Annotated in this window: 37 protein-coding genes and 1 pseudogene (1 of these 38 running past the window's edge); 6 read left to right on the top strand and 32 right to left on the bottom strand. The window is 50.2% G+C overall.

The window, feature by feature from the left end; translation table 11 throughout:
* Positions 1-363, bottom strand: the beginning of a protein-coding gene (locus AB4Z29_RS27740) for a LolA family protein (protein ID WP_441946216.1). It extends 960 nt beyond the left edge of the window; 363 of the gene's 1,323 nt are visible here — the first part of the coding sequence; it begins with the start codon at positions 361-363; its stop codon lies beyond the left edge, outside the window.
* A 206-nt stretch (positions 364-569) separates the two neighbouring features.
* Entirely contained in the window at positions 570-3,812 is a 3,243-nt protein-coding gene (locus AB4Z29_RS27735) for an outer membrane protein assembly factor BamB family protein (protein ID WP_441946215.1), read from the bottom strand.
* A 340-nt stretch (positions 3,813-4,152) separates the two neighbouring features.
* Between AB4Z29_RS27735 and AB4Z29_RS27730 the strand changes: the two genes are divergently transcribed.
* Positions 4,153-4,368, top strand: a complete 216-nt coding sequence (locus AB4Z29_RS27730; RefSeq protein WP_183562635.1) for a PspC domain-containing protein — start codon at positions 4,153-4,155, stop codon at positions 4,366-4,368.
* A gap of 28 nt (positions 4,369-4,396) precedes the next feature.
* Positions 4,397-5,065 (top strand): PspA/IM30 family protein, encoded by a 669-nt coding sequence (locus tag AB4Z29_RS27725; RefSeq protein WP_441946214.1) that lies wholly within the window; start codon positions 4,397-4,399, stop codon positions 5,063-5,065.
* A 191-nt stretch (positions 5,066-5,256) separates the two neighbouring features.
* Here the strand turns inward: AB4Z29_RS27725 and AB4Z29_RS27720 are convergent, their stop codons facing one another.
* From AB4Z29_RS27720 to AB4Z29_RS27700, 5 genes are all read right to left on the bottom strand, one after another.
* Positions 5,257-8,385 carry a hybrid sensor histidine kinase/response regulator gene (locus AB4Z29_RS27720; RefSeq protein ID WP_441946213.1) on the bottom strand — a complete coding sequence of 1,043 codons (3,129 nt, stop codon included), beginning with the start codon at positions 8,383-8,385 and terminating at the stop codon, positions 5,257-5,259.
* Between the two features lie 36 nt (positions 8,386-8,421).
* The gene (locus AB4Z29_RS27715; RefSeq protein WP_441946212.1) at positions 8,422-9,558 is read right to left on the bottom strand and encodes a response regulator; all 1,137 of its coding nucleotides are present in this window, start codon (positions 9,556-9,558) and stop codon (positions 8,422-8,424) included.
* 57 nt (positions 9,559-9,615) lie between these two features.
* The gene (locus AB4Z29_RS27710; protein WP_441946211.1) at positions 9,616-18,171 is read right to left on the bottom strand and encodes a cadherin-like beta sandwich domain-containing protein; all 8,556 of its coding nucleotides are present in this window, start codon (positions 18,169-18,171) and stop codon (positions 9,616-9,618) included.
* Between the two features lie 268 nt (positions 18,172-18,439).
* Positions 18,440-19,258 (bottom strand): PPK2 family polyphosphate kinase, encoded by an 819-nt coding sequence (locus AB4Z29_RS27705; RefSeq protein ID WP_441946210.1) that lies wholly within the window; start codon positions 19,256-19,258, stop codon positions 18,440-18,442.
* A 23-nt stretch (positions 19,259-19,281) separates the two neighbouring features.
* The gene (locus AB4Z29_RS27700; protein ID WP_441946209.1) at positions 19,282-19,968 is read right to left on the bottom strand and encodes a M50 family metallopeptidase; all 687 of its coding nucleotides are present in this window, start codon (positions 19,966-19,968) and stop codon (positions 19,282-19,284) included.
* A gap of 120 nt (positions 19,969-20,088) precedes the next feature.
* Here AB4Z29_RS27700 and AB4Z29_RS27695 point away from each other — a divergent pair, with 120 nt between their 5' ends.
* A complete protein-coding gene (locus AB4Z29_RS27695) occupies positions 20,089-20,904 on the top strand; it encodes an alpha/beta fold hydrolase (protein ID WP_441946208.1) in 816 nt (271 codons plus the stop codon).
* A gap of 55 nt (positions 20,905-20,959) precedes the next feature.
* Here the strand turns inward: AB4Z29_RS27695 and AB4Z29_RS27690 are convergent, their stop codons facing one another.
* The 16 genes from AB4Z29_RS27690 to AB4Z29_RS27615 all read right to left on the bottom strand — a co-directional run bounded on the left by AB4Z29_RS27690 (position 20,960) and on the right by AB4Z29_RS27615 (position 43,537).
* On the bottom strand, positions 20,960-21,580 hold the full coding sequence (locus tag AB4Z29_RS27690) for a hypothetical protein (protein ID WP_441946207.1): 621 nt from the start codon (positions 21,578-21,580) through the stop codon (positions 20,960-20,962).
* 234 nt (positions 21,581-21,814) lie between these two features.
* The gene (locus AB4Z29_RS27685) at positions 21,815-22,345 is read right to left on the bottom strand and encodes a type 1 glutamine amidotransferase domain-containing protein (RefSeq protein ID WP_441946206.1); all 531 of its coding nucleotides are present in this window, start codon (positions 22,343-22,345) and stop codon (positions 21,815-21,817) included.
* Positions 22,346-22,417: 72 nt separating this feature from the next.
* On the bottom strand, positions 22,418-27,364 hold the full coding sequence (locus AB4Z29_RS27680) for a DUF4132 domain-containing protein (protein WP_441946205.1): 4,947 nt from the start codon (positions 27,362-27,364) through the stop codon (positions 22,418-22,420).
* Positions 27,365-27,388: 24 nt separating this feature from the next.
* Entirely contained in the window at positions 27,389-27,811 is a 423-nt protein-coding gene (locus tag AB4Z29_RS27675) for a hypothetical protein (RefSeq protein ID WP_441946204.1), read from the bottom strand.
* A 301-nt stretch (positions 27,812-28,112) separates the two neighbouring features.
* Positions 28,113-28,976, bottom strand: coding sequence for an STM4011 family radical SAM protein (locus AB4Z29_RS27670; protein WP_441946203.1), 864 nt, complete (start codon positions 28,974-28,976; stop codon positions 28,113-28,115).
* Positions 28,973-30,331 (bottom strand): STM4012 family radical SAM protein, encoded by a 1,359-nt coding sequence (locus tag AB4Z29_RS27665; RefSeq protein WP_441946202.1) that lies wholly within the window; start codon positions 30,329-30,331, stop codon positions 28,973-28,975. Before AB4Z29_RS27665 ends, AB4Z29_RS27670 begins: the two co-directional genes overlap by 4 nt.
* A gap of 12 nt (positions 30,332-30,343) precedes the next feature.
* Positions 30,344-31,129, bottom strand: coding sequence for an STM4013/SEN3800 family hydrolase (locus tag AB4Z29_RS27660; protein ID WP_441946201.1), 786 nt, complete (start codon positions 31,127-31,129; stop codon positions 30,344-30,346).
* Positions 31,130-31,135: 6 nt separating this feature from the next.
* The gene (locus tag AB4Z29_RS27655) at positions 31,136-32,371 is read right to left on the bottom strand and encodes an STM4014 family protein (protein WP_441946200.1); all 1,236 of its coding nucleotides are present in this window, start codon (positions 32,369-32,371) and stop codon (positions 31,136-31,138) included.
* A complete protein-coding gene (locus AB4Z29_RS27650) occupies positions 32,344-33,183 on the bottom strand; it encodes an STM4015 family protein (RefSeq protein ID WP_441946241.1) in 840 nt (279 codons plus the stop codon). The genes AB4Z29_RS27655 and AB4Z29_RS27650 overlap by 28 nt, the downstream gene beginning before the upstream one ends.
* Before the next feature lie 289 nt (positions 33,184-33,472).
* Positions 33,473-35,503, bottom strand: coding sequence for an ABC transporter ATP-binding protein (locus AB4Z29_RS27645; RefSeq protein WP_441946199.1), 2,031 nt, complete (start codon positions 35,501-35,503; stop codon positions 33,473-33,475).
* A gap of 16 nt (positions 35,504-35,519) precedes the next feature.
* Positions 35,520-36,413: an ABC transporter permease gene (locus AB4Z29_RS27640; RefSeq protein WP_441946198.1), complete on the bottom strand. Its 894-nt coding sequence runs from the start codon at positions 36,411-36,413 to the stop codon at positions 35,520-35,522.
* A 16-nt stretch (positions 36,414-36,429) separates the two neighbouring features.
* Complete coding sequence (locus AB4Z29_RS27635) at positions 36,430-37,356, bottom strand: ABC transporter permease (protein ID WP_441946197.1); 927 nt, start codon at positions 37,354-37,356, stop codon at positions 36,430-36,432.
* 60 nt (positions 37,357-37,416) lie between these two features.
* The gene (locus tag AB4Z29_RS27630) at positions 37,417-39,087 is read right to left on the bottom strand and encodes an ABC transporter substrate-binding protein (RefSeq protein ID WP_441946196.1); all 1,671 of its coding nucleotides are present in this window, start codon (positions 39,085-39,087) and stop codon (positions 37,417-37,419) included.
* Positions 39,088-39,117: 30 nt separating this feature from the next.
* A complete protein-coding gene (locus AB4Z29_RS27625; RefSeq protein ID WP_441946195.1) occupies positions 39,118-40,512 on the bottom strand; it encodes an LLM class flavin-dependent oxidoreductase in 1,395 nt (464 codons plus the stop codon).
* A 447-nt stretch (positions 40,513-40,959) separates the two neighbouring features.
* Positions 40,960-42,738, bottom strand: coding sequence for an ABC transporter ATP-binding protein (locus tag AB4Z29_RS27620; RefSeq protein ID WP_441946194.1), 1,779 nt, complete (start codon positions 42,736-42,738; stop codon positions 40,960-40,962).
* Positions 42,722-43,537, bottom strand: coding sequence for a MerR family transcriptional regulator (locus AB4Z29_RS27615; RefSeq protein WP_441946193.1), 816 nt, complete (start codon positions 43,535-43,537; stop codon positions 42,722-42,724). The genes AB4Z29_RS27620 and AB4Z29_RS27615 overlap by 17 nt, the downstream gene beginning before the upstream one ends.
* Before the next feature lie 294 nt (positions 43,538-43,831).
* Here AB4Z29_RS27615 and AB4Z29_RS27610 point away from each other — a divergent pair, with 294 nt between their 5' ends.
* Positions 43,832-44,131 carry a hypothetical protein gene (locus AB4Z29_RS27610; RefSeq protein ID WP_441946192.1) on the top strand — a complete coding sequence of 100 codons (300 nt, stop codon included), beginning with the start codon at positions 43,832-43,834 and terminating at the stop codon, positions 44,129-44,131.
* A gap of 227 nt (positions 44,132-44,358) precedes the next feature.
* On the opposite strand, the gene AB4Z29_RS27605 is transcribed toward AB4Z29_RS27610, so the two are convergent.
* On the bottom strand, positions 44,359-46,551 hold the full coding sequence (locus AB4Z29_RS27605; protein WP_441946191.1) for an alpha-galactosidase: 2,193 nt from the start codon (positions 46,549-46,551) through the stop codon (positions 44,359-44,361).
* A gap of 29 nt (positions 46,552-46,580) precedes the next feature.
* Positions 46,581-47,627: a LacI family DNA-binding transcriptional regulator gene (locus AB4Z29_RS27600; RefSeq protein ID WP_441946190.1), complete on the bottom strand. Its 1,047-nt coding sequence runs from the start codon at positions 47,625-47,627 to the stop codon at positions 46,581-46,583.
* 155 nt (positions 47,628-47,782) lie between these two features.
* Between AB4Z29_RS27600 and AB4Z29_RS27595 the strand changes: the two genes are divergently transcribed.
* The gene (locus AB4Z29_RS27595) at positions 47,783-48,421 is read left to right on the top strand and encodes a hypothetical protein (RefSeq protein WP_441946189.1); all 639 of its coding nucleotides are present in this window, start codon (positions 47,783-47,785) and stop codon (positions 48,419-48,421) included.
* Positions 48,422-48,460: 39 nt separating this feature from the next.
* Here AB4Z29_RS27595 and AB4Z29_RS27590 read toward each other — a convergent pair whose 3' ends face one another.
* The 7 genes from AB4Z29_RS27590 to AB4Z29_RS27560 form a co-directional block, all read right to left on the bottom strand.
* Positions 48,461-49,330 carry an ABC transporter permease gene (locus AB4Z29_RS27590; protein WP_441946188.1) on the bottom strand — a complete coding sequence of 290 codons (870 nt, stop codon included), beginning with the start codon at positions 49,328-49,330 and terminating at the stop codon, positions 48,461-48,463.
* Positions 49,327-50,280, bottom strand: a complete 954-nt coding sequence (locus tag AB4Z29_RS27585; protein ID WP_441946187.1) for an ABC transporter ATP-binding protein — start codon at positions 50,278-50,280, stop codon at positions 49,327-49,329. Before AB4Z29_RS27585 ends, AB4Z29_RS27590 begins: the two co-directional genes overlap by 4 nt.
* Entirely contained in the window at positions 50,277-51,461 is a 1,185-nt protein-coding gene (locus tag AB4Z29_RS27580) for a hypothetical protein (protein ID WP_441946186.1), read from the bottom strand. The genes AB4Z29_RS27585 and AB4Z29_RS27580 overlap by 4 nt, the downstream gene beginning before the upstream one ends.
* A gap of 37 nt (positions 51,462-51,498) precedes the next feature.
* On the bottom strand, positions 51,499-52,026 hold the full coding sequence (locus tag AB4Z29_RS27575; RefSeq protein WP_441946185.1) for a sigma-70 family RNA polymerase sigma factor: 528 nt from the start codon (positions 52,024-52,026) through the stop codon (positions 51,499-51,501).
* Positions 52,027-52,184: 158 nt separating this feature from the next.
* Positions 52,185-54,674 carry an EAL domain-containing protein gene (locus AB4Z29_RS27570; protein ID WP_441946184.1) on the bottom strand — a complete coding sequence of 830 codons (2,490 nt, stop codon included), beginning with the start codon at positions 54,672-54,674 and terminating at the stop codon, positions 52,185-52,187.
* A gap of 361 nt (positions 54,675-55,035) precedes the next feature.
* Entirely contained in the window at positions 55,036-55,569 is a 534-nt protein-coding gene (locus AB4Z29_RS27565) for a hypothetical protein (protein WP_441946183.1), read from the bottom strand.
* Positions 55,570-55,687: 118 nt separating this feature from the next.
* The gene (locus AB4Z29_RS27560) at positions 55,688-56,914 is read right to left on the bottom strand and encodes a CobW family GTP-binding protein (RefSeq protein ID WP_441946182.1); all 1,227 of its coding nucleotides are present in this window, start codon (positions 56,912-56,914) and stop codon (positions 55,688-55,690) included.
* 198 nt (positions 56,915-57,112) lie between these two features.
* Here AB4Z29_RS27560 and AB4Z29_RS27555 point away from each other — a divergent pair.
* A pseudogene (locus tag AB4Z29_RS27555) lies at positions 57,113-57,371 on the top strand (carbohydrate ABC transporter permease); the annotation flags it as partial.
* Positions 57,372-57,671 lie beyond the last annotated feature (300 nt).

Here is a 57,671-nt window from a genome sequence, read left to right as displayed (position 1 = left end):
GTACAAGTAAACTTGGCCTTGGTTTTGCGGCCAATCGCTTTGGAAGCGGAAAACTTTATTCAGCTTCGGTGTGAGAACGAATACGCCGTCGTCATTGCGAAGCACGATTTGTGTAATGTCCTTCTCTTCATTCGTAAGCTTGATCCGATAATATTGCGGTTTCTGATAGGATACCTCCACCTTGTACTCCAGTGGCTGCTGGCCCGTCCGCAACGTCATCGTACCGCTTCCTTGATAGCTCTCCATGCTGTTCACTACTTTGTCGAGCTCCTTAACCACGGACTCGGCGTCCTTCGTTCCGCAAGCTGCTAATACGAGCGACAAACACAATATGATTGCCGCGGTCCATGTCATGCGACGCATGTAATCATCCCCTCTGCACATTGTTTTTTACTGGCTGATAACATGTCTATGAGGGGACTTGACCAATTATGCGGACTAGTTTGACAAGCTTAGGCAAGCGAGGAGCTTGAACAAGAGAAAAGAGCTTACTCCCAGGTCGGTGACCTTTAAAGCAAGCTCTAATTCATTCATTATTTTGCAGCAAAATTAGTAGGTTCACTTAACCATTAACGTTTTACTCTAGACAACAAAGCCGCTGCCTCTGCACGAGTCAATGTCGCTAGCGGCTTAAAGCTTCCATCCGCATAGCCGTTTATGATGCCCGCATTGATAACCGCGCCAACCAAGCCTCTATTCGATGCCTTGATCGATAATCGATCAGCCACCTTTGCCAGGCCATCCGCTTTTTCCGTCAGTTTTAATGCTCTGGCCGTCCATACCGCCATTTCTTCCCTCGTTACAGGATCAGCCGGCTTGAATGTGCTGCCGTATGCTGCCGCATCAAGCCAGCCATCCGCCACGGCAGTCTCAATTACAGCTCTTGACCATCTCGCTTTAGGAATATCAGAGAAAGATAGCTCCGTTTCCCTTAAAGTCGTATCGAGCTTGTTTGAAAGCATAGTCAAAAACTGCTCGCGGGTGACTGCGGCATTCGGTCGATAGGTCCCGTCAGGGAAACCGGAAACAACTTCAGCTTCTACAAGCTTTTCTACCGCTTCCCTCGCCCAATGCACATTCATATCAGGAAATAAGCTTCCTGAGGAGCGCTTCACTTCAATATCGAATAAGCCTAGTTCATTCCCGTTGTCGATCACTGCTACTTGAAGATCATTAGTGATACTGCTCACGCTAGACTTATCACCCGCCAAATCAATCCGCCATTTCATGTTGCCTGCCGTATCGTAAGACGCCACAGAATGGCGGCTTCTAGCATTTATTGCATTCTCCTTTAATGTGAAAAGCCATTCATTCTGCGTTTGGTTGATCGCTTCCGGATAATCTTTCATGTTCAACAGTTGAACCTCTTTCTCTTCCTCGGACAGGCCTCCGGCTACACTTTGTTTGAACATAACTAGTTTGTTTTTGCTTAAAAAAGGTTCAGCCTGTGAATACAGTTTAAAATTGTTTTTCCATTTCAGCTTGCCATCCGAGTCTACCGCGCTCACGGTTCCTTCCGAGCTAGCGACGGCAATTGTTCCATCTTGAAGCAGTTGTGGCTTGTAGAACGCTGAATTCGCATGTCCAAGATCGTATTTCCAGCGAATATTGCCGGACGAAGCATCAATTGCATATAGCGTGCCTAGAAAACGAATGCTAATCATTCCCGTCGAATAGGCAGAAACCTCGCCAACCGCTTCGCTGTTCTTCGTAACGACGTAAACTGTGTCTTCCTTGGTGTTCAGAACAGGTTCATCATGCGCAATTTCTCCAACCAAAGAAGTTGTCCACCTCAAAGCATCCGCTTTATTTACCGCTTGCAGCTTGCTGCTTTCCCCTCTCGACGTTCGGGTAGACGTACTTATACTGAATCCTGTATACCTATTTCCAGAGCGATCCCAGCCGAGCAGCGTACTGTAATGACCTAACGCAGTATTTTGATTAAGCATTTGTTTGCCGCTAGCGAGATCAAAAGAAATAAGCTGACCTGTATTCGTCCCCAAATAAAGTCGTTCATCAGGACCAAGCACCGGCTTCTTGCTCATTAGCTGATTCAAATTATGCTGCCATTGGATATTTCCAGCCGAGTTGACCGCTGCGATTTTACCTTGAGTGCTTAGCGCATAAACCGAACCGTCTGCTGATAGAACTGGCGCTAAATAACTTTCGTTCTTACTTGTTTCAAGCGCCGGCAATACGTATGACCAACTTTTTTGTAGCATGGCGCTATAGGTTATTTGCGGCTTCTCTATGTTCGGCCGCCTAATCACCGTTACTTTAATGGTCGTTTTTATATTTTGGTATTCAGCAGTCACTTCTACCTCACCTGGCGCAACGGCATGAAATCCGGATTTTCCGAAATAGGCGATTTTTTCGTCGCTTGTTCGATAGACTACACCTGTTGGATTCGATTGTTCTTTTCCGTCTGCATATTTTGCACTTGCTTGTAGAGAGATGCTTGTTCCCGCTTCATACTGTGTGAATGTATTTCCGAATGATAAGGAGACAACCTCACGCTCATTCTTTATATTTTTTAACTCCAGTGCAATGATCCGTCCGCTGCTCGTCCCCATATAAATTCGGTTCTGATCGATGTACGCGAGATGAAAGGTAGAACTGACATCAAACTCCCTCGTTGTATTCATCTTCAAGTCTGATAAAATAAGTTTATTATAGCCGTCAAATAACGCCATTCCATTGTCCAACCATACAACTGGATTTTCATATTTTCTGACCGTAGAAGAAACAAGATTCCCATCTTGGCTGAACCGGTGAAGCTCGAGTTTATAGAGATCGCTCCGCTCAGACGAACCATCCCCAGATACATAACGATAAAGCATGCTATAGAATAAGAGTGAGCCGTCCTTTTCAAGATGCATGGCTGTTCCATGCTCATTTAAATCCGATCGCTCATTAAGCTGCTGTTTCCAAATGAGCCTACCTGACGAATCAAACTTAGAAACAACGGCATCCCGTGTAACGATGTAAGCATTTTTCTGCTCATCAAATAAAATAGGCGCTTCCGTCCTCCCCGTTAAAGAATAAGTCCGTCTCACCGTTCCCTCGCCTATTACTTTCACTTCGGATGGCTGCCTAGATCGAACGTAGAATGGCATTTGGGATTGGCTTCCGACATCCGCAGGCTGGATAAACACCATCATATTCCCCTCTGCGTCTACGTCGGGATTCAGATAGGAGGAACTGCTGTTCAAATTTACCTTCCAGCGTGATGAACCATTTGTATTCAATTCCTCAGCGTAAATAGCGTGCTCAGGAATGTGTTTATCATCGACCTTTTTTATTGACATTTTATGCGACGTTACGTAAATCTTATCTTCACTTGCGCCTTTATATTTCACCAAACCAGTAACATCGGTCCGCTCGAGTGCTTTCGTTCCATCCAACCGAATGCCCAGCACGGAACGGCTATCTTGGATATAGATCAACCCGTTACGCTGCAATACTACCTTATCTAAGCGCGGAGAGGTCGTTTCATATTCCCATTTCTTCGTTCCATCCGCTTGAAAAGCATATAGGTTTCCGCCTGAGCTTACATAAATGATTCCGTCAGTCCCTAGCAGGACTTGGCCTTTTTCATTTGAATATTGTTCGCTCAATGGCCTAACCGCTGCCGTCCAAATAACCTTGCCCTCAGGGCTTAATGCATGAAATTGTCCCTTTTTCGATAAGACGTACACCGTCCCGTCAACCCCGACAAGCGGTACTGCCCCTACTCCGCCTTCCACGTTCACAGCCCATCGCTCCGCCAAATACGAACCGCTCGATAAGGCAGGCTCCGCTTTGGCGTACAAAGGAGCCATCCAGCTTGGAAAACAACAAACGAAAACAAGGAGTAAACAAACTACCCGTTTATTATAAGTCCTCTTCTTCAATTTAGCCTTGCCTCCCATACCTACTAATATTTCTCTATTAAAACTAGCTTCATAATAGGAGATAACGCGTTTGCTGTAAAGCATAATTACATCTTGAATCGCTAGTCTAATCAACCTCCAATACCATTCTTCCCCGCCATTTGTCGCATGAATACCCGCCTAAAGACCAGTAGCAGGAACAGACCGCGGTCCGTTACGAGAATGCAGGCCTTATTCTACAATAAGGACATAGATGAGCCGAAGGGAAAGGATGAAAGATATGAAAAAATTATTTCGATCAACGACGGATAGCAAGCTGACCGGTCTATGCGGAGGTATTGGACAGTGGCTAGGCATTGATTCTACGATCATCAGATTATTAGTTGTTATCGCCGCATTTTTCAGCTTTGGCGCAGTCATTCTGATTTACTTCCTTGCTACACTTTTTGTTCCTAAAGCCGCAAACCACGATTTTAGATTTGTTGACCACTACTAAACTAAACTAATCAGGGAGAGATGATATAATGGGAATTTTACAACGTTTGGCCAGTATGACGAAGGCGGCCGCTAATGAAATGCTAGACAAGATTGAAAACCCGGTCATGATGCTAAACCACTATTTAAGAGGTTTGGACGAAGAAATTGCAAATGCTGAGCATGAAAGCTTAAAGCAGCAGGCGCATGAGCGATTCTTGCTTGCAAAGCTGAATGAGCTGAACGATCAGGCGTCCTACTACGAAGGCAAAGCGGAACAAGCAGCATTAGAGGGTCGTGAGGCAGAGGCTCGCACTGCGCTTGAGGCTAAGCTTTTGTATTTGGAACAAAAGGAAGAAACGCAGAAGCTCATACATCTAGCCAAGCAAGCGGTGCTTGATTTGGAACTTCGTGTCGGAACATTGAAGGAAGAAAAAGCTAGACTGCAAGAAAAACGGCAAGAGCTTGTTGCAAGGCTGGAAAAAACGGCACAAACGTCTGGATATCCGTCCTCCTCCGTCCACCTTGGCAGCTCGGCTGCACGGGGGTTCGATCGAATCGAGCAGAAGCTGATGGAGCAAGAAGCGCAGCAGGAGCTTGCGAGAGGACGATATGGGCTAGACGCCCGCCAAACGGGCATCAATGAGCAAACCGAGCTCCGCAGCGCACGCGTCGACGAAGAACTAAGTCGGTTGCTTAAGAAGACTTCCGGTCAGTAATCTCATTCTATAACCCGAGCAAAGAGTGTCTCAACAGGCTAAACCAGAGCCGTCAATCCCCATAAATACATGAAAGAACCTTCAAAACCACTATAAAGTGGAATTGAAGGTTCTTTCGCTGCTTCCTATCGTACAAAGCGAATGTGAAGTATTCAAGAAAACGACTTTGGAATGCCCATTTTTACTAAAGATTAATCTTCATAGATTTCGATTTCATCTCCCTGCTTAGCCTTAGGAACCTGGAAGGAAACCGTCGTACCTTCGCCTTCCTTGCTTGTAATAAGAAGGCCTTCCCCGTACAGCGACAACAAACGTCGATGAATATTAATGAATCCGACCCCGCGTAGAGGACGCTGCTCTAATAGCAGAGAGTTAAGCTCGCTATCTTTTATACCTACACCGCTATCTGTTACCGAAATCTGCAAGTGATCGCCAAGCTGCTGAACCTTCAAGAAAACAGTCCCGCCAGCCGCCTTCTGCATAACGCCATGTCTTACGGCATTTTCGACAATGGGCTGAATGCTAAGCGGCGGGATAAAACCGGACGTGCGTTCATCCACCTCGTACACCACACGCAGCCGCTTGCCAAATCTTGCTTGCTCCAGTGCGACGTAGGAACGAACCAACTCCAGCTCTTTCTCCAGGCTGACAATCTGCTGCCGATTATGGAAATCAAAGCTGCTTCGCAAATATTTACTTAAATCCATCAATAGCTCGGTAGCCTTTTCCGGGTCGGTAGGGCAAACCGATATGATTGTATTTAGCGCGTTATATAAGAAATGAGGCTTGATTTGCGCTTGAAGGAACGCAAGCTCAGAACGAATCGCCGCTTGCACAGATTGACGCAGCTCCAGCAAAGTTCTTACCCTTGCCCGCAGGATGACACCGTCCACAGGCTTCGTCAAAAAGTCATTAATGCCTGCGCTGAAGGCTGTTTGGATATCTCCCCCAAGACTTCTGGCTGTGAGCATTAGGACAGGGAGCTCAGATAGCGCATGTCGCTCCCTGATTCGCCTGCAAAGCTCAAGCCCTGACATGCCCGGCATCATCCAATCCGTAATCACCAAATCAAAGCGGCGTTTAGCAGACAGCGCAAGAAGCGCATCCTCTCCGTTATCTACGGCAATGACGGTATAATGCTCTGTAGACAATAAATTAATGAGCACTTGCAAATTAATCGGGTCATCATCCACTACCAGCACCGTAAAATGCTGCGAATGGTTATCAGCTTCGGTGTTGCCTAGTCCTTGAGCAATTGCCGTTTGCAGCTGGTAAGGCGATTCAATCGTAGCCGCATTCCTTTTACCTGCTGCCGCTTCTGTGATGGAGGAATGACTAGCAGCTGGGAGTGTAAACGAAAAGGTAGAGCCTATGCCTGGCTCAGATTCAGCCCAAATGCTCCCGCCATTAAGCTCAACGAGTTTTTTCGTTATGTTCAAGCCAATGCCCGTTCCACTATAACCGGCTTGAATGTCAACCGTGCCTAAGCTGTTGAACGGTTTGAAAATATCATCCAGCCTGTTCAGGTGAATGCCTATACCTGTATCCACCACTCGGATGATGACCATACGATCAGCAAGCTCGGCTTGTATTCGAATATGTCCAGCATGCGTAAATTTCACAGCATTGCCAAGCAAGTTAAACAGGATCTGGCGAAGCCTCTCTTCATCGGCATCTAACAGCGGTAGATTTACCGGCCACTCCTGAATAAGCTTCACTCCTTTTTTCTCCGCCAAATGACGGATGACCTCCATGACCGATTGCGCCGCAGCAGGGAGATCAACCGCTTGACGGTTCAGCGTTAGCTGACCATTGCGCAGCGTAGAGAAATCCAAAATATCATGAATGAGATAGTTAAGCCTTCTGCCCGTCGACACGATCATGGATAGCTGTCTTGCTTGATCACTGCTAGGAGTTCCGGCTACCCCCTCCAAAAGCGATTCCGCGATGTTTACGATACCATGCAGCGGCGTTCTAAGCTCATGCGAGGTGTTAGCCATAAACTCATCCTTTAATCCATCTATCGCCACCAGCTTGCGTGAGAGATCTTCAACCTCGTTAAAAGAATTCGAGAAACGCTTAGCTAGCATGACGACTTGGACGACAACGAGAATAAGCAGCTCATAGGAGAGATAGAAGTGGCTTTCCAGCATGCCTAGTACCTGCATAATGCTCACAATAATATATACTAGAATGCTAATCGCGCTTAAGAGCAAGTAGTGCGCGTCCTTGGACCTGTTCAGCACCGCCTTAATTAGCGTATAAAACAGGACACTCACAACGAACATAGAAAGAATGACAGCAATAAAGAACCATTTTGAATACAGCATGGTAGGCAGGATGATGGAAGCCGTCAATGCGAATATCGCAGTAGCTTTACAAGCGTTCCATAACTTTTCATTAATTTCCCGCGGAACCGACACATACACATAATAAAGCAGAAACAAATGCCCAAAGGCCGAGGATATGCTCTGCAGCTTCATGATGATCCCATAGTCTAGCTCTGGAAAAATGACCGCCATCAGCTTCTCTCCGTGCGTAAGCACATAGATCAACAAAGACAAGCAGCATAAGGCTAAATAGAGCAGTGAGCGTTCCTCTCTGCGTAAATAAAATAAGAAAAGAAAAAACACAGCAAACATGGAATAGCTTACAATATTGAAAAATTCACCGAACAATCTAAACTCCCGTGTTTTTCGAAGCTCTTGCTCATCGCCGAACCAAATCGGATAAATAATTCCTCCGGAAGAATAATTGAAATTGGATACCTGCACGATTATCTCGACAACGGGTTCATTGATCGAAACAAAACCTAGATAGGGAACATTGGAGGACTTATCCGCTCGCTCCGAGTCGCCGGGAAGGCCGCTTGCGCCTGCTTCCTCTCCGTTAATGTAAATTTTATTCGCCATCCGGATATTCGTCGTTCTAATTCCATAATACTTTTCATGCTGGTCGCCTAGGTTAATATGCAGCCGATACGTGCCGAACCCTGCTGCGGCTGGCTCGCCGCTCTCGGCAATATAGGCATTCCATTGCCCCGGTACAGGAAAGAGGCCTGTTAGCTCAGGCCCCTTCGATGTGTTCGACTCCGCTTGCTTGAAATGCTGAGGCGTCAGCAGCTGATTACGATAAAATTCCCAGTCGCCATTCAGCGCTACCGACCCATCCTTACTAAAATCCCAATCAGATAAATCAAGCGTGCCCCCGCTTGAATGCGGTGCTTTGTCTTCTGCCAACTGCTGATACACATATTCGTATATCGGAAAAGCTACAACGATAAGGAAGAATACAATTATCGTCCCCCATTGTTTTTTCATCCTATCGCTGCCTCCTTGCCCATAAGCATTTGCAATTTATAATAGCTGCTTATAAAGATCGGTTGTTTGTCTTTCTGGGATAACACCAAGCTCATTAAATAGAGCTAGCTCGAATGCTTTGTAGCATTCCTTCAAAGCTAATCGGTCCTCGAGCTTGGCATATCCCGTCATTAATAACCGGCACAGCTCGTCCGAGTAAGGGAAGCTGGCTTGCGCGCTCAACAGTCGTTGTATGGCAGACCGTTCGAGCATTTCCTGCATTTCATGGCGCGCCATGCTGCAAACGAGTTGAAAGTTGCGCAGCTGGAGATTAATACGCTTTGTCTCTGCCCAATCGTAATTGTGATCCTCGAGGTAATCACCCCGATATAGGGAAGCTGCATGCTCATAATGGCTCCAATTATCTCGGGAGATATAAGGCAATTTGGATAGAGCCTGCTCAAACTCGTCAACATCCGTACGAACACCAGATGTGGCAAGTCTGTAGCTGTCATCCTCGTACTGAACCGTAAACGATACTCCCCATTCCCTAAGCAGCCATCTGATCCGCGAAACGGAATGATGCAAGTAGGTAATCGCTTTTTCATGATCCTGCTCTCGCCACAGCGTTTCGATGAGCCGATCCTTCGCAACCCAAGCCCCGTTTAGATGAAGCAAATAAGCAAACAGCTCCTGCGCTTTTTTCGTACGCCATTTCACTTTGCCGTCCAATACAGCACCGCCGCTAAGCTCAAGCCGTTTAAATAAACGCACCGAAAGCTCGTTAGCTTCCGCCTCGCTTTCAACCGGCTGCGGCTGCTTGTTCAACAGCATCGCATACTCCTCAATCCGGTTGATCGTTTTCCCGATTCTTACTGCATCCACAGGCTTCAATAAGTAATCCAGCGCATACAGCTCAAAGGCTTCTACGGCATAAGCGGAGTAGGCTGTCACATAAACGATACGAATATGCGGGTACAGCGTTTGAATACGTTCAGCTGCCTGCAATCCGTTCATCTCAGGCATGCCGATATCCAAAAAAGCAACATCGGCATCGTTACGGGCAAGATACTCGAGCCCTTCCTGAGCAGAAGTATACTTGCCGGCAATTTGTACGCGACCATCTGCTTTAAGCAAACGCTCCAAATGTACGAGTGCCGGCTCCTCATCATCTACTAATATAGCTTTTAACATGAAGCCCGCAATCCCCTCTCCGCCATTTCTTTATCAGAGAGCCTCTTGCTCTTGATGTTAGTTTAGTTGCAATAGACGGACTTGTCCGTCTGGAAATACCTGTACATGGCTGGAAGCTATAGCGATGTCTTTCGATGCCCAGAAGGCAGCTGGAACATCCGGCCAACTGGATGCTGCTTGTTCTTGCGGAATAGGACGTTTAAAGACGGCATTCAGTACACGAACAGCCTCTCCGCGAAGCAGCAGCTTATTCGGACGGAAAGTCGCGTCCGGATAACCTTGCATCATGCCTGCTTTTTGAACCGAAGCAACCTCATCCGAAGCCCAGTGACCAGCAAGATCGCTAAAGCTCGGTTTGCCACTAGTGGATGCCAGCTTATTCCAGCGAGCCGCAATAACCGCAATCTCGGCACGCGTTACGCCGTCACCAGGCCTGAAGTTGCCTTGCTTGTCTCCATTCATCATATCATGATATCTAAGCAGTGTAATAACTTCCTCTGCCCAGTGTCCGGGGTTGACATCCTGATAGGATTGCGTCTCTGCACCTTGTTCAGCTTGAGCTGTCTCTGCGAACAGCTCCTCATTCAGCTTCAGCTCTTTAGCCAAAACGGATGCAAGCTCTGCCCGTGTAATGGTTTGGTTAGGACGGAAAGTACCATCTGGATAACCGGAAATATAAGGCTCATAGCGTTTATCCTTAGTCAAGCGTACTAGAGTGAATAGACTAAACTTCGTCACTTCGAATGCATACCCGTTTACAATGCCTTTGTCATCAAATAGCAAGGTTCCTTGCTTGAGCACTTTGTCGCCATCACTGTGTTCAATATACACGGCTAGTTGTGCTGCCAGCTCCTTGGCTGCTTCACTATTGCGTGCAACTGTCAGCCCTGATAGCGGAAGAACGATACGAGTAAGACTGTCCTTGTAGTTTGTTTCAATTGTAGTCGGCAGGCCTAGAACGGCTGCCTCCCTGCCTCCAAGCATTTTCTTCAAGGAAGACTCGTTCAAGAGCCTGTCTTGCACTTGCTGCTGCGAAGCTTGCGTGCGAATCGGCACAATCCGGAAGTACAGTTCAATCCCTGTTTCCTTGATGCGGCGAATCGTTTCAGCCGATAGCGTCAACTCAGCATTTGGCGTTGTTACGATGAGGCTGATTCCGCTTTCCGACAATGCTGCAATGGCTTTGGATGGAATGTTGAGCTTAAGCTCATCAGCACGATCAGCCGCAAGATCCGTTATAACGATTCGTGCTGTTTTTTGCTGCTTTTCCGTTACCAGTTTAATAATTTCATTCGCTTTTTCAAGCGGGATATTGACGGTGTCTACTTTGACGCCAGCTATGGTCACGCTTCTCGATATCGTAACTTTGGCTATAGCAGAGCTCGAATCTCCTGCAGCTACCTCAGCATCGCGATCTGGTACAGCGGACGATGCCATCTTCACGACCTCAATGGAGTATTGTCTCGAGCTGCTTCTGTCGGCGGACTCCACGCCAATTACGATTAAATTTACACCTACGGCTAAGCCCACTATCCGTTTTTCGCCTTTTTGAGTCGGCTCTCCATTTATCGTCAGGTTTACACCTGCCGATGCCGTGTTAGCCACGATGCTTACATATGAATCTTCAATTCTTTTCTCCAGCGAATAGCTTAGCTTGCTTGAAGTGAAAGCCGGAAGCATGTTCAAGCCATCGATCTTCAGCTCGCTAAGGAACGGGGCTTCCGCAGCCGGTGCGGATTGTTTGAGTACTGCGAGCTTATAGCTTGCAATCGTACCATCCTCAGCCGTCACATCGAGTTGCACATGTTGTGCACCGTCTTTAAGCGATATAGGATAGGATGTCCCGCTGCCAAGAATCACTCCGCCGCCCGCCAAACGAATGACAGCAGTCTCGCTTGCTGATTCCGGTGTAATCTCAAAAACAGACGTTCCCTCCGGCACGATAACCTGATACTCGGTTTCATTGCCCGCAAATGCTTTCGTAAACTTGCCGCCTTTCAGCGTTAATTGCGAAAGCTGCGCATTGCTATCCTGCGCTCTCGTGACAATAACCTCATACTCTTTCGTATCCTTTCCGTTCGGGGCAGTTACTTTTATTTTAATAGCTGTTTCCCCTACGCGAACCGGAATGGATTGTGGGGTTTGTCCCATTAAGCTTGGACCGTCTCCAGCATAGACATTAATCGTTGACCCTGGCTTGTACGCTTCACCCGTAACTTGAATCGTGGATACGTCATTCTCGACGTAGACCTTGTACTCGTCATGAGCGCCATTGAAGGCTGGCTCCGTTAACAGCTCTTCCGTTCCAGCAAGCAAGGAAAGCTTTTTGAGAACAGCCACATCTGACGGCTTGCCGTGAACCTCGACGACATAGGTTTTGGTGCTGGAATCAGCTCCGGTCACCTTGACTTGGACCGAATTCACGCTATTGCCGATCGGTGCGTCAAGCTCCGTATAGCCTGCTGCATCAAGCGGCCGACCGTTCACCGTAATGAGTGAATCGCCAGCTGCTGCGACTGCATACAAGCGAACTTTTCCTTCCTCAATTACGGTTTCATAGACACCGGTGTGATCGGGATGGAATGGCTGCGATAACACGCCTTGATCAAGCTCCAGCGTTGCCAAATCAGCCGGTTTTACTTTCGACTGCTCAGCCGTTTCGGTGCCCTTTACTATATCGAACCGATATTCCGACGTATTGCCTACCTCATCTTCCGCGATAACGATAACGGTATGGACGCCACTCACGTCCCAAGCGATCGGAGCGAAATAATTGAATTTGCCCTCTGCATTGACCGGAACAGAACGGCCGTCCACCGTCAATGAAGCGCCAATCTCCGTTTGTCCTATCATCGGCAAACGACTGCCGTATACAACTTGGCCGTTTAACGGCATCCGGTCTTTGCCATTCTCCTCTAACTGACCAGCTGCATATAGGAATGGTTCCGTGCGGTCGATATACAACTTTCGGTAATCGGAACTGTAATCGCCGCGCTCGTTGACTGCTTCGATTTCAATTGTATAATCACGCTGATCAAGCGGTAATGCTTGATTAATGGCACCGTTAACCAGCTCATTCAAGTTGAAACCAACGATATTATCCGCTTGAGCCGCTTTCGTTGACACCAGCTCTCCATTTACATAAAGACTGATTTCTGCGGCTTGATCGCTCTTCGCATTCACGATCACTTGCTCTGCAGCCGTATTCACCATGAGCTCTTCTTGCTCATCATAGCTCTTATACGTGCTCGTCTTCTGCTTTGCGCCAGCTGTGTTAAATGAAAGCTCGAGCTTCGCCCGATTTGGAGCTGGCAGGAAAGTCTCAATAGAATCAGAAACGGGACTTACGATGACCTTGCCATCGAGTTCTCCCACTGCCATCACGTTAAGGGAATAGCTTTGGTCGGACTCATATCCGGAAATAATGATTTCTTGCGAGTCTCCGTCCATAGGATCCACGCCAAACGTTTCCGAAACTGGTTTGCCGTCTTTATCCTTTGAGCTGACGGTCAACTGGTAATATTCCAGTCCGTCTGCAGCAATGGTTGGGAAGCGGAGCGTAATCTCGCCATTTCCGGTAGAAGCAATCGCCAGCTGCTTCGGTTGCGGCAGCATAACGGATGCATTCAGTTCAATTGGATCCTTCGTAACAGAGAACAATGGCGCAATCCCCTCGCCGTCAGCGACCATTGACAGCCAATATTGCCCAGGCATGAACTGTTCAGGGATATCCACCGTTTGTACGCCAGACGAAGGAAGATCCTTCAGAATAACGGGACCGATCGCTTTCTCGGACAAGTCCGTAACCATTAGGCTCACTTTTGTCCCCTGCTTTGCGTTCTTTACATTCCATCTTACTTTAAAGCTGTTTATACCCGCGTCTACGGCTTCAGCTGTAAATTCACTGATTTCCGCAACCGGATCAAGCTCATACATGTTAACTTCTACAGGCTGAGAAGATTGAATCGTCCATTTCCCCGTTTGCTCTACATCAGCGCCCACGGAGAGCATGTCCTGGTCCTTCACCATCGGCATATTCGAAGTAAATGTCATATCGCCATACAATTCCTCGTTGGCTGCTTCATCCTCGAATACCGCTTCTTGCAAGACTGCATTGTAATTCTTGTCATCCTCATCCGAGAATACAAGCGGATACGCAATACCGTTCGGAGCGATGAGCTGCGTATCCCGAGCGCCACCCGTCACCATAAACATATAACGGCCGGCTTTATCGATTGCAACGCTCGTGGAGTAATCAGCGCTGCCTTCTGAGAAGAACGGTATTAAGCTATCGTACTTCACCGTGCTCGTGAACACGCGCACCGTCACAAAGTCGCTATCACGAACGGTCCATAAACCCGATTCCTCGTATGTGGCATCAATCAAAATCGTCCATTTCTTTTTGTCTGCTTCATAATGCGCATTCCAATTGGATTCCCCACGGTCTGCCTGCAGCGGATAAATCGTACCGTCAGGGCGATACAAAACTGCCGTTTCCTCAGCTTCCTCCAACTCTACCAAAGCTTGACCTTCCTCCAGCTTCAGTTCCGTTTGCACTTGGCCGTTAGCCTTCCAGGCTTTGAGCTCTTCAAGCGTCGTCTTTTCTCCCAGCGTATAAGTCTTAGCTTGTATACTCTCGCCAGCATCAAGAAGCCACTCTCCCGGCTGGGCAACGTCAATCATTACGTTCAGCTTGCCGCTTAGCGGATCTACGAAGCTGTTCCAGCTTGATTTCGACGACTCACTGACCAGCGCATACTCGCGACCGTCTGGTTTATATATCTTCAGATCGCCTTTCGGCTGCTCAAGCTCTATTAGCGTCAAGCCTCGTTTCATGATATCAACCGCATTCAATTTCAGTTCAGAGGCTGCTGCCCATCTTTCTGCCAACTCATTCAACGTCAATGATTGGTTCGAGAATGTTAGCTCGTAAAGCTCGATCTGCTGTGACTCTGAAGCGATCAGCTTCCAAGATTCGTTCGCATTCAGATTAAGCCTTATATACGTCTTACCTTCTTCTTCACGATATACCGCGTCAATAAGTCCATTAGAGGTACTCGGTTTATCTGTATAATTTAAAGCAGCAGACGTTCCTAGCGGACGAATAAGCTTAACGTCCTCCTGCTTGCCATCCAGCATGAGCAAAGCTTCATAATGATGATCAGCTTTCCATGCATATTGAATCTGATTCCCCGCCGTAAAGCTCGCTTCAGGCGTATTCTCGCGCAGCACTCCCGTAAACTGGCCTAACGCGATACGGCCAACTGCTGACGTATCCACGCCAGTCTCACCCTGCTGAAGCACATCGCTTGCCAGCCTCAAGAAGTAGCCGTTATCGCCGGTGAGCAGCGGATTTGTAAGCGGCGTAAAGGACGTATTCGCAAAAACATTGGAGAACAGCATCACGCCTCCGCCGATCTTGGCCATCGAACGTCCAGTCGGCTTCACCATGTTCCGTTTCATCCGTTCAATTTCTCTTTTCATGTCACTGCTGGCACCTAAACTGAAATCGAAGCTGTTCGGCGTAAACATGTATTTAGCCGATCCGCCGAACCAGCCTGAGCCGACCGATCCGAATATCTCCTTGTTATTCACGCCAACGTCGATCCCGCCAAAGGATTTCCCGCCTATAACGGATACCCATCTTGGAATTTGTACGCGTGCGCTTACGAAGCCCGCATAACCGCTATTGGCAAAATATTGCGCGAACACTTGTCCGACTACGACGTCAACCAAGTTCAGATTCGCATCGAAACGGAAGCCCGGGCTGCTGTATTCCTTAAAGCCTGCTGCATTCCAGATCGTCATGAAATCCAGATTGGCGACAGGGACCCAATAAACCGCAAGCTCGCCCGAAGCCTCGAAGTGGTAACGGGAAAGACCTACACTCAAATTGTTACCATTCACCATGTTGTAGCCTTTGATTTCCGGCATGATTGCATCGGAAACGCCGCCGAACGCTTTTAGCGTAAACGGTACCTCGTTCTGGCTCGCTAGACCGGAGAAGCCTCCGCCAAGCCTAGTAATTTGAGCGCCCGTAGAGCCCAGCTTGATTTTGCGGCGAACGCCAAAGCTCAATGAATCCAGCTTGCCGCGCTTGAACAAAATATCAGCTTCAAAGCCAACCTTCTGTTTGCGCAAATCAAATGAGCCGCCCGCTCCATAAAGTGGTACGCGCGTGTCCAAACGGAAGCGCAGCTCAGCGCCTTCCAAAGGTCCCGTCTCGAACTGGCCTTCTACGTTGAACGTTCCTGCAAAATCAAATCGGTCACGCCTGAACTGAAGCGCTTCTATCTCCGAATCGCCTTTAATATTGGTTGTGCCCGCGGTGAAATTAACTTTAATATCGCCGCCCAGCCTTACTCCGCCATTCACAAAAGTGATCATAGTCAGGTTAACTGGCAGGTTTAAGCTTAAATAATCGGTTCCGCTCATATTTCCAGCAACCTCAATGGCGAACTCATCTGAATTGAATTCAAATTCGCCGAGGAACAACGTATACATGATACCAGCTGTTTCAACGTATAGGCGTCCGAAGCCCTCTACGTAAGTTACCTCACCTGTTTTATCAATCGTAAGGCTTGTACCTTTGAATTTGATATATTCGTTCAGCATGATGACCTGATCAGGCTTGTTCAGCTCGAATACGCCAAGCTTGTCAGGTTTTTCTGTGAAAGGACCTCTAATAATCATTTGCTGGATGTCTTCGTTATCCGCATCCGTGCTCGGAATTGCAATTTCATTGTAGTCGCGCGGCTCATAAACGCCAGTTGACGTGATAAGCAATGAATCTGGAATAATAAAATCATTATAGAAATCATGATTGAGCTCTAGATCATATTTGCCATCAGGCAAGTCTTCTGTCCAGTTTAGCTCCAGCTCCACGTTGTTGCGCACATTGGTCGTGAGCGGATATAAGATGCCGTTCTTGCCCTTCAGCGCATAATGAATTTGGTCGGCCGGCTTGCGCCATAGGTTCGTAATGCCATCGCCAACGACGACGATCCGCTTCTTGTCCTTCGCGTGCAGCACCGACGGCGATGAGCGGTCATAGCGCAGATCCGGCACCACCATCGCGGGATCCTCATAGAACTTGAATGTGGAAATCGTGCTGTAAGCCGTGCCTACAGGGTTCTTAGCATAGACACGCGCTTCATAGTCAACCTGCCATTTCAAGCCGTTGATTTCAAAAGAAATCGCGCCAGCTTCCGTGTCGTTATGAAGCTTTTTCTCCCATGCCGTCTCGCCTACCTCGCGATACTCGATACCGATTTCAGTCATGGCCTTGCCCTTTATTTCAGAGGTGAATTTCACCATGTCCTTCGTTTTATCTACCTTATTCATCAGAATGACCGGAGAGCCGGTAATGCTTGCAATCGGCAGCACAGGAAGCTCGTTTCCGAAGGTAAAGGTCTCATTCGTTAAGCCGCCCCATTCGTGAAAGCCGCCAAATAGAACAAATTGGTTGCCGTCAAAGGCCATGCTCATGTAGGTTCCTGAGCCAGGGCCATCTTTAATGCCGCCTCCAGGGCCCTTTGAAGTCCCCGTCCATGTAGACCAAGCCGTTCCGTCCCAGCCAAATGCGGCTTTATTGCCGTTAGCATCCGCGCTTTGGGCTACAGGACGGGTTTTGCTTGGGTTAACGGATTGGTCGTAACCATTAATCCAGTCAAATTCGCCGCCGTAGAACACGACTCGGCGTCCGTCATAGGCCATCGCTTGACCCCAGCGTCCCCAATCGAGTGCTTCAACCGTCGGAGCGCTGTCATCCCACGTCGTTCCGTCCCAGCTCCAAAGCTTATTGGAATTGATTTGGTAGCTTGTACCGCGCACTTCTTCACCTATATTACCGCCGTACAGCACAGCATGCTTGCCATCATACGCCATCGTTGCCGAGTGCGTGGCAGGCGGGCTTTGGTCCGGTGTCTTCTCTTCCCACGCCGTACCGTCAAATACCCATGTATCCGCAAGGCGGGTTTTCGTTGATCCGCTCAGCTGATAGCCGCCAAATAGAACGAGGTTCTCACCGTCATAGGCTAATGCAGCGCCAGCGCGCGCTGGCGGTGTCGATATAGCAAGCGGCTGCCATTGCAGGCTGTCACCCTTCCACACCCACATATCGTTCAATACGCCGGAAGCGCCCTCGCCTCCGAACATAACCACTTGCTCTAATCCAGGATCATAAGCAATTGCCGCTCCTTTACGGGCAGCAAGTCCCCCTGGAACGCTGGAGTCGGCAAGCTTCTGCCATTTCTTCTCCGCGCCGTCCCACAGGAAGTTATCTTTCAGCAGTCCGGATACGCCTTGTCCCCCGAACATGACGACCTTGCCATTCTTCTCGTCAAAAGCCATTGCCGCTCCCTTTCGAGCGCTTGGCATAATGTTGCTGATCACTTTCTCCCAAGAGTAATCTTGGAGCTTGTCGACAGGCGCCGGCGGCGTCTCCGGCTCGTAAGTCGAGTCGGTCGGCGTCGTGTCAGCCGGTGGCGTCACGTCAGCCGGCTCAGCATATACTTGCTGCTCAGACCTGCTTGGAAACGCAGGATAAACCTGAACGAACAATACTACTGCAAGCAGCATGCTGATCATTCTGACAAATTTCTTGTATTTCATGATTATTACCCTCCCAATTGCTCTATCTTCGATGTTTTAACACTATTAACCAGTATAGTAGCTGGCTCTATACATGTTCTAAACATTAACGAAGAGCGAATTAGGCTGGTAATACGCAGCTTTATGCGTTCATATCCCCATTTCTAAGAGGTGCAGCAAAAAAAACAGGCAGCCTTATTATCCCAAATCCAATAAGGCTGCCTGCTAGGCGCTGTATTCTATTCCATTACACTCCATTTTATTCAAGCACTATGGCCATATCACGCCACTAATCTCTCTCGCGCTTAAGCTTCTCGAGCATGGGCAGGAGTTCAGGATTGGCGGGAGGGTCCTGTAAAGCAAGGCTTCGCAGCGCTTCAACCGCAATGTGAAGCACGGCATAATTACGATACCAGCGATTATCCGAAGAAACGACATACCAAGGCGCCGACTTGCTGCATTTCTCGAACAGCTCCTCGTAAAGCTCCCCGTACTGCTTCCAAGCCTTGCGTTCGCTCACATCTGCAGGATCGAATTTCCAGTTTTTGCTTGGATCCTCAATTCTGCTAATCAGCTTCTCCAGCTGAAACTGCTTGGAAATGTGCAAAAAGATTTTAACCACCTTCACACCGCTGTCTGCCAGTAACGTTTCGAAATGATTGATATGCTTAAATCGCTTTTTGGCCTGCTCTTCGGACACCTCGCCATGCACTCTCGTAATCAGCACATCCTCGTAATAGGAACGGTTAAAAACCGCAATCTGCCCAAGCTCCGGAACCGCGCGATGCGCCCGCCACAAAAAATCATGCCGAGCCTCCTCCTCCGTTGGCTTCTTAAAGCTATACGCGGATATGCCTTGCGGATGCAGCCCGGCGAATACCTTTTTGATCACGCCATCCTTGCCGCTGCAATCCATTCCTTGAAAGATAAACAGCACGGCGTGCTTTTTGCCGGCAATGAGCTTCTTCTGAAGCTCCTCGAGCTCCTGCTCAAGCGCAGCCGTTTCCGCCATAACATCTTCTTTATGCTGAAACCGCCCCGTATCCTTGGGATCGATGCTCGATAAGTGAATCTTCTTCTTTTCGATCAGCTTGTAGCTCTTCGCCATTTCCTCACTCCCCCTCCTGTTCACTATCTACTTATTTGTATCCCTGCTGCGCTGCTCCTAAACAAATAACCGACAGCTGCTCTTGCGCAGCATAACGAAAATCCGCAAAATACGGAAGCCCATACGAACGCAGGCAAATAAGCTGCTTGGCTCAAGCTTGCGGCGTCGCCAGCCATGGCAGGATCAGTGACGGCAAGGAAAAGGACAACAAACGGACTAACAATCGACTCGACTAAGCATATAAAGGCGATAAGCAAATAATAACCTTTGCGAAGCCAGACCGGCGCAGCGAATAGGACCAAAGCCGTTAACGCAGCAAAGCCACCGCTCCATGCCATCCCATATCCGTTGCGTATAAACAGAGCAAGCGCCATTCCCGCAGCCAGCGCGATACACGCTAATCCGATACGATGCTGCCCACGGGCATGCAGGTAGAAGAGAAGCAGCGCCAACATAGAAGCCCCCATGTAGCCTGCTAGCGCAATCGGAATCGACATCCAATTGTCCGTATAAGACGTATAGGTTACCCCGCTTTGATCGGCGTACAAATGAATATGCATAACGCTGCCTTTAAGCAGCAATGCTGCAATGGCATGCGCAAGCTCGTGGACCAGCGTATTTACATTTCGGAAAAAATCGGAGAACGGAATGAATCTCGTTAAAAAAGCAACAACGATACAAATGACCGCCATTCTTAGCCAAGAAAGCATCTGATGCTAACCTCCAATCCACTGTCTGTATTCTACCTGTTCATACGCATCAAAAAGATTTATTTTTCAAATGCTTATTAATGGGGTAATAGAAAGGATAATCACGAGAGGAGAGATACTATGGGACATTATATTGAGGTTGAACGAAAAGTAAAGTTATACGTTGAGGATATCGGCAGCGGCACTCCGGTAATTTTTTTGCATGGCTGGCCGCTGAGCAGCCGCATGTTCGAAGCTCAGTTCACCCTGCTTTCCGAGCAGGGCTACCGCTGTATCGGCATTGACCAGCGAGGCTTCGGCAAATCCAGTGCGCCTGCAGCCGGCTACGACTATGATAGGCTTGYCGATGACGTGAAGGCGGTCATTGAGTATTTGCGGCTGGAGCATGCTTATTTGATTGGCTTCTCGGTAGGCGGAGCCATCGCAGCCCGTTATATGGCACGGCACGGAGGCTACGGCATCCAAAAGCTAGCACTGCTTGGCGCCGCAGCTCCCTCCTTCACGCAGCGGGAGGATTATCCGCACGGCATGAAGAAAGAAGAAGCCGATGCGCAGATCGCTGCCGCCAAAAAAGACCGTCCGCAGATGCTTCGTGACTTCGGCGAGCTCTTTCTAGCTAATACCGCGTCCAATCCGATATCCGAGCCCTTCAAGGATTGGCTGCAGCAGCTGGGCCTAGAGGCCTCTGCTTGGGGAACGGTACGTACGTTCGAATCGCTGCGTGATGAGGACTTAAGATCAGATATCTTGCAGATAAAAGCGGCTACGACAATCTTCCAGGGCGCGCTGGACCAAATCTGCCCGCCGGAATTCGCGAAGCAGCTGCTGAACGGAATCGACGGCTCGACGCTCGTCACATTCGAGCAAAGCGGCCATGGCATGCTCTACGACGAGCCAGCTAGATTCAATCAAGAGCTGCTTGCGTTTTTGCAATAAAAGCAAAGAGGAGCCGGTCTTACGGCTCCTCTTCCTTTGCTATTGCGAGCAGCAATCAATCCTCAGCCAGATCACTGTAATATTTGTTCAACAAGAAGTGGAAACGCTGAAAGTCGCCAGACAGCACTTTGATTTTTCTTTTAATCCGCAATTTCCGCTTCTGGTCTTTTTCCTCCAGCTGAAATTGATCGATATTTTTATCCAGCTTCTCCCGAAGCGTTAAGATGATGCCAATCGCGATATGCGATCGTGCCATATCCTGCAGGTCCGCAGCAAGCGCCTCGCCAAGATGATCCATCGTCTGCTTCGGCCTTTGCAGTGCTTTCTTGATCGGAAGCTGTTCCGGCGTGAAGTCCTCCCGGTAATCCTGACCCGGGACCTGCTCCCAGAATGCCTGCCACTGCTCGAGCTGTCCAACCTCATATAATAAATATTTATGAAAGCCGCATAACCATGCCGTACAGCTCGTATTCCGCAGCTGACACCCTACCCCATCCGAGAGGTTCCGGCAATCCCTGCAGCATGAACCGCTGTTCGCAATACAAACCTTGCAAATATGATCGGCCCCCCAAGCTTGAAGCGTCAGCATCCCGTTATCAATAATCGAAATCCGGCTCATGAGCGCGGACGGTCCTGCCGCCGGGCCTGTCTTCCTATCCGTTACAGGACCTGGCATGCTAAGACCTCCTTGTCCGTTCCATTTGGTAAAAAATCCTGTCCGTATTTGCCTGTTAGTTGAAGTATACTCCAGCTTTGCGCAATAGACAATTATGATGTGCGGGAACGAGCATAATCAAAACCATTCCAAAACCTACAAAGCAAAAAGGCTGTTCTTCAATCATTTAAGATCCAAGAACAGCCTTTGCATCGTGTCATGCATACCTTTGCCTGCGTTTCAAGCCGTCTTACGCTACCATGCGTTTACGCCCAGCTTGTCAWTCGTCTCACGGATGAAAGCAGGCTCGTCTGCAGGTGTTCGCGAGGTAATGAGGTTCCGGTCGACAACGACCTCTTTATCCACAAAATGCCCGCCCGCGGCTTCTATTTCCGCCGACAATTCGGGATAGGCAGTAAGAGTTCGGCCTTTGAGAAGACCTGCTGCCTCCAATAGTTGCGGTCCATGGCATATGGCCGATATCGTCGTTCCTGCTTGGTCCGCTTTTTTGATGAATGCCTGCACGGCAGCGTTATCCTTCAAATGGGACGGAGACTTCCCGCCTGGAATAATAATCGCAGCGTAATCATCCGCATTCGCTTCCTCAATGCCCAAATGCGAGGTATACGTGATTGTCCCCTTCTTGCCTGTCAGCTCCTCGTTGCCGTTCAAGCTAATAATAACGGCCTCATGGCCATTTTTCACCATTTCATCAAAGGGATTCTTCATCTCAGAATCTTCAAAATCATTAGCCAGCAAAAAAGCCACTTTCTTAGCCTGCGTCATCCTTGCACGCTCCCTTCCATATTTCTACCATAATGTACTATACCCGAAATGGCAGCATTTGAAGCATGTCGATCAGGCTTGCAGCTGCGCCAATATTTGCGGATCCTTGAGCTTCTCATCCTGCGCCAGCAGAACGATTTTGGACAAAATCTCCGCCGTCTTCGGGTCTTCATCCATGAATGGCAGGAATACGCGGCCGCGATGCTGAGAATGAACAGGTATAATCGCAAGCGCTCCTTTGGCCAGCTTATGTACGACTCCGCTCCCCAGATGTATGCTGTATTCGCCCAGCTTGCCGTCGATCAAAACATGCTTGCCCTCGAAGCGGACATTGTCGATCTTAAGCAAGCGCAGCGACTCTCTTACAATGGCGAGGCGCATATCTATCGTGGTAAGGCTGGCTTCCGGATCGACACCGCCGACATGCGCCACGCTGACGACCAGATCAATATCACGCATGACCTCGGAGAATACAAGACTCGGAACCTCTGAAATATCCAGTCCTTTCAACGAATGTCGATGAAAAAATTGGACGGTTTCAAGCGTTGGGCTCTCGATATCCGAAGGAGAAAACCAATCGGCAAGCGCATAAATACTCGCAATGACATTTTCCTTGTAATAAACCTTCTGCAAGCCCTCTTCATAGCTGATCGTCCACTTGCGGCTTTTCAGCAGGCTTACCGTTTTGCGAGGCTGTACCTGATGGCCTGCATATCGACGGGACAGCGAGCCGCCTGCCAGCTCATCGGCATTCGGCAAATACAGCTCTCTGAATACTTGCTTAAACGGCTGCACGGCCTGTCGATCGAACAAATCCTTCTGGAATAAGCTCCACTCGCCGCTTGCGTATAGATCTAGCGGATGCGCGATGCTCAGCTGGTCCGTTTCTTCCAGCACATGCCAGGCCCCCAGAGCATCAATGAGCTTCCCTTCGCTGTAATATCCAAGCTTTCCATTAGCCTTAAAAACCAGGTCGCGAACTAATGGAGCAAGAACCGGATTGCGAAACAGCATGCCGAGCTCCTGAACCGTAAAGCCGCTACCGCTTGCCATCGAGCGTTCTAACTCCGTACGCGCGCGTCTATACTGGTCAGTCAACTCGGTTTTCGTTTCTTTAAGTGCCGCGATATAGGCGTGCTTCTTGTAAGAGGCTGGCACCGACTTCAACGCCTTGCCTTGCTTAATCACGTGAATCTCCGTTTTGCCGGACTCATCAATCGTCAGCTGCGCGGAGATCCCATCATCCAGCTCATGCGGTTCGAAATAAGGAAGAAGCTCATCCAGCTTCCTGCCCTCCATATCCCATGTCAAGCGTATGACATCGGCGTAGCCACCATTGCGCGCAAGATTGTCAAGCGCAATGCTCGACGCCTTCTCCTCGCTTGCCCTTCGCTGTGCTCCAAAAGCTTTGCTTTCCTTCAAAAAGCGTTGAATAAATGAATATCGCTCCAGCACTTCCCCAGCCTTCTCTTTCTCTCCGCCCCAAGGGAGCAGGCTGTAGCTGAGCAGCAAATCCTTATTCCGCTTCTCTATGATCGATGCCTGAAGCTCGCTTGCGTTCAGCTTGCCGAGAACCGCGTCCGCAAACAGCTGAGAGCGACGATGGTTCGCTCCCGCCGATATATATTTCGCACATTGGTACAGCAGGCGAAACCGTTCCTCGCCAAGCTCGTCATAGGCTTGCCTGAACCATTCGATGTCAAAGGCGCCATCGTTGAAATCCTGCGGCTCTATCGGCGAGTAATGGGCAACGACCGTCTCCTTCTCCGCGGAGAACGATTCATTGATATGCGCATGGAAATACCAAGCAGCGCTGCGCAGGCCGTCCCAGCCCAAATAATCGGAGATAAGGTCCACCCACTGCGGCGCATACATGGCGGCCTCGAGCAGCCTGATCTCCGAAATGTTCTTTTGGAGCAGCTGTTCCCGCAGCAGCGCAGCATCCTCGTTGGCTCCGGGGGAGCAAGCCTTGAGCAGGTGGCAAAAGGTTTCCTTCCGCGTAATGTCCTTGCCGTATCCGTAAATATAACCGCGGACGAAGGACTCTTTGTCCAGCCCTTCAAGAATCGCAATAAAGGTGCGAATACCTTCGATATGCATGATGCCCATCGCTAAGTGCGTCACCTCGGTTGCCAATTCCCCACGGCTAAGCTCCAGCTCCAAAATGCGCTGCACGACCGTATCTTTGATGGCAGCGAGCTGCGGATAGGTTTCGATCAGCTTGCGCTTCGGGTGTGTCAGCTGCCTAATATGCGTGGCGCTGTGCGGCCTCGACAGCAGCTCCTTATACAGCTCATTCTCATCGATCACGCCTAAGCTGAACGCGCGCGCGAAATCCTTCGTATCAAGCAGCTGCTGCTCGAACCCAAACCTCTCATACAAGGGATATATGGTTCGAATCCATTCGACGAACGATTCATCATCGCGGCTATTGGAACGAAGCATCCGATTCCAGAACCCCGTGAACAAATCAAGCAGCCGGCTCTCCTCTTTGGCACACTCAAACGGGAAACAGCTGATGATCAAGCTAAGGAAATGCCTTGACGTTTCGAACTGCTCTTTCCCGCGGCTGTCTTCGACGTATGCGTTGATGATCCGATAAACCTGCGAGCTATAGGGCAAGCTCTCGCCTAGCAGATGTACCTCGCGCATGAGATCAAGCGGATAGAGCTGGTCAAGCAGCTCTTTTCTCCAGCCCTCGGCAGGCTTATAATGCGCTGACTCCCAATGCTCCAGCTCACCGGCAGCATAGCTGTAAAGCTTATATTCGATGCGCAGGAATTGAAATTGAAGCAGCTCCCCGGGACCGAACCCGCTGCTATCCAAATAGTCCGACCACAAGCTTGCGAGCGGATAACGCTCCAGCTCCGGCGTAGCATCATCCGGCTCATATCTCCAATTCATCTTCGTCAGCTGCGCCCCTACCAGCAGCGTCTGCTTCGCGCCTGAATAGTCAGTCGCTTCATATTCATGCTCCCGATGCAGATGAATGAGATCCGCCAAACCTCTCACAAAGCCGCTGATCTGCTCGATGGTCAAAGTGAAATAACGTTTGCCATCTGCCAATGCGGAGAGCGGCAGTTGAGCTTTGCCCGCGAGCTCCTCCTGCACAAGCAACGGATCAAATAAGCCCAACCCGGCGCTGAGCGTATATGCCGTCTGCTGCTTCAGCTTGGCGATGAGCAGCCGCTCTTTTTCAGTAGGCTCCTCCATTAAATCGACTTCATCCTTCATCGCGCTTGAGAGCTCTGCCAATCTTGGCTCTTCCTTCATCTCTGTCAGCAGCTCCAGCGCTGCCAAGCGCTGCAGCTCATTCCGGCTTTGCAGCAGAAGCTCCAGCACGGCTGTCAACTGATTCGGGGCTTGCTTCAGAAGCAATCCGATTGCCGCCTGCCTGAGCGTTCCCGTTTTCAGCTTGAGCAGCGAGGCTACCGCTGCGAGCTCATCCTCGCTCAACGCAAGCTCCGAAGCCTTATGTATGGCGATTTCACGGTTGCTCATGCTTTTATCTGCAAGGGAAGCCAGCAGAAAAGCGCGCTGAGCCGAATCAGACGGATCGGATATAAAAAATCGAAGCAGCTCGCCTCTCATATCAGAGCTCAGCTTATCCTTGATGGCGATAATATCGGCAATCCATTCCCTATCCATATCGTAGGCGGCCAAATACAGCAGCTTGCGGACAACCATATCGGCTGTGAACGAGTAGCTGACCCACGGAAACACCTTTGATCGTTCTTCACTATCCGCTGCAGCCACGCTGGCAAGCATTGCCTTAAACTGCTCGTACTGCCGCTCTCTCACCGTTTTGTCTTCAAGCAGTACGGATCTCCTAAATACAAGGCGCCTGTATGCACCCTGCGAGTCGCTTTCCCACTCAAATGAATAGTCGAAAGTGTAATTCTGCAGCACCCAATACTGCACTTCCTTATGCGGCTCACCGAGCCAGTCCTGCGCGATCAGAAAGCGGATATCTTCGTTCTGGGATTGTACGAGCATATATTGTGCCACAATTTGCCGAAAAGGCTCTTCTCTCGCCATAATCAGGCTGATCTGCTCGTATAGCTGTTTCTCCTCGAGCACGGCTGTCGCCCATAAACTCATGAACAGCATATTCACGTCATGGCTCGCCAAGCCTTCCCGCAATGCAGCGGGATCAGTCAGGCATTGCGCGGCATAATCTATATTTTGCCTAGCTACCCGTGCATTCGAGGCTTCGAGCGCTAGGCCCGTCCATACGTCCAACGCCCGAATAACGGAGCTATAGCGGATCAGATCATGCTCCGTTATAACCTTCATCATGTCGGTCATCGCTTCGATCGTTCCCTCGTCCATCGCTTCTACAATGCTTTGCCGCAGGCCCTCCTGCAGCCTCGCTGCAACTAGAAGCTCGCCAATCATGCGATAAGCATCTCGGTTATGGCTGAGGAAGATTCCCGATATCATCGCTCGGGACAATAACGCGGTATTGTTATCGCCATATATGACATCCTTTAAAGCTTCCATGACCGCATCATCTCCAGCGTCAATGGCATATGCGACCATATCTGCTATCGCCATTGCCGGGAATTGGTACTCATTCTCTGAGAGGTAACCCGGAATCGCCAAATAATCCGTAACCGAAAAATGCCTAGCCTGCAAATAAAACAAGGAAATAAGCTTGGTCAGCAGCCGATCCACATGGAGCCGCTGTTCCTTGGTACGAAACGGCCTGCGCGCATAGCCGGTGCTGTACGGATATTCGATGGCGTGTTCCGATATATAGCGAAATACACGGCCGTACGGAGCATCCAGCAACTTTTCCATAATAACCGCAAGCGGCTCGAACAACGGCTGTTCTTCTCCTGACGCCAGTATAAGCAGCTGTTCTTTAATCTCAGCGCTAATCTCATAATCGTTGTATCCCCGTTCGCCTAACCGGACAAGCAGCAGCGCGAGCCGCTGGTGTGCATCGGAGAGCGGTATTACTGCTGCCTTGTCATTCATTTGTTGAAAATAGAGCTTTTGCTCTGCACGATCCATCCAATCTGCCTCCTCGTTGTTTTTCTAACGCAATCCCCCCGAAAGCATCGTAAAGCGAATGAATGCCAGCTCGTCCCCGCCTTGGAGAGCAATCGGCATATCCAGCTGATCTGCTTCATTCCCATTAATAAACACGCGATACAAACCGTCCTCGAAAGCGAGTAGCGCGGTAGAAACGGCCTCTTCCTCGCCTTTTTCCTTCTCGTTGTATAAGGCCCCGAAACTAACCTTCCCCCCGTTGCCTTGCCGCGTAATATCAGTCTGGGTCAAGTAGGAAACGAGCGGCACTTGCGTCTCCCGCTTGTTAAACGATTGGACACCCGAGATAACGACAGCTTCAATTAATGCTCTCAAGGTTGGCGGCGATTCCGCAAGCGGCCACGCCAGACGGTCGAGATGATTTTTTTTCCTCCCTAAGCTTTTAACCGTTATGAACACATTTAACACAGCTGCACCTCCAGCTAGTGAAATAATCGACTATGCTTATCGTACCATAATAAGGAATTTCGTTCCCATGCATGGACAATGACAGAATTCCAACCGATAGAAAGAATCAAGAAGAAACGGCATCGCCGTCCTCTGCAAGAGGAGAGTGTCCATTTCTTGTAGAAATAGAAGAATACTTGATCGCGTGAAACATATACAGTCTTATATTTTAAAAAAGCTGCTGCGAGGCGCTTTTCATCACCGTTCACAGCAGCTGTTTCTTCATTGGAAAAAATGGCCGATCGTATTTGACTGTTCCCATTCAGCGGGCATAGCCAGCCGGGATCCGTTCAAGCAAGCTTGATCCGTACACATCGTTCATGGCCAGCTCAGGCATATGAATATAACCGATATAGCATCCACATTTTTTCATCCCGCAGGGACGTTCTGAAGAAAGACCCTCCAAACCGTCACGGTAGAGATGTCCGATTACCTTCCGGTCGCTGTAGCAGCGCTTCACAATACCGGGACCTTGAACATAAAACACGTTTTCACCAGCGCCGCAGCGCGCCCCTAAGCTGTCGTAATCGGGTACGTTTAGCTGGAAATAGGGATCAATGCTCGTTAGATAAGCGATCTCGTCTAGCGTATAATACGCTTTTCGGTCTTTGAATGCATTCACCCAAAGGTATACGTCTGGCGGCAGCTCGCCTCGCAGGCGCGCGATTGCATCAAAGGCGCTGCGGATGCCGACCGAGCCCACGCTGAATGCAAGGCCATTCCGGTAAAGCTTCATGCACTGGCTCAGAAACTGTGCTTCGCTCGTCTGCCCAGGATGGTAGGTTACCCAGAAGGCGACCTTGCTCTTCTCAAGCTGCTCCGTCCAATCCAGCTTCGCTGATAAATTCGTTTGTACGGCGACCTTCTCCACATGCTCCAAATGCGACAGCTCCATCATCGCTTCGCGGTACCAACGATGAACGAGCGCCTCGCCGTAAGGATTGAAAAAGATCGACAGCCGATGTCCGGCTGCTCCCTGCACGCGAACCCAGTCCATGAAGGCGAGCAGCTGCTCCCTATCCTTCTCCAGCGTCTCCTTGCTGTCCTTCGTCTTGCTAAAAGGGCAGTAGGGACAATCATAGTTGCACGATGAGAGCGCTCCTCGGTAATAAAGCACCGCCTTCATCGGACGACATATCCGTTCATCAGCTCTCTTACATCGCCGGAGATGAGCTCATCTCCGATTGCGTCCGAATACGCCATCCCTCTCGTCGTCAGCCGCAGGATGCCTTCATCCACCTCAGCGAGTTCAAGCGAGAGCAGCTCCTGCAGATCGGAATGCTCGTTCATCGCGTCACTTCCGAAGCGATCTTCGTAGGAAGCGAGTGCCAAGCCCTCTCGGTGCAGCAAAGCCTTCAGGATGAACCTCCGCTTCTGCTCAGCAACGCTTAGCCTAAATCCGTAATCGGCCGTATCGTGACGCTCAGCGGCAACGTAATCCGCAATGATGCTTCTAGTTGCCGCTGCGCTCACGCCGTAACGCGAAGCGTAATGCATGTCGCGCGTGTACGAGCGCGCCCCGCAGCCGAGTCCGGCCATGCCTTCCTCCTGGCAGCTGAAGGGCAGTATGCTTTTGTGGGTGAAATCCGTTTCCTTCGCGAATCGCCGCATCGAATACTGTATATAGCCTGCAGCCTCGAGTCTTTGCCTAGCGATATGATACAGCTCCAAGCGAATATCCGAGCCAGCGCTGCGGATTTGATCCGGCTTCAGAATCGTATTCTCCCGCGTATACAACGGATAAATGAATATCTCGCCAGGACCGTAGCCGATTGCCTTCTCGAGCGAGTATAGCCAGGTATCTGGCGTTTGTCCGGGTAAACCGTATATCAAATCAATATTAATGAGCGGAAATTGGTAATCCATCAGCTTCTCCAGCGCTTCCTCCGCAAGCCGCGGCTTCTGCGGACGGTAGATGGCAGCCGCTTCATCCTCGACGAAGCTTTGAATGCCCATGCTGACACGGTCAACGAGCCGATCCTTCAGCACGCGCATGCGATCCTCGGTTACCGTTTCCGGGGATGTTTCGACCGAGATGGAAGCTTGAAGCGAATTAAGGCCCATCGCATGCTCAGCAATGTCAAAAAGGCGATTCAGCTGCTCAGCCTCGAGAAGCGTTGGCGTCCCCCCGCCGATAGCGAACCTGGAGAATGTCCGTCCTTGGAACCACGGCGCCCAATCCTCAGCCTGCCGCTGAAGCGCATCCACATACTGCTCATGCACGCTAGCTCTGCGGTCCGGCAGCGTGAATAAGTTACAGAAGCCGCAGCGTGCCCCGCAAAAAGGGATATGCATGTACAAAAAATAATAATCCGTTTGATCCCGCTCCCACAGCTCCTTCAGCGGCTCCGCTGGCGATAAATCGCGGTAAGCCGTTTTATGCGGATAAGAATACAGATAGGAGCGGTATGGAGCCGCTGTCCAGCGCTGCTCGAGCTCCCGCCGTTCGGGAGTAGCTGGTAGCGATGATGGTTGCAGCATGCTGTTCCCTCCTTAATTCAATATAAATTCGCGATAAGGGACGTTCCACACGACTTCATGAGCAAGGCGATGTCCCTCGTATCCATCCTCCCCATAAGCGGTTCCGTGATCCGAGAACGCCAAGACTAACGTTTTACCCCTTTTCCGCATCGCATCAAACAATACGCCAAGCTGGCTATCCACATAGCGCAGCGCTGCCCGCTGCGTATCGACGGAATCTTGTTTGGCCCCTGGGACAAAATAGTGGTTCGGTCCGTGCATGGCTGAAATATTCAGGAACAGAAACAGCCTCTGGGCAGGATCTGCCTTCTCCAGCAGCTTCAAGGCATGATTAACCTGATGCTCGGCCGAGCGCGGATTCGTCACGCCAAAGGTCATCCGCCAATAGCTTTCCTGAAAATAACACGGCAGCACCTTAGCCAGCTTGTTCTTTTTCGTAAAAAAAATGACGCCTCCGATGCAGACCGTGCGGTAACCCGCCTCCTGCAAGCCGGATACAAGATCCGGGGCGTCAAACAACCATGTATGGGGATGCGTTCTCAGCCCCGTATTTTTCGTATGAAACAGCCTGACATGAGAGGTTTTATCGGTCGTCGCAGGTGTCGGCAGAAACCCTCCGAAAAAAGCATGATGAGCCGCATAGGTGAAGCTGCCCGGCGAATGCCGTTTCTCCCACCCGCCGTCTCCGCAAAGATTGGGGCAATTGGCCTCCTCCAGCTTGGCCGCGTCATACCGAAGCGTATCGAGCGTAATCATCAAAATATCGTGGGTACCCACGATATGGTTCATATTCAGCATAGCTGCTTATTCCTTTCTGAGAAGCTGGCGCATTTGCCACTCGTAGGTGTTCATCCCCTCGTACTCGGCGCCATACAGCAAATCGCCGAATGGATTAATATCAATGGGATAGGTCGCGCCGCTGCCTCGCTGGACAAGCACGTCCACCCCTGCCGCCGAGCTGCCCGGGAATGCGCGGAGCGCTTTCTCAGCTGTCTGCTGCACCGCTTGTCTAACGTCATCAGGCAGAAGGCGCTTCATGTCCATGCTGCGCTCGTTACGCAGATGCAGATTGGTAATCGGCGTATGGCTCAATCGAGCTACGGTGTGGCAAGCCTTGCCGTTCACGACGAGCTGGCGTACGTCAAAGGCTTTGCCCTCGAAGCTTTCCTTCTCGATCCAGCGCTCGATATGCGCGCCTTCACCGCAAACCCAATCGATAATACGGCGAATGTCCTTCGCATCGCTGTAGCGTCTTAGCCGGCCGGCGTTGTAAAAGCTGAAGCCGTTAGGAGCCGGCTCCGAGCCGATCGTCGTGATAGCCAGCTCCGCCCCCGTGCGCGGATTCGTCTGGTAAGCGATAACGCCCGCGGCTCCAGAGCCGCAGGCTAATTTGATGAACAGCCGCTTCATCCCGCTCGTGCTTATGGCAGCCCGAAGCTCTTCATAGCTATTGATGGAGCCCGCAGCGGCCGGGAGTGCCGGCAATTGTATGCCGTGACGCTCGAATAGCTGCCAGCAGGTTCTTTTGTCGAACATTTTGGCTATGCTTCCCGGTGAGTTAACCCAGTAAGCCCGGGCGCCTGAAGCTTTGACCTCCCGCTGCATCGCCGCAAGAAACCGGCAATACCCCCGGTACCACTGCGCTGGATGCCAGATTCGGCCATGCTCAGACGGCAGCAGGAGCGCTTCCGACGATACGATTGAAATGCTGTGCGGCAGAGAGCCGCCTGACCAAAACATGTCATCGCCATTACGATCCGGAGCACCCCATGCAATGAGCTGCCGCTCGACAGCCGGATTCTCGCCGGGAGCATCGAGCCGAATGATGATATCGCCCCTGCCGGCAAGCTTTCTCAGGACATCTCCTATGTATGCATCACCGCTAAGCAATTGCTCATATGGCAGGACGGCAGCAGGCGCAAGTCCAAGCTTCGCTCTGGCCGCCTGCAGCCCTGCCGTCCGTTTATTGGAAGGATTAGCAATAAGCAAATAAGGCTGCTCGCAGCTCTCCATTATTCGGTAAGGAATGGATAGCGCCAATCGTCCTCATCCGACTCCTGCTGATCCTTCACATCAACAGACATGCCCGATTGCTGCCAGCGAAGCACGAGCTCGTCAGACATGTAATGGTAGCTTAGATCAAGTTGCTTCAGCTGCTTGATGCGCGCACTCGCAAGCAGAGCCTCGCCGCCTTCATCTGTCAGCGTGCCGTAAGACAAATCCAGCGTATTTAACTGGTCGAGTATAGGCGCGTCAGCAGCCGCAATGGCGATTTCATCCTGGATCTCGCTGTCCTTCAGTCCCAAATACGTAAGCTTAGGGAACAAATCGCCTTTTAGAAGCGGTAAAACATCCTCAATTCCTCCATCGAAGCCGTAGTCCTCTACGCCTAAGTAAAGCTCTAGCTTGCGCAGCTCCGGCAGCCTTGCATTCGTAATCTCTTGAAGCACGGATTTTGGAAGCCCGCCGCATATAATAACAAGCTCTTCTAGGCTCTCGTGAACGAGCGGCTGCAAGCTTAGCTCCTGGCTGCCCTTAATCGACAGCGACTTTAAATTCGGGAAAGCTGCAAGCAGCGGCGAGAGATTCGTCTGGTTGATCCAAGATACCTCGCACTCTTCAAAGCCCATATCGCCAATAAATAGTTTCGTTAGTTGAGGGAATGAATCCTTATGGCTGATCAATGTTTCAATAAAGCTGTCCGGAGAATTTTCATACGCCTGACCCCAGTCGCCGATCGTTAGTATGGACAGCTTCTCGCCATCCGGGCTCGCTGCCAGTTTTTCAATCAAACTAGACATTCTTACCCCTTCTTCATACTCGTCATACCCTACTGATAAGCGAATTTCAATCAAGTGAATCCCTCCATTTGTTTCCATATGAAGGTAGCGTAACATGCTGTTTTTGATTGCGTCAATGGTCCCATAGTCACATCTGCCACCTAGCGTAGGCAAGCGTAAACGGCTGTAGCCGTCCTCTGGCGGCTAAGCTTACGTTTCGCGGAGAAATATAGAGAAAGTTGGCGATATAATATGCTTTCCTATAATTCAAGCGTAAACGGCTGTCGCCGTCCTCTGGCGGCTAAGCTTACATTTCGCGGAGATATAAAAGCCGAGCGCCCCATATCGGAGCACTCGGCCTTTAAGCTGGGTAATGACAAGCAACCCAGTGTTCGTATTCGATTTCCTTAAGCTCTGGCGGCTCGCTCCTGCACAGGGCCGTCGCCGCAGGGCAGCGCGTATGAAAGCGGCAGCCTGCTGGAGGTCTCGCAGGCGAGGGAATCTCCCCGCTAATCGTTTGCAGCTCACGTTTCCGACTCGGATCAGGCCACGGTATGGATGCAATAAGTGCTTTCGTGTAATGATGCGCCGGATGGGTAAACAGCTCCTCGCTGCCTGCAATCTCAACAAGCTGCCCCAAATACATCACGCCGATTCGGTTCGAAATATGCCTGACAACATGCAGCCCATGGGCGATAAATAGATACGTGAGTCCAAGATTTTGCTGCAAATCCTGCATTAAATTCACGATTTGCGCCTGAACGGAAACGTCCAGCGCGGATACGGCCTCATCGGCAAGCACGAATGACGGGTTCAAGGCAATCGCTCTTGCAATGCCGATTCGCTGCCGCTGCCCGCCAGAAAACTCATGCGGGTACCGCTCATGCCAAGACGGATTCAATCCAACTACCGCCAACAGCTCCTCGATCCGTGTCTTCTTCTCCGCCGCGCTTAGCGAGGTATGAATAGCAAGCGGCTCCGCAATGATATCGCCCACTCGCCATCGTGGATTCATGGAGCCGAAAGGATCTTGGAAAATCATCTGCATATCCTTGCGTGCTTCATGCAGCTCCGATGGCCGAAGGTCCGTCAGGCTTTGTCCGGCAAAGCGGACTTTGCCTGAAGTCGCCTTCTCCAGCTGCATAATGACGCGTCCGAGCGTAGACTTGCCGCTTCCCGATTCTCCGACGAGACCGAAGGTTTCGCCTTTTCGAATTTGAAAGGATACATCATCTACCGCGCGAATGACGGAGTTGTGGCGAGACAGCAAGCTTTTGCCGAGCGGGTAGTATTTGCGCAGGCCTTCGATTTCGAATAAATGGGAAATGGTGCCTCCTTCCAGGCGGTCACTTCCTTGCGCTTCCTTTTCCTTTACCACGATTGCGTGTGCTTGGGACGATTTGGGCTGTTCCCAGCTTTCTGCAATCCGTTCTGCGTACCAGCAAGCTGCCTCGCGACTATTCACGGTTAAGAGCGGCGGACTTTCCTTCGCGCATTTTTCCGTAGCATGAGCGCAGCGCGGGTGGAAGCGGCAGCCGGCAGGAAGGTCGAACAAATTCGGAATACTGCCATCGATAGAGTACAGCCTGCTGCCTCGCTCGCTATCAAGCGTTGTTACCGAACGGAGCAGCCCCTGCGTATAGGGATGATGGGGGAGCTCGAACAGCTGCTCAGCCGTTGCTTGCTCAACCACCTGACCCGCATACATGACGATAATGCGATCTGCCATTTCCGCCGCTATGCCCATGTCATGCGTAATAAGCAGAATCGACATGTTGAACTCTGACTTCAGCTCCTGCAGCAGCTGCAAGATCTGTGCTTGAATCGTCATATCCAAGGCGGTTGTCGGCTCATCCGCAATGAGAAGCTCGGGTCCGCAGGCGAGAGCCATTGCAATCATGGCCCGCTGCAGCATACCGCCAGACAGCTCGCCAGGATATTGCTTCATTCGAAGCTCCGGCTCGGGTATTCCGACGCGCGCAAGGAGATGGATTGCCCGCTCTCGCGCCTTTTCCCGATTGCCTAGTTTGTGGCCGAGCATGACTTCAATGATTTGGCTTCCGATTGTAAATACAGGATCGAAGGCCGACATCGGCTCTTGGAAGATCATCGCTATTTTTTTGCCGCGCAGCGTGCGCATGTTATTTTGGGAAGAGCGTACCAGATCAATGCCATCCAGCTTCATCTCGCCGCCGGCAATAACGCCATTCTCGTAATCGATCAGCCGCATGACCGATTTGGACGTAATCGTCTTGCCGCTGCCGGATTCTCCGACCAGGCATACCGTCTCGCCCGGCTTCATGCTGAGGGATACGTCTGAGATTGCGGTCAGCCAGCCTTTCGGCGTTGCGAACTTGACTGTGAGCCGCTCGATTTCAAGCAATGATTCCAACGTATTTGCCACCTCCTTAAACCCTGCTTTTCTTCGGATCGATATGGTCCCTCAGCTTGTCGCCCATCAGGTTAACGGACAATACGAGCAGCGTAATCGCTAGGCCGGGGAAGGTGGACATCCACCATGCGACGGTCAAATAACCTCTGCCTTGCGACAGGAGCGTTCCCCAATCCGGAATTTCTTTGATGACGCCTAGTCCCAGAAAGCTAAGTCCGGAGCCAACCAGTATGGATGTGCCTAGGCCAATGGTTGCCATAACGAGCAGCGGCGACCAAGCGTTCGGAAGCACATGCCGGAAAAAGATTCGCAGGCTGCCTGCGCCGACCGACCTTGCTGCCGTTATGAACGGCCGACCTTTTACGCTAATAATCTGTCCGCGAAATACTCGGGCATAGCCGGGTACCGAGGACAATGCGACCGCTAGCACCACATTAAATAAGCTGGGTCCCATCGCCGCTGCAATGGCAAGGGCAAACAAGATGCCCGGGATCGTCATCAGCACCTCGATAAAACCCATAATAATCGTATCGAAAATACCGCCGAGAAACCCGGACAGCGCGCCGATTGCGGCACCGAGCACGCCTCCGACCAGAACGGAGGCCAGACCGATCAAAAGTGAATCGCGGCTTCCGTACACGACAACGCTGAACACGTCGCGGCCATAATAATCGGTGCCGAATACATGCGTAAAGCTTGGCGGCAGCATAATGTCGGTCATGACCATCTCCGTTGGCGAATACGGGGCAATCTGCCCTGGGAACAATGCGCTTGCGACGATGAATAGGACAATTAATCCAGCCCCATATACGAGCAAATTAGATACATTTAGCTTGGCGTAGCCGGGTGCGAGGCGTTTTGTGGCCCTGAAACGAGGCCACGCCGGTTTGGCAAGCGCGGTTTCCTTCATACTGCACTCCCCTTTGCTATTGCGAACGCCTGACTCTCGGATCAATAATCCGATAAGAAAGATCCACAATTAAATTGATCATGACATACATAATCGCCGAGAAGAAAACAACGCCCTGCACGACTGGCAAATCCTTGGACATCAGCGCGTCCGATATGACTCTGCCGATGCCTTGCCGGGAAAATACCGTCTCGATTACAACCGTTCCGGCCAACAGCTCTCCGCTCAGCACCCCGATCATCGTCAATGCCGGAATCAATGCATTGCGAAGCGCATGACGATACATAATGAGCTTCTCCGATACGCCTTTTGCCCGCAGCGTAACGATAAACGGCTCGTTAATGACCTCCAGCATGCTGTTTCGCACGAGCCTGACCACAAATCCGGCCCCGACTACTCCGAGTCCGACAGCCGGAAGAACGAGCGTCTTCCAGCCCTCGGAGCCCATTGCGGGAAACCAATCCAGCGTAATGGAAAAAATAAGGATAAGCAGAATGCCCGACCAGAACGTCGGCATCGAAATACCGAACAAACCGACAACTCTTGCCGTAATATCGATCCAACGGTCTTTGTGTATCGCAGACAAGACGCCCAGCCAAATGCCGACTACAGCCGCTATGAAGCAGCTTGCTGCCGTCAAAGCGAGCGTTGCGGGCAAATGCTCGATGATTTTGGGCAGCACGGGCTCGTCATTTACTATGGATTGGCCGAAATCGCCATGAAGCACCTTCCAAGCATAAGAGGCAAACTGCTCGTAAAGCGGCCGATCCACGCCGAGCTGCGCCCGAAGGTTAGCAAGCACCTCCGGGGAGACAGTGCTCGGATCAACCATCGACATGACCGGGTCGCCCGGCAGCAAGTATACGATAACAAATACGAGTACGAGCGAGCCGAGTATGACGAGCAAGGAGGTAAACAAACGAATACTAACCGTCTTAAGCATCAAAGGCCTCCTGAACGTTATTTGCGGCTGGAGCAAAGCTGTTCATGTGCGTGCAGCAGCTTACTTCTGAATGAAAGTATCGTTGAACAGCGGGTACGCCAGCGAATCGAACTTGATGTCTTGGACCGACTTGGACGCCGCTATCGTGTAAGGGAATACATAGATCGGAATGATGACCGCCTGATCAATAATCGCTTTCTGTACGTTTGCATACAGCTCTTGGCGCTTGGCAGCATCCTTTTCAACCAACCCTTGATCTATCCAGCCGTCTACCTCCGCGTTTTTAAGAGCAGGCAAATTTTGTTTGCCCCCAACGCTCGCAGCCCCGGAATGGTAGAAGGAGCGGAGCGCTTCTGGATCGGAGTTCACTTGGCTATTCCCGTAAATGTCGTAATCCGCGTTCTCGTATACGACGGTACGGACGTCCTTCGTGATTTCAACCTCAACCGCGACGCCGATTTGCTTTAATTGCTGCTGGATAATGGCTGCAATATCGTTACGTTTCTCACGGTTCGGCGAACCGTCGACAAAGTGCAGGGTCAGCGGCTTGCCATCCTTCGTACGGATGCCATCAACGCCTTTTGCATAGCCGAGCTCATCCAGCAGCGCGTTTGCCTTTTCTAAATCTGGCTTCACGCCGCCTTCAAGCGACTTGTCATACCCAAAGGTGCCTGGAGTAAGCGGCGACCACGCCCGGTCGTATGTGCCCAGATATAATGTTTTGACAATAGCATCCACATCAATCGCTGCTTGCAGCGCCTGTCTTGCCTTCAATTCATTCCACGGCGCCTTATTCTGGTTAATAAATAACGTATACGGCAATCCCTGAGTATTCGATTTGTACAATTGAAGCTTCTCGTCCTTCTCCAAGGCGAGAATATTTTGCGGAGGAATCGTTTCGCCTGCTAGAACCTGGCCGCTCTGTACGCTGCCGATCCGAGTTGCCTCCTCCGGCGCGATTTTGAATACCAATTTGTCGAGATACGGCGCTTCTTGATTGGTGACTAAAGGAGGCGCCCATTTGTAATCAGGATTGCGCTCTACCGAAATCTGCGAATTTTCTTCCCAGCTAACGAATTTGAACGGCCCTGTGCCAACCGGATTTTTACCGAGCTGGTCGCCGTACTTCTGAGCTGCCGCAGGGGACACGATGCTGACGAGCGCTTGGCTTAGATTGCCGAGAAAAGCATTCGAAGGTGTTTCGAGATTAAGCTTGATTGTAAATTCGTCTATGACCTCAGAGGATTGATAAGGTCTAATCAAAGCAGCCGAATTGGCAGCTTTCGTCTCCGGATTAATAATACGGTCATAGTTGAATTTCACGGCCTCGGCATTGAACGGTGTTCCATCATGAAATTTGACGTCCTGCCGCAGCTTGAAGGAGTAGCTCTTGCCATCCTCCGAAACTTCCCATTCCGTAGCGAGCCAAGGCGCTATGGTGCCGTCTGGCAGCTGCGCGACTAAATTATCATGAATCGTCCGGATCGCGCGTACTRCCACCGCCAAGCCGCTGCGATGAGGATCAAGCGTATCCGGCGAGGTTGCTAGCGCGTAGGAAAGCTCTCCTCCCTTTATGGGTGCTGAAGTTGCAGCAGTCCCCGCGTTCGTTGATGGTGCAGAAGCATTTGTATTGCTTGCTGATTTATTCGTGCCTGCGCAGCCGCTCAGTACGAGTGCTGTTACAGCCATAAGTGCAACAATCGATTTCAAGCCCGCTTTTTTTCTTATCATTACGATTTCTCCCCATTCTCCCCTGTTAGGTTATACCGTTCCGCTTGTCTGCGCTGCCGCCGCTTCGGACGCCGCTTGCTCTTCTGATCCAGCCTGCTTGCTTAGCAGTTCCGTATATCGGTTAGCCGGTATGGGGAGTCCTAAATTGCCGCGCAGCGTATCCGACTCGTATTCCTCCCGGAACAAGCCGCGCTGCTGAAGAACCGGAATGACATGCTCGACGAACTCATCAAGGCCCGTCGGTACGCCCGCTCCTATAATAAAGCCATCGATCGCGCCTTTCTCGAACCATTCTTGAATCAAATCGGCTACCCGCTCCGGCGTTCCGATGAACGGCGTCCTTGGGGTTGCCGAGCGCAAAGCCACTTGACGCAAGGTCAGCTTCTGCTCCTGTGCTTCCCGCTTGATTTTGTCCGTCGTGCTTTGGAAGCTGTTTTTGCCCAGCTCCCCAAGATCGGGAAACGCCTCATCCAGCGGATATTGCTTGAAATCATGGTGCTCGAAAAACCTGCCCAGATTATCCAGCGCATTATCGATGCTGATAAGGTTTGCGACCTCCTCGTATTTGCGCTCCGCTTCCTCCTCCGTCTGCCCAACAATGACACCGATGCCTGGGAAAATAAGAATGTCGTCCGGTGAGCGTCCCTGCTCCGAAGCTCTGCGCTTCACGTCCTGATAGAAGGCCCTTGCCTCCTCCAGCGTTTCGTGATTCGTAAATACAGCATCGGCCGAGGCCCCCGCCAGATCTCTTCCGCTTTCCGAGGAGCCTGCTTGGAATACGACAGGCTGCCCCTGCCTTGAACGTCCAATGTTAAGCGGGCCTTTAACCGCGAAAAATTCACCTTCATGGTTCAACGTGTGCAGCTTATCCGCATCAAAAAACTGGCCTGTTTCCTTGTTGCGGACAAACGCGTCTTCCTCCCAAGAATCCCATAGGCCGCGAGCTACCTTCAAATATTCAGAAGCGATGCGGTAACGCTTGCTATGGTCAGGGTGTTCTTCAAGCGTAAGTCCATAGTTGAGCGCGGTACCTTCCAGCGGCGATGTCACGACGTTCCAGCCGGCGCGTCCGCCGCTAATATGATCAAGAGACGAGAACTGTCTGGATACCGTAAACGGCTGACTGTACGAGGTTGACAGCGTTCCTACTAAACCGATGTTTGAAGTAACGGCCGCTAGCGCTGACAGAATCGTAATCGGTTCAAAACGGTTCAAGAAATGGGGATTTGATTTCTCGTTAATGAACAGTCCGTCCGCTATAAACAGAAAATCAAACTTGCCTTCCTCCGCTTTTATCGCCTGCTGCTTATAAAATTGAAAATTTACGCTCGCATCCGCTACAGCATCTGGATGCCTCCAGCCTGCCAAGTTGCCGCCAGCCCCGTGAAGTACAGCGCCTAATCGTAATTTTTTACGCTCCGTCATCGTTTTTCCGCCTCTCATTTTGCAATTAAGTCGTCAAGCAAACGCGCTGCCTGCCCGCTCCGATTCATACATAATAATTCAAATAGGTTTTGTTGGTATTATGTTGAGAAGAGTCTAACACTCGCGCTCAAACCCAGTCAATCTGCAGCTTAATAGATATATTCTATAGCTGGATACAATAATTCAATGCGCACGTTTACAGGGATAAGCAGACATAGCAAAGCAAGGGAACCGGTGAAGACGTTCCCTTGTAAAGGTCCTTGCGTGAATAGGCTCAGTGCAGCGCTTTGCGGAGTACCCATTCAATGACGCGCCATGGGAGCAGCAATAAGGCCGGTTTGATAATTGCGCGCTTTTGCCAATAAAGACCACTTCAATATGCTAGTAGAGTCACATGCTTTGTACTTAGTCATATCGAGCATATCGCATTTGGACGAGCTATGTGATTCAATACATCACACCGGACTGCTGTCGCACAAGCTTTCCATACAATGAATGGCCATTAAGCAGCTCTTCATGTGTGCCTTGTCCAGAAATATCGCCTTCCTCCAGCACGATGATTTGATCTGCTCCGCGTATCGTGGAGAGGCGATGGGCGATAACGAGCGTCGTTCGTCCTTCCATTAATCGTTGCAGCGCTCCGTGGACAAGCTGCTCGGAATCGCTATCAAGATGAGCCGTTGCTTCATCAAGCAGCAGAATTTCCGGGTTCCGTATAATGGCTCTAGCTATAGCGAGACGCTGGCGTTGACCGCCGGACAGCTTAATGCCTCTTTCCCCCACTTCCGTCTCATAGCCTTCTGGCAGCGAGTTTACGAAATCGCTTAAATTCGCTAGTCGAACGGCTTCTTCTAACCTTTTTTCATCCGTCTCTTCCAAGCCGTACACCAGGTTGTGCCTAATGCTTCCTTGCATCATCGGACTGTCCTGCGACACATACGCCATTCTCTGACGCCAATCCTCCAGCTTCAAATGCGTGATCGGTGTCCCTTTGTACAGAATTGCACCCGCAGATGGGTCATGGAACCGTTCAAGCAAAGAAAATACGGTTGTTTTCCCCGTTCCGCTTGGCCCCACAATAGCAGTCACCTGCCCTTCCTTAATCTGAAAAGAAAGAGCACTCAGCAGCAGTCTGTCCTCCACATAGCCGAAGCTCACGTCCTCGAACGCAATCAGAGGGCTTTCTCCCGCATCGGGGCGGTTATCGCGGGGAGATTCCATCTTGCTGGAATCCGTCTCTTCCTTCTCATGCAGCAGCTCCGAAATACGTTCAGATGCGCCCAGCGCTTTTTGAAACTGCGTGAAAAACGAAGCCATTAGCGTAAACGGCATGACGATTTGAAACATATACAGCAAAATCGCGACAAGCTCTCCTCCCGTCAAACTGCCCTGCGATACCCGCACGCTGCCATAACCAATCAACAAAACTAGAATGAGCAGCATCACCGTCGTCATTAATGGCGTAACAATTGACATCATTCTCGCTTCCTGCAAACCAAACGCAAGCAAGCGCGATATTCTCAGACCACCTTGATGCCGCTCAGCTGGTTCTGCCAATGAAGCCTTCACTAAGCGAATATTAGAAAGTATGCGTCCCAAATCCCCTTGGAACTGTGCGGTCTCCTCCTGCATCGATTTGGACACCGCGAACATCCTTGTGCCCAAAGGCCAAAGAACGAGCAGTCCAAGCGGAACGGCTGCCAGCATCAGCAGCGTAAGCCGCCAATCAATAAACAAGAGTAGGGCTACGCCTCCGATAATTGAGATTAATCCGCCCAAGAATGAGATGACGTGACCGATTATAAAGTCTTTAATTACATTCGTATCGTTCGTAACACGGCTCATCGTTTCACCTGAACGATTGCGGTCGAAGAATGGCACCGGCAGCTTCAGCACCCTTTCCCACAGCTCCTTTCGAAGACCCGCAATAACATGCTGCCCGACAAATGACATCGTATATACGGACATTCCAGACAAAACCGTTTGGATAAAAAACACGAGGCCAAGCACGATGATCGTTGCGGTTCGAACGGTTGAAAGGGCTAGCTCATCAACTAGGTTTTTGGTCAACAAAGGAATAAGCAAGGATAATGAAGTCTCTCCAATCCCTAACACCACTGCAGCAGCTAAAAGCAAATTTCTGGGCTTATGTTTTGCAATCAGCTTGATAAATGAAGAAGCTCCATATACAGATTCCGTACGGCTCCCCTCACTCTTTTTTCTCATTTCGAACGCCCTCCTTCATCGTTTTCAGCACTTCCAAATGATCGAATACAAGCTTGAGGTAAGCTTCCTCCTCCGCGGTAAACACGCTTAAAAACAATGTCGGATCGGAAGCAGCAGACGGATCACTCAGCAGCTCGAGCTGCGCAATCTGTTCATCCTTCAGTGATTGCAATGCCGGAGAGAGGAAGGCCTCCAGGAACGCTACCAGCCTTTTACCGGTATCCAGCACATCATTATCCAAAGGCTGTTTTCCACTGTTACAATGCTCTTTCAATTCGAGAATGAAGGACGTTAATTTCCGTTCAATATCCAGCCGCTCGCCCGGAAGCATATGCTCCATATAAAGGGCATCGACAATTTCGCTGGGCAGCTGCGCAGAGAGCACCTTCTTCTGGTTCTCTTCGTACTGAATATGATGAATAAACGCCAGCAGCAGATTTTTTTCAATCTCACCCGCACCTTCAGTAATCTGCTGCATGCGGCCAATCGTATCAAGCACGCGCTCCAGATGCTGTTTCTTTTTTTGAAGCATATCCTTTTGCAGGGCAAGCGAGCTTAATAAATCCAACCCCGGCTCGCGCATATGTGCTGCTATTTCTTCTAGCGAATAATCCAAATATTTCATCGTTACGATGTTTTGCAAAACAACAAGATCCTTTTCCGTGTAAAAGCGATGTCCGTGCGTATTTCGAAAAGATGGCTTAAGCAGCCCTTTACGGTCATAATAACGAAGCGTTCGTTCGGTTACAGAGGTTAGCTTGGCAAACGCTCCAATCGTGTATAGACCATCATTTCCCATCTCATCATCTCCTTTGAACAAAGTATAACCCTTGACGCAGCGTCAAGGGCAAGCGGTAATTCGGAGAATTAAAAAAATGTTTCATGTTTAATATAAATGTTTACTAGTTTACTAGTGCCATCTAACATACGACAGAACATGCTAAATTCATACATATTAAATTGGACAATCTATACAATATTTAAAAATAAAATAATATTTTTTCTAAATAAAGGGTTGTAAACATGGGGATTTTATATATAATAAATTGTGAACAAAATGTTACAGCAACAGGAAATCAAAGGAGCGAAAGCAATGGATCAATTTCAAAAACCGCCAGTACAATCTGGGGTACAGGGCTACGGCTACGATCAGCAACAGCAGATGTCCCCCGTTATTACCGTAAAAGAATGGATGATTACGACCCTTATTCTTATTATCCCGATCGTTAACATCGTTATGATGTTTGTTTGGGCGTTCGGAGAAGGCAATCCCACGAAAAAAAATTATTTCAAAGCTTCCCTAATCTGGGCCGCTATCGTATTAGTCATTTATGCCATTATTGCTATTATCCTTATTGCAGCGGCAGCGTCAGGCGCCATGAGCAACTACTAACATAGATACAAGAGAGGGGCATTCAGCAGCGAGCCATTTCGTTGCTGGATGTCCTTTTTTATGTAATCCAATGGGAATAGCGACATGTCGCGAGCCCCATTGCTGACGTATACAAAGAAAATACAAGCACCTGTCCCTTCTTGCAAAAAAAAGACTATTCCTAGAGACCAGCTTCGGTCTCAGGAAATAGTCCTCTTCATCAGCACGCTCTCTCAGAGAGCAGCCTATTATTCTACGGCATGCAGGCGGAACACTTTGCTCGCATAATCGCCGAAGAATTGCGGTGCAGCAAGACCGGCATACAGGAGCTGATCGCCGCCGAATACCGTTTCTTCGCCTAGCAGCTTGTAATCCCGATTCGGGTCAAGGCCTTTCAGGCGCAGACGGTTCAGCTTCGGATTCGGCTCCTGAAGCACGGATACGTACACAACGAATGCTTCGCTCTTATCCTTGGAAACGAACATCCATGCCGTTTCATTCCCCTCGAATGGGCTAAGCAGACGATAGAAATCACCGAATTGCACAAGATGGCGCACATCCTTGTACAGCGCAACCTGCTCCTTCACCGTTTCCTTCTCTTCCTCCGTGAACTTCGTCAAATCCAGCTCATAGCCGAAGTTGCCGGAGAGCGCCACATTCCCTCTCGTCTCAAGGGAAGTGATGCGTCCAACCTGATGGTTAGGCACCGCAGACACATGAGCGCCCATTGCGCTTACCGGATAAACGATGCTTGTTCCGTATTGAATTTTAAGGCGGGATACCGCATCTGAATTATCGCTCGTCCAGGTTTGCGGCATATAATACAGCATGCCTGCATCGAAACGTCCGCCACCGCCCGAGCAGCTCTCGAACAAAATATGCGGGAAAGCAGAAGTAATTTGCTCTAACACTGCGTATAGGCCGAGCATGTAGCGGTGTGCTGTCTCGCGTTGACGCTCTGCCGGCAGCAGCGCCGAGCCGATTTCCGTCATATTGCGGTTCATATCCCACTTCACGTACGTGATCGGCGCGCTTGAGAGAATGTCTGAAACGGACTTCACGATGTACTGCTGAACGTCTTCGCGGGAGAGATCGAGAATAAGCTGCTTTCTCGCTTGCGTCCGTCGGCGGCCTTCAACATGCAGGCACCAATCCGGATGCGCTTTGTAGAGCTCGCTCACTGGTGAGATCATCTCGGGCTCAAACCATAAGCCGAACTGCATATCGAGCCGCTTCACGCGGCTAACCAAATCCTCAAGCCCATTCGGAAGCTTATTGCGGTCTACGAACCAATCACCTAGCGAAGTATCGTCATTGTCGCGTTTGCCGAACCAGCCGTCATCAAGCACGAACAGCTCGATGCCGAGCTCTTGGCCCGCGCGTGCGATATCTTCGATTTTGTCCGCATTGAATTTAAAATAGGTCGCTTCCCAGTTGTTCACGAGAATCGGACGTGTCTGATCGCGGAAAGTGCCGCGGATCAAGCGGGAACGGTAAAGGTCATGGAAGCTGCGCGACATCCCGCCGAGCCCATGCTCGGAGTGAACCATAACCGCTTCTGGAGTCTGGAATTGCTCGCCTGGCTCTAGTCTCCAGTTGAAATCGAACGGGTTAATCCCGATAAACAAGCGTGCCGCATGGAATTGGTCGACTTCGACGCCTGCTGTGAAGTTGCCGCTGTATACCAGATTTACTCCGTATACATCGCCGTGATCCTCCGTTGAGCCTTCCGAGAGCAAAGCAACAAACGGATTTTGCATATGGCTGCTCGAGCCTCTGCGGCTCTCAATGGATTGCAGACCTGGCTCAAGCTTGCGCTTGTGAATATGGCGTTCGCGAATCCATGCGCCGGATAGCTGAAGCATTTCGAAACGGTCATGCGCAAAATCAAGACTAAGGCTGAACGCGCGCTGAAGCTCGAGGACGCCAGTCCCATTGTTGACGATTTTTGCCGAACGGGCAATCGCATCGAATTGTTCAAATACGGTATAAGATAAAATGACAGACAGGCCAATCAGCTCGTCCTTCAGCGTAATTTCAAGCGTTTGAGCTTCTTCCTCGTTCTCCACGTACGTTGCAGGCAATCCTTCCAGTGCCGGTTTGCCGTTTACGATCCGGTAAGAATCATAACGAAGATCTGTTACCGTCGTTCCATTCGGGAGCTTGACTTGAAAGGCAGGCATACGGAAATCCGAATTGCCGTAAGCCGGATATTCATGCGGAAGCGTATCGAGCGACAGCTCCAGCTGATCGATCTCCGTGCTTGGCGTAAAGGAAGCTCGTTCTTTCAGCTCCAATAGCCGTTCCAGCTGTACACTCCTAACTTTCTTCCCCCAATAGATATGCGCAGGGTAGCCTGCTTTCGTTATATGAATCACATAACTAGTATCCTTCGATTGTAAATGGAACAATGAACGTTCTTGATCATACTGAATAGTCAAAATCAATAACCTCCCAAGTAATGTATATGCTAGTTTCCATGCTCGCTCTTCGCGCTGCCGCAGCTTTCCCTGACAATCAGCGTCGTGTTGATCGTCATATGAACAGCTGCTTCCCTGCCTTCAATCCGCTCAAGCAGCAGCTGTACTGCCGATCTTCCCATATGCTCCGTATGCGCGCGTACTGTCGTAAGCGGCGGATTGAGATAGGCGGAGATTTCGATATCGTCAAAGCCGACGATAGCCATATCCTCAGGCACGCGAAGGCCATGCTCATGCAAAGCCCGCAATGCGCCGACTGCCATTGGATCACTGGCTACGAAGCAAGCGGTCGGACGCGATTCCTGCTGCAGCAACCGATGCATCGCCTCGTACCCGCTGTTCGATGACCAATAGGACTTCATCACGCAGCTTTCATCGTATAAGCCGCTCTCTCTCATGATCCGCTCGAAAAAAATACGGCGCGGCTCTTCAACCTCTACCGCCTCGTACTGACGGCTCAAGCGATGGACATAATCACTGCCGCCAATATAGCCGATTCGTTCATGCCCGAGCTGGGTGAGATGCTTGATAACCGCTCTTGTCGCTTGCTCGAAATGCAGCTTGACGGTATCATATTCATCCAGCTCGCCTGAATGATTGACGTAAACGAGTCGGTTAGCGTTGCTGTAAATCTGGTTGACATCATTGTCGTCAATCGAGCCAACGACGATCAAGCCGTCGAGCTCATGAACCGACTGGATGTCCACTTTGCTGTTGCCGCGAAGCACCTTGATTATGCTGATGCCAAGCTCCTCGCAGCGCGTTTCGATCCCTTTGCGGATGGAAGAAAAATAAGGATCCTCATGCTCATCCTCCAGCGTTGACCACATCAGCAAACCGATCTGCTGGCGGGAAAGCTGTTCGTCTTTTTTCATTCTTCGCAGCCTGGACGGCTTATATTGCAGCTGCTCGGCAATGCTAAATATACGAGTCCGCGTTTCCTCGCTGACCGCGAGGGTTGTATCATTGTTCAACACCCTTGATACCGTAGCGGCTGAAACGCCTGCCTCCTGCGCAATATCCTTTATCGTCGCCATGCCACACTCCATGTTTAGTTAATAAATTTACTAAATAACATTTTCAGTTTAACAGACCGCGGCGAAGTCCACAAGTACCCTGCAACTTTTAACGGAAACTCACGTCTGAGTGGGTAATAAGAAGGTAACCAATAAACATAATGGAGGACCCTATTATGAAGAAACTCATCATAACCTGCGTACTGCTGCTGCTGACAGCGTGTCAAACGAATGCTGACCAAACGGTCCAGAATAGTCCTACTCCATCGCCCAAAGCGAGTACTGCTGCAAAGCCGAGCGATGATGACTCGCAGAAGGCGGCATCGCCTAAAGAAGCCGCAGCAGCAATCATCTCCTCGCTTAAGGAGAAGAAGCTCGATCGCCTCGCAGCCTATATTCATCCAGATAAAGGCTTATTATTCTCTCCGTATGCACATATTGATACGGCTTCAGCCCAAGTATTTCCGGCAGCCGAGCTTCCCGACCTGACAGATCCAACGGTCTATCACTTTGGCGATTACGACGGCTCCGGCGAGCCGATGGATCTCACCTTCAAGCAATATTATGACAAGTTCGTATACGACAAGGACTTTCTCCATGCTGAGAAAGTAGGTGCCGACCAAATCATTGGAACGGGCAATATGATGGTCAATATCAAGGAAATATTCCCTGGCAGCTATGTCATGGATTATCATTTCAGCGGCTTTGACCCTCAATATGAAGGCATGGATTGGGAAAGCCTGATCCTTGTTCTCGAGGAATCGAACGGGTTTTGGTATGTAAGCGCAATTGTCCACTCCCAGTGGACGACCTAAATAAAAAGACTGCCTCCGTCCTATGAGAGGCAGTCTTCTTTAGAAATCTTTTCGCCGCATGATCAACAGCCCTGCCGCCAGCAGCGCCGCTACGTATACCGCACTATAAAGTAATAAGGAATTGGAAGCAGCCCCGTTTACCGAAAAATAGCTAAGCTCGCTGTTCAAGTCGTACAGCCCGCTAAGCTCCGAAATGGAGAACAGCTCGCTCAGCATCCGCTGCTGCAGCGCATCTGCCGGCATCACCAGCTTTATTAAACCGGTAAGCGTCTCCAGCGTCTCCATTCCGTTTATATGCAGTCGCCCGGTTGCCATAAACCTTCCGATCATGCTGCCAAGCCAGCCCATCCCGTACAGCATCGTCATCCAAATTCCGTTGCCCAGCGGACTGATATAACAGGAGCCAACCATCGTTAAGGAAACAAGCAAAGGTATAACAGCAAGAAACAAACCAAGCGATGGAAGGAGCTCTTCAAAACGAAAGAAGACGCCGGTATGTACCCAGCAAATGACATGCAGTGAAGCAAACAGCAAGCTCGCATAAATCGCAACGTAACTAACAAAGCCTAGCCATCTGCCCATAAACCATTTCCATCGTTTGATCGGCCTCGCCAGCACCGACTGAAGCACCCCCGTTTCTGCTTCTCCCGTTATCGCGGCGACTGAGCTGAATATCGCTAGAAAAGCAACCGCGAACGCACCGAAAAAAAAGCCGAGCGTCAAAATCATCGCGCTGCGTGTAAAATTCTCAAGCAGGCTCAGTGATGTAACCACATGCACTTCACCGCCTGCAATCGCACCGGCCAAAAACCAATAAGCGATCCAAAACAGAATCGTCATAATGAGCGTCATTAAGGTCACTCGCTTGCGAATAAGCTCTTTCCATGTTAATCCCCATACCGCGATCATCTGCGTTCCCCCCTATGCTCCAAGCCCGTAACCGCCTGCACAAACCACTCATCCAGCCTGGACTGCGTTTTACCGACCTCATAGATGGTCATCCCAAGCTCAATTAGTAAATAATTAATCAATCCGATCTGCTCGTCATGCTCAAGCTCGAGCTCCATCCATACCGTTCCGTCTCCAGCTTCCGTTTCCGAGACTGCGGCGGCCGTACCCAGCATCAGGTGAATCCGCTCAGCGGCGAGGGGGGTATATCCATTAACGCGCAATCGCCAAATTGACTGCTGCCTGAGCACCTCACTGACCTTGCCCTCTAACAAAACTTGACCATTATTAAGCAGAGCAACCTTATCGCAAAGCTGCTCCACATCCTCCAGCAAGTGCGAATTCAAAAATATCGTCTTGCCTTGCCCTCTTAACCTGGCAAGCAGTTCCCTAACCTCATACCGGCCAACGGGATCGAGTGCGGAAGCCGGCTCGTCAAGAAAAACGATATCCGGATCGCCGAGAAGCGCGCATGCAAGCCCAAGCCGCTGCTGCATCCCCTTCGAATAGCCTTTAAGCCGGTCGCGCTCTCTGCTGCCGATGCCTACTTCATCCAGCAGCTGATGAATCCGGCGTTTTGCCGCCACCTTATCCAGCTCACACAGCTTCGCATGAAAAGCAAGCACCTCCTCACCGGTCAGCCAATCCGGATACCGAAAAAGCTCAGGCAAATAGCCTAATCTCCGCCTTGCTTCAATGGTTCCGGAAGCATGGCCATAGATTCGAGCTTTGCCTGAGGTTGGTTTGATTAGTCCCGTCAGCATTTTGACAATCGTGCTTTTTCCCGCTCCGTTAGGTCCGAGGAAGCCAAAGGCTTCCCCTTCTCTAATGGTTAGCGTTACGCCATGACAGCCGCGGCCATCGCCGTAATCCTTCGTTAATTGATTGGTTTCTATCGCAAACCCGCTCATGGATGAATCAGCTCCGACACCATCGCAACGATTTGTTGTTTGTCCGTGTAGCCGCTGAAGTATGCATTCGCGACCATGCCTTCCTGCAGCCAAATGGCGTTCACGCTGGGTTGACCTGCATTCGGCTCCTCCAAATAAACGTCAACTCCTTTGACGGCAATCTTCTCTGCTGCTCGATTCGAAATAACCGGCATAGGAAGCTCGCCATTCTCCAGATTGACAGCCTGTTGAAGCGAGTTGCGCAAATGATCGGGCAGCGCCGGAAACCGAATAATCGCTTCATAGGCATCCTTCACGTCGACCGATGAATCTACGTCAATGCTTGGCGCCTTCATATAGGAGACATGCACGCTTTGCTTCGAAGTTCCTTCTTCTACCTGGCGGTAAGCAATATTCACCCCTTGCCCCGCCTGGAAGGAGATAGCCTTGCCATCCACTGATTCAGGCAGCAGCTTATCCGCCCCGAGGCGCCTCATCGCTCCGTTAATTTCTTCTACGTTCAGCCGGAAAACAAAGGTTTGGGCTGCCGTAGAGGAAATATCGATCTGCTGCTCCTCCGAAACGCTAATCGCCGGTATCGGAAAACCAAGCTTTTCAGCTGCTTGCTCAGCGGTGAGCGCGCCAAAGCTTCCTTCTGACTTCCTCTCGAAGCTGCCGAAACGGTTATTCCACTCCAGCGCCTCTCCTTCGCCAACAAAGCTGTACATTAGCGATTCTAGATCATCCTCGTTTACGACCATCACGTTATCCATGCGGAACGTATTGAGCCATGCTGCCAGCGCCTCATTGGTCGTAGGCAGCGCGATCATTAACGTAATGAAAGCGGCAGCGCATGCGGCGACCGTTTTACCCTTGTTTCTTCTCAGCCAACGACTTACCATTCCGCTCCTACCCGGCTTGCCAGTCCATTCATTCCGCGATGCATGCGCTCTTCCAAGCGGCACGTTGTTCGTTTGAGAATGAAGCTTGGCTTCAACGCTTACCGTACGAGACTCGCGAGAGGCCTGCGCCTGGAAGACGCTTGTTTCCTTTGAATGCTCCTCATGGCTGCTCGATGCCTGTGCTTCCCATTGCTGCCACAACGGCGATTGCTCCGTGCGCTGCAATTGCCCCTCCAGCCGCGCCCATGCAGCGGATAGCTGTTCCTGCTCTTTTTTATTCAAGCCTTCATTGCTCGTCATTCCGCACTCCTCCTAAAAGGTTTTTACCTTACCCGTATTACTTCTGCGAATAAACACTCTCCGCGTGCTGGGCATGCCGCTTCAGCCGCTCTCCCGCTCTTCGCAGCATCGTCCCTACTTGGGGCTGTCGTAGTTGCAGCTGCTCCGCAATCTCGGCATAGCTGTAACCTTCATAACGGAGCAGCAGCATCTGCTTATCGCGTTCGGGCAGCGTATCGAGCCAGCTTCGAAGCTGCTCCTGCTCATCCTTGTCGAGCGCTTGCTGCTCGCCTGACTGCATCGCTTGCGGTTCTGCCAGCATGCTTTGCTCCTGTTTCTGATTCAATGCGCGTTCCCGCGCCTTCTTATCCATATAATCATAGGCAAGCCTCGTTAATACACGGTGAAGCCATGCCCCAATCGCTTCTGGATTGTCTGGAGGATTGCGATATAGCCTTAAAAAGGTTTCCTGCGCAAGATCCTCGGCTGCTGCTTCATCGCGAATAAGAGCAAGCAGCTTTCTCCTAACCGTAGGATAGTGCTGATTAAATTGTTCGCGAAACAATTCCGGCGCCGAATGTTCCATTCCATTTACCCCCTCACCTTTTCATGCTCAAGCTATAAGGAAGACGATGCTTTTGTGCAGTTTGTAACAGCTTCCGCCTAAAACTATTTTATCAAACGATTTGTATGCCTGTATCCATAGAAAAACCGCCTCCATTCGAAATGAGAGGCGGCGCCGTATCAGCCGTTTTTATTATGTTCCATATATAACTGCGCGAATCTTCCCGCCGGCACTGGCGGACTGTAAATGTAGCCTTGTATGGCGTCGCATTGATGACCGCAAATGATTTCCAGCTCTTCCTGCGTTTCCACGCCTTCAGTTACCACGTTTAAATTCAAATTATGGGCAATGACGATGACGGATTTGAAGATCATCTGTTTCTTGAAATCATCTACAATGCCGCTAATGAATGATTTATCCAGCTTCAGCGTATGCAGCGGGATGTTCTGCAGGTAGCTGAGCGAGGAGTACCCGGTACCGAAATCATCAAGCGACAGCTTGACGCCAAGCTGCTTAAGCTCATGCAGGATGGTGAGAGTATGCTCGGCGTTGTCCATAAATATCGACTCGGTAATTTCCAGCTCAAGCTGCTCCGGCCGAATGCCTGCTTCCGTGAGGATACGCTCGATCGTATGGACGATTTGCTTCTGCTGGAACTGAATCATCGACATGTTCACGCTCACTGAGAGCTGCGGCAGCCCCATTCGTTCCCATTCCTTCATTTGTTGGCAGGCCGTATAAAGCACCCATTCCCCTAGAGGAATAATGAAGCCCGTTTTCTCGGCGATCGGGATGAAATCCAGCGGTGAAACCATGCCGAGCTCCGGATGACTCCAGCGAATCAATGCCTCTGCCCCATAAATCCGGCCGGTCGCAACCTCCACTTTTGGCTGATAATAAAGCATGAACTGCCCTAGCTCCAGCGCTTGAGACATGGAGCTCTCGAGCAGCTGCTCCCGCTTCGTCACGTCATTCATAGATGCCGTGTATACCTTGCTCGAATTATGTTCTTTCTTCGCTACATACATCGCGATATCGGCTTCTTTAATGAGCTTGTCCGCCGCAGCCGGCGTCCATTCATGCTGTATGCTGATTCCGATACTCGCCGTGATGTAGAACATACGGTCCTTCAACTGAATCGGCGCAGAAATCGTCTTCAAAATCGCATCGGCTGTATGCGCTGCTAAGTGTAGATGCGGCACGTCCTCCAGAAGCGCGATATACTCGTCCCCGCCGAAGCGGAATACGCGGCCTGCAGCGCCAACCGCATAAACGATTCGATCCGCCATCTGCATGAGGAGCTGGTCTCCCATCGCATGATCAAGCGTATCATTAATCATTTTGAAACGGTCGAGATCAATGAAAAGGAGTGCGTAATGACCGTCTTGATGCCGTCTTTTGGTCGATTGCTCCTCCATATAGATGTGATAGGCGTAACGATTAGGCAAGCCCGTCAATAAATCATGGGTGGATTGATACTCAATGACCTGCTCGGCTTCCTTGCGCTGCATCAGCATATTGTTGAAATGGAGCGCCATAAATTCAAACTCGTCATTCGTATGTATATTCAGCCGCTGCTCTCCGCTCCCGGCCGCAAATGCCGAGGTTGCCCGCACCACCTTATGGATATTGACCAAAATAATTTTGCGAACGAGGAAAGCCATGGCTGCAGCCATAAAGAGCAGCGCAACGCTTGTAATTAAAATGGACTCCCATAAGCTGCTATAATAATTAGACAACATGTTTTTCTTGGGTATGACGGTCTCAATATGCCAAAGCACATTGTGGATCAGAATCGGATAAAACATGCGCAGTACCGTTCCGCTCTCACTCGGGTCGGACGTATAGGCAATACGCGACGACGTCCCCTTCATCGCTTCCAGCTCATCGTTAGTTGACCAGAGCTGATAGGGTGTATTGATGAGCGAAGCGTTTCTTCCATTCACCAAATAACGGTTCTCCGTCGTAACAATAGTAGCGTAGCCGCCGAGCGGGTGAAACTTCTCTATTTGCTTCTGCAGCGAGTCCAGCGATAGATCTGCCCCAACGATGCCTAAAAACCGGCCTTGCTCGTCCAGCAGCGGCAGTACAAGCGATGTCATCCATATCAACCGTCCGTTAATCTCATAGGGATACGGTTCTAAAAGCGTGAATGACTTCGTCAATTTAGGAAGCTGATAGAACCTACCCATTTCTTTATCTTCGTAATGCTCTAGTGCGAATACGTTTATCGATTCATTCTCACGAACCACATAAGGAATAAAACGGCCCGTTGCGTCATCATAGCTGTTCTTATTTCTATTATTAGCGTCATTGCCGTCGAAGGCGTTCGGCTCCCATAACGTGTATACACCCAGCAGCTCGGGATTATCCGCAAGAACCTCCTTCAGCAAGGTTATCGCATTTTCCCGATTGTGGAATTGATTCTTTTGGAGCTCGAGCAAGCAGGCTTCGAGCGTTTCGAGCATAGTCGTCGTTTGATCCATCGTTCTAGCGAAAGGATAAATATAAGCCATTGATTCTGTTTGTGCTTGAAGCTCGCTTTCGCGAAGATTGGAGTGATATAGCTTAACGAGGTGGGCGAATACCAGAAGTCCGAACGAGAGAAGGACAAGAAGGCCAAATGAATATATTAGTTTTTGTGCGATGCTTAGCCTAATCTTCCTCATAATATATGTCAGCCCCTTGTTGTCTGAGAAAGCTAAATCGACGTCATTTGTCCATTTATGATGTGGTTCTAGTATACTTGACAGCTCGGAGCAAACACAATGAAAAATTAGGATATTTACCCTATATAATTCGACATAAAACTACTAATTTCCGCATATTTCGATTTAGCAAGAGTCGGTTGCACCTATTGTATTGCAAATTATGAGGTAATTTATTCCATGCTCATTTCGGAAGTACGCACGCCTGTTAAAACATGTCAATCGGCACAAGAAAAAGAGGTCTTGCCTGATGGCTGGACCCCTTTAACTGGTGCTGAGTATTCACCGCCGAAACGAAGGCTAGTAAGCCTCGCGAATGGGCTTATACCTGACTTTGCTTGTCCTTCTGCTGCTCTTTGTTATTTTCTTGGTTCGCGCGATCATGATCCTCAAGGCGATGCGGACGTTTTCCTTTGCCGCCGTGCAGCTTGTAGAGCTCCTCGCGCAGCTGGTCAGACGTCTTGCCCTCCGTTTGGATGCCATGCTCTTTGGCAATGTCGCGCAAATGCTCAAGCCTCTTTGCTTGATGCTCTGCCTTGAACGCTTCCCATTTATCCTTATTGGCAAGCTTCGCGGCTTCGACTTCCTTCTTCAGCTGCTCGGCGGTTTTACCTTCGGCTTGAATGCCGAAGTAGGTTGCTATTTCCTTCAGCTTCTCGAGCCGATAAGCTTCAAAGTCTTTGCGCGTCATTTTCCCTTTGCCATGCTTATGATCCTGATCCATATCGGATTCTTTGGGATGCTGGGCCATCAATAATCCGGTTGGCAAAGCCGAAAGCGACTTCGAAGCCCAGACGGGAGCAGCCGAAAACAGAACAGCCAGCGATACAATCGGAATGAACCATTTTTTAAACATACTGCAGCCACACCTTTCCATTGCAATCGTGATGCAAGGACTACGGAAGTCCCCTCTGGATTATTTTGCCCAAGCAAGCACGTGGATAGACATGATATCAGCAGATTTCGACAGATTCCTACAGGAGCTCACCGGACGCTGAAGCAGTCTCCTGCTCGAGCTGCTTCAGCTCGTTCAGCAGCCAAGCCTTGGAGAAATGCTCCCCGATAAATACGGCTACGTCATTGACATGGCCCTGCGGATCAATTCTCATAAAATCGGATTCCTTATAGGCGTATTGGAATAGAAATCGGCTTGGCGCGTCCGTGAACGTAACGATGCCTTTGGCCCGATAAATGTTTGCAGGCAGCCGCTGCAGCAAAGCTTCAAAGGCTTCGCTATTTACTGGTTTCTGCCAATAATGCGTCACGACCATAACATGGTCATGCGAATGGTGGTGTTCGGTATGGTGATGGTCGCCATGATGATTGTCTTGATGATCATCTTGATGATCGTCTTGATGAACGCCTTGATGAACGCCTTGATGAACGCCTTGATGATCGTCTTGATGATCGTCTTGATGATCGTCTTGATGAACGCCTTGATGAACGCCTTGTTGAACGCCTTGATGATCGTCATGGTCGTCTTCAAGGTGATGATCGGCCGTACTTCCATTAACCGAGCAAGCAGCTCCCTCGTTAACGGTTATGCCTTCAACCGCATGATTGCTTGGCGGGGCTGAAGTATGCTCAGCTGCATCCAGCCAGCTCCAATCGTCAATAGCACAGCGAACGGTTGCGATAATTTGCGCATGAGCGTTAAGCTCCCGGAGCTGCTGCTGGGCTTCAACAAGCTGCTCCGGCTCCAGCCTATCTACTTTGTTGAGAAGCAGCACAGTCGCACAGCGTATTTGCTCCAGCATCAGCTTGAACGTGCGACCTTTGCCGTCTCGGCTGCGGGCAAGCAGCTCGGGGCCGTCAACGACCGTAACGACGCTTCGCAGATCGATTGCTTGATACATCGCTGCTTCCGTTACCCCGTCCAGCGTCTCCATGGGATTCGCCGCTCCCGTAGATTCAATAAATATGACATCCGGCTGATGCTCCATGACAAGCATGCTGATCTCTACACCGAGATCGCCGCGCATCGTGCAGCAAATGCAGCCGCTTAGCATCTCAGCCATCGGCACCTCGTCGCCTACCAATTGGCCGTCAAGATTAATATCGCCAAGCTCATTCATAATGACAGCCGGCTTCATGCCCTGTGCCGTATAATAATCCAGCAAACGTCTTAGCAGCGTTGTCTTCCCGCTTCCAAGAAAGCCTGACAACAAATGTATCGGAATATGCTTTACATGCTTCGTCATCGCAAAGTCTCCTGTATGTCTGTATTTTGAAAAAATCATAATTGCTCCTATTATATCGTAATAGTTACGCTCATTCATCTTTTTAAATACGGAGATTATATGTTTCTCTTCTATTATAGTGCGATTTCGCACTCCTCGTAGCACGATTGTAAGAATGCTACGTACTTCCCTGCACAAAAAAGGCTTCCATTTTTTGAGCCGCTGTCCCTGCCTTCACTGGCAACTGTCGGCATTCTCGCCTTACGCCTTTTTGGGATATTGGAATGATTTCTCGTTCGCGCTCGTCTTTATCAGCGATCCAAGCCTCAAGACATTGCCACTCAGCCTATCGATATTCGCAACGGGCTATTCGACCGATTACAAGCCGAAGATGGCCGCGATAACGCTTGCTGTTATTTCGACTATCGTCGCGTATCCAGCCTTTCAGGAGCAGGTTATGAAAGGCATGACTGCGTGAGCTGTAAAAGGTTGAGAAGGCTGCGTTGTACTTAATGCAATAGAAGTGGATCATTTAACGATTATTCAAGCCTACCCTGCAGTTTGTGCAACAGTTTGCCTCCTTATCGTACTGAATAACAGAGATGAGCAGCATTTTATTGTACAATTTACAATGTAGCTATAATGCCCCCTAATTAAGTTGGACACTTTCACGCTATGAAATATACAATTAGATTAGCTGGAGGTTGTTCGTATGAAAGTACAGCACAGCAAGTTTGACGAACTTAGAATACAGGTCGTAGAAGAAGCACTTGAGCGG

The sequence above is a fragment of the Paenibacillus sp. 2TAB23 genome (genome assembly GCF_052115165.1).
Taxonomy (GTDB): domain Bacteria; phylum Bacillota; class Bacilli; order Paenibacillales; family Paenibacillaceae; genus Pristimantibacillus.
Note: the sequence above shows the minus strand (reverse complement) of the source record. Positions and strands in the feature narration are given on the sequence as shown.

Coding starts and splice junctions, on each gene's coding strand:
- AB4Z29_RS27730 (WP_183562635.1), top strand. CDS start 4,153: ATGAAAAAATTATTTCGATCAACGACGGATAGCAAGCTGACCGGTCTA.
- AB4Z29_RS27725 (WP_441946214.1), top strand. CDS start 4,397: ATGGGAATTTTACAACGTTTGGCCAGTATGACGAAGGCGGCCGCTAAT.
- AB4Z29_RS27720 (WP_441946213.1), bottom strand. CDS start 8,385: ATGAAAAAACAATGGGGGACGATAATTGTATTCTTCCTTATCGTTGTA.
- AB4Z29_RS27715 (WP_441946212.1), bottom strand. CDS start 9,558: ATGTTAAAAGCTATATTAGTAGATGATGAGGAGCCGGCACTCGTACAT.
- AB4Z29_RS27710 (WP_441946211.1), bottom strand. CDS start 18,171: ATGAAATACAAGAAATTTGTCAGAATGATCAGCATGCTGCTTGCAGTA.
- AB4Z29_RS27705 (WP_441946210.1), bottom strand. CDS start 19,258: ATGGCGAAGAGCTACAAGCTGATCGAAAAGAAGAAGATTCACTTATCG.
- AB4Z29_RS27700 (WP_441946209.1), bottom strand. CDS start 19,968: ATGCTTTCTTGGCTAAGAATGGCGGTCATTTGTATCGTTGTTGCTTTT.
- AB4Z29_RS27690 (WP_441946207.1), bottom strand. CDS start 21,580: ATGCCAGGTCCTGTAACGGATAGGAAGACAGGCCCGGCGGCAGGACCG.
- AB4Z29_RS27680 (WP_441946205.1), bottom strand. CDS start 27,364: ATGGATCGTGCAGAGCAAAAGCTCTATTTTCAACAAATGAATGACAAG.
- AB4Z29_RS27670 (WP_441946203.1), bottom strand. CDS start 28,976: ATGAAGGCGGTGCTTTATTACCGAGGAGCGCTCTCATCGTGCAACTAT.
- AB4Z29_RS27665 (WP_441946202.1), bottom strand. CDS start 30,331: ATGCTGCAACCATCATCGCTACCAGCTACTCCCGAACGGCGGGAGCTC.
- AB4Z29_RS27660 (WP_441946201.1), bottom strand. CDS start 31,129: ATGCTGAATATGAACCATATCGTGGGTACCCACGATATTTTGATGATT.
- AB4Z29_RS27640 (WP_441946198.1), bottom strand. CDS start 36,413: ATGAAGGAAACCGCGCTTGCCAAACCGGCGTGGCCTCGTTTCAGGGCC.
- AB4Z29_RS27635 (WP_441946197.1), bottom strand. CDS start 37,356: ATGCTTAAGACGGTTAGTATTCGTTTGTTTACCTCCTTGCTCGTCATA.
- AB4Z29_RS27625 (WP_441946195.1), bottom strand. CDS start 40,512: ATGACGGAGCGTAAAAAATTACGATTAGGCGCTGTACTTCACGGGGCT.
- AB4Z29_RS27620 (WP_441946194.1), bottom strand. CDS start 42,738: ATGAGAAAAAAGAGTGAGGGGAGCCGTACGGAATCTGTATATGGAGCT.
- AB4Z29_RS27615 (WP_441946193.1), bottom strand. CDS start 43,537: ATGGGAAATGATGGTCTATACACGATTGGAGCGTTTGCCAAGCTAACC.
- AB4Z29_RS27610 (WP_441946192.1), top strand. CDS start 43,832: ATGGATCAATTTCAAAAACCGCCAGTACAATCTGGGGTACAGGGCTAC.
- AB4Z29_RS27600 (WP_441946190.1), bottom strand. CDS start 47,627: ATGGCGACGATAAAGGATATTGCGCAGGAGGCAGGCGTTTCAGCCGCT.
- AB4Z29_RS27595 (WP_441946189.1), top strand. CDS start 47,783: ATGAAGAAACTCATCATAACCTGCGTACTGCTGCTGCTGACAGCGTGT.
- AB4Z29_RS27590 (WP_441946188.1), bottom strand. CDS start 49,330: ATGATCGCGGTATGGGGATTAACATGGAAAGAGCTTATTCGCAAGCGA.
- AB4Z29_RS27585 (WP_441946187.1), bottom strand. CDS start 50,280: ATGAGCGGGTTTGCGATAGAAACCAATCAATTAACGAAGGATTACGGC.
- AB4Z29_RS27580 (WP_441946186.1), bottom strand. CDS start 51,461: ATGACGAGCAATGAAGGCTTGAATAAAAAAGAGCAGGAACAGCTATCC.
- AB4Z29_RS27575 (WP_441946185.1), bottom strand. CDS start 52,026: ATGGAACATTCGGCGCCGGAATTGTTTCGCGAACAATTTAATCAGCAC.
- AB4Z29_RS27570 (WP_441946184.1), bottom strand. CDS start 54,674: ATGAGGAAGATTAGGCTAAGCATCGCACAAAAACTAATATATTCATTT.
- AB4Z29_RS27565 (WP_441946183.1), bottom strand. CDS start 55,569: ATGTTTAAAAAATGGTTCATTCCGATTGTATCGCTGGCTGTTCTGTTT.
- AB4Z29_RS27560 (WP_441946182.1), bottom strand. CDS start 56,914: ATGACGAAGCATGTAAAGCATATTCCGATACATTTGTTGTCAGGCTTT.